The following is a 57,671-nucleotide window of genomic DNA, read 5'->3' on the forward strand; positions in this document are numbered from 1 at the left end:
AGCAACCGCTACATACAAAGATTCTTCATCCGGAAAGAAGAAAACGTACAGTGTTTACATTGGAAAAACAGACAAAGACGGAGAAAACCGGTATGTGATGCCGGAAAATTCAAAAATCGTATACAAAGTCAGCAAAGACGTTATTACAAATATGATTACAGTCTCAGATTCAGATAATTAAATTTTACTGGAAAAAAGACGACCTTCTATTTATAATGTATATGATACCAGAGTCCTAAGGTCTTAAGCCACATGAGCTTGTTCATAATTGGGAAGATTGTGAGAGTGCGCAGCACGGAATAATCTACGGGTATCATATAGCTATGAGAAAGTTATGGGAGGTATGTCTTGTGAGACACAATACACCGGACACGATTAAGCGTGCCGAGCGATTTCAGATTATTTTAATAGGTGAAGGAATATTAGTTGGAGCAATCGCAGGACTGATTGTACTTTTGTACCGGATCTGCCTGGAATATGCGGGAAAATGGTTAAAGCAGATCCTCGCATATGCGTCAGGCAATCCGGGGCGGATGGCAGGGTGGTTTGCGGTGCTCCTTTTGCTTGCCTGGATCGTGGCAAAACTGGTACAGTTTGAGCCGATGATATCCGGAAGCGGAATCCCTCAGCTTGAGGGCGAGATGGTAGGAAAATTAGATCAGACCTGGTGGCGTGTGCTGCCGGCAAAGTTCCTCGGCGGCTTTTTATGCCTGACTGGAGGACTGGCACTTGGAAGAGAAGGCCCATCGATCCAGCTTGGCGCCATGGTAGGAAAAGGGGTATCCAGAGGGCTTGACAGAGGAAAGACCGAAGAGAAGTTTTTATTGACCTGTGGAGCCAGTGCAGGACTTTCAGCGGCGTTTCATGCACCTCTTGCAGGAGTCATGTTTTCACTGGAAGAAGTACATAAGAACTTTTCCGTATCGGTACTCGTATCCGTAATGTCTGCGTCGCTGACGGCAGATTTCTTATGTTCAAATGTGCTGGGAGTAAGTTCCGTGTTCCAGTTTGATATCTTGCATGCACTGCCAATTCATTCCTATGGAATGATAGTGGCACTTGGAGTGATACTTGGCGTGCTGGGTGCATTTTATAACTGGTTTACTTTGAAATCACAGGAAATCTATAATAAAGCTACGTTTTTACGACCGGAAGTGAAGGCCATGATCCCGTTCGTATGTGCCGGTATTCTTGGATTTACCGCCCCGGATCTTCTGGGAAGCGGACACGCTCTGATTGAATATCTTACAAACAGTGATGTGATGCTTAAGAGCGTTTTATTTCTCCTGATCGGAAGATTCATCTTCTCAGCAGTAAGTTTTGGATCAGGAGCACCGGGAGGCATTTTCTTCCCGTTACTTGTCATCGGAGGCTATATCGGAGGCGCTTTTGCAACGATCAGTGTGCAGTATTTCGGACTGAATCCAATGTATATCAATAACTTTGTACTTCTGGCAATGGCAGGATATTTTGCCGCAATTGTGCGGGCGCCTCTGACAGGGATTATTCTTATTTTTGAAATGACCGGTTCCTTAAGTCAGATGCTGTCGTTATCGGTTGTATCCATTGTGGCTTATGTTGTAGCAATCCTGATGAAGTCAAAACCGATTTATGAAAGTCTGCTGGAGCGTCTCCTGCAAAAGCGCGGAGAGTCTGTGACGGATGAGACCGGCGAAAAGGTACTTGCGAACTTTGTTGTGAAACAGGGATCTTCGATTGAAGAAGAACTGATCCGGAATGTGAAATGGCCGGATAACTGTTTGCTTGTAGCAATACAGCGAGGTACAGATGAGATTATTCCGAAAGGAAAGACAAAACTTCAGGCAGGAGATTTGATTGTAACGATGACAGACGAACGTGATATGGGAGTCATACATGAGAAGATGGAGGCGCTTTGTCAGGAACGATTTTGAAATTTTTTGATTTGGTACTTGCAATTTAAAAAATCCTGTGCTACCATAGACATAGTTTTTAAACAACAAAGCGATGAAGGAGACTCTGTTCTTGTGGAATTAACAGGAAGGAAGCACCGCCGACTGAGAGTGCATCTGAAGGAAGCAGAACAATAGGGAACACTCCGGAGCAGATCTGTTGAACGTCGGCAGGAGATTACCGGATGTAGATTATTAGGCAGATACGTAAGGCACACGTTACGTGCAAGAGATAAGTTCAAAGGCGAGCTTAATGCGGGTGGTACCGCGGATAACAAGTATATATCCGTCCCGGAATACAAGTATGTATTCTGGGACGTTTTTAGTACCGGAGGTTCGAAAGAATCTCTTTTTTTATTTATCAAAAAGATTTTTAGTGATAAATAAAATGGCTCTGCGAGGACGCACACTATTTTACCAAAAAGGATACCAAGGGAGGTCTGAATGATGGAATTTATGACAGGAGTAAAGAAAAAAGAGACAAAAGAAATTACAGAGTTACTTACCGGATGTGCAGAAGGAGAGGTTGTAAAAATCAATGGAGCTGTTCATGTCATTCGTGATATGGGAACCGTAGCCTTTGTGATCCTTCGTAAAAGAGAAGGACTTCTGCAGTGTGTATATGAGAAAGAAACTGCAGAATTTGATATAAAAACGATCAAAGAGGCAGCAACACTGGAAGTGACAGGCGTTTTAAAGCAGAATGAGAAAGCACCAAACGGAATTGAGATTACAATGCAGAAAGTGGAAATTTTAAGTGAGCCGGAGGCAGAGATGATGCCGCTTGCAATTTCCAAATGGAAATTGAATACTTCACTGGAAGCAAAATTAAACTACCGATCCATTGCCCTTAGAAATATCAGAGAGCGTGCAAAATTCCGAATTCAGGAAGGACTTACAAGAGCATTCCGCGATTTTCTTTACAGCCAGGAATTTACAGAGATCCATACACCGAAGATCGGAGCAAAGGGAGCTGAAGGAGGAGCGAATATTTTCAAGCTGGAATATTTCCACAGACCTGCAGTGCTGGCACAGAGCCCGCAGTTTTACAAACAGATGATGGTAGGTGTATTTGACCGTGTATTCGAGACAGCACCGGTATTTCGTGCAGAAAAACACAACACAAAAAGACATTTAAATGAATATACCAGTCTTGATTTTGAGATGGGATATATTGATGGATTCGAAGATATCATGGCAATGGAAACCGGGTATTTACAGTATGCAATGAAACTTTTGCAGAAAGAATATGCGAAAGAACTGAAAATCCTTGGAGTAGAACTTCCGGATGTATCCAGAATCCCGGCAGTCCGTTTCCACGATATTAAAGAAATCGTATCGGAAAAATATGGACATAAGATGCGTAATCCGTTCGATTTAGAGCCGGAGGAGGAGCAGCTGATCGGAAAATATGCAAAAGAAGAGTGGGGCAGTGATTTTGTATTTGTAACTCATTATCCATCCAAAAAGCGTCCATTCTATGCAATGGATGATCCGGAAGATTCGAAATATACATTAAGTTTTGACCTGTTGTTTAAAGGACTTGAGATTACAACAGGCGGTCAGAGAATCCATGATTATCAGAAACTGATAGAAAAGATAGAAGCAAGAGGTATGGAGACAGATGGAATGGATCAGTATCTTGCAACCTTCAGACATGGAATGCCGCCACATGGTGGAATTGGAATCGGACTGGAGCGACTGACGATGCAGCTCATCGGGGAAGACAATGTACGCGAGACTACGCTATTTCCAAGAGATTTAAGCAGACTGGAACCATAAAGAAATAGAAAATAGAAAGATGAAAAGGGGACAAAATTATGGCAAATCAGATCACAGATGAGACAATCGAATATGTCGGAATACTGGCAAAGCTGGAATTAAGCGATGCAGAGAAGGAAGAAGCAAAAAAAGATATGGAAAAAATGCTGGATTACATTGATACATTAAATGAGCTGGATACAGACGGAGTAGAACCGATGTCCCATGTATTTCCGGTGCATAACGTATTCCGTGAGGATGTTGTGACAAATGGTGACGGAAGCGCAGATACGCTTGCCAATGCACCACTTGCAAAAGACCAGAGCTTTAAAGTACCAAAGACAATCGGATAGTTTTCTGAAAAGAAAAAAGAGAGGAGAACGAAGGCATGGATATCACAAGTATGACGGCCGTTGAGATCGGAAAGAAAATAAAAGCAAAAGAAATAACAGTGGCAGATGCAGTAGAAGCAGCCATTGCACAGATAGAACGCGTAGAAGAGAATGTACATAGTTTTGTGCGGATTGATAAAGAAGGTGCAAGAAAACGTGCAGAAGAAGTACAGAAAATGATTAATGACGGTACACTTACCGGACCATTAGCCGGTGTTCCGGTGGCGATCAAAGATAATTTATGTACGAAGGGTGTGGAGACGACCTGCAGCTCTAAGATTCTGGAAGGTTTCAAACCAACCTTTACAGCGGAAGCAGTTGTAAATCTGGAAAAAGCAGGAGCTGTAATCCTTGGAAAGACAAATATGGATGAATTTGCCATGGGAAGTACGACAGAGACTTCTTATTATGGAGAAACAAAGAATCCATGGAATCTGGAACATGTTCCGGGCGGTTCATCAGGAGGTTCCTGTGCGGCAGTTGCGGCAGGAGAATGTGCATATGCACTTGGATCTGATACAGGAGGTTCCATCCGTCAGCCAAGTTCTTTCTGTGGAGTTGTTGGAATCAAGCCAACCTATGGAACGGTATCCCGTTATGGACTGATCGCATATGGTTCTTCGCTGGATCAGATCGGACCGATCGCAAAAGATGTCACAGACTGTGCGACAATTCTGGAGACCATTGCCTCTCATGACAGCAAAGATAGTACTTCTATTGCAAGAGAATCGTATGATTTCACAGAAGGACTGGTTGCTGAGGTAAAAGGAATGAAGATTGGCGTGCCGAGAGATTATTTCACAGAAGGTCTGGATCCGGAAGTCAAAGAACAGATTTTAAAAGCGGTCAAAGTGCTGGAAGAAAAAGGTGCGGTTGTGGAAGAATTTGACTTAAGCCTTGTACAGTATGCAATTCCGGCTTATTACGTCATTGCATCTGCAGAAGCAAGCTCGAACTTATCCCGGTTTGATGGTGTGAAATACGGATACCGTACTTCGGAATATGAAGGACTTCACAATATGTATAAAAAGACAAGATCCGAAGGCTTCGGACCGGAAGTAAAACGCAGAATTATGCTTGGATCATTTGTATTAAGTTCCGGATATTATGATGCTTATTATTTGAAAGCACTCCGGACAAAGGCGCTGATCAAAAAAGCATTTGACAAAGCATTTGCATCTTATGATGCGATCATTGCACCGGCAGCACCGACAACAGCACCGAAACTTGGAGAGAGCCTAAGTGATCCTTTGAAAATGTATCTGGGAGATATTTACACGATCGCAGTCAATCTGGCAGGACTTCCGGGAATTACGATTCCGGTCGGAAAAGATTCAAAAGGTCTTCCGGTTGGTATGCAGATCATCGGAGACTGCTTCCAGGAAAAGAAAATCATCCGCGCAGCCTATACATTTGAACAGACAAAATCATATGAGGCACCGGAACTTGCGAAAGGAGACAGATAGAGATGGCAAAACAATATGAAACAGTCATTGGACTGGAGGTTCACGTAGAACTTGCAACGAAAACAAAAATCTTCTGCTCCTGCAGTACACAGTTCGGAGGAGCACCAAATACACATACCTGTCCGGTCTGCACCGGTATGCCGGGATCTCTTCCGGTTCTGAATAAGCAGGTTGTTGAATATGCAATGGCAATCGGACTTGCAACAAACTGTGATATCACCCAGGTATGCAAATTTGACCGCAAAAATTATTTTTACCCGGACAACCCACAGAACTATCAGATTTCCCAGCTGTATCTTCCAATTGCAAGAAATGGATATGTAGAGATCGAAGTGGCAGGACAGAAGAAAAAAGTCCGTATCCATGAAATGCATATGGAGGAAGATGCCGGAAAACTGATCCACGATGAATGGGATGACACGTCACTGGTTGATTACAACCGAAGTGGCGTACCACTTGTGGAAATCGTATCGGAACCGGATATGCGCTCAGCGGATGAAGTGATTGCTTATCTGGAAAAACTGCGTACCATCGTACAGTATCTTGGCGCATCTGACTGTAAATTACAGGAAGGATCCATGAGAGCGGACGTCAACTTATCGGTGCGGGAAGTTGGTGCAGCAGAATTTGGCACAAGAACAGAGATGAAGAACCTGAACTCTTTTAAAGCTATCGCAAGAGCTATTGAAGGAGAAAGAGAGCGCCAGATCGAACTGATCGAAGAAGGGAAACAGGTTGTGCAGGAAACAAGAAGATGGGATGACAACAAAGAATCATCGCATGCTATGCGTTCAAAAGAGGATGCACAGGATTACCGCTATTTCCCGGAACCGGATCTTGTGCCGATCATTATCAGTGATGAATGGATTCAGAAAGTAAAAGACCGGCAGCCGGAACTTCGTTCTGAAAAGCTGGAGCGATATAAAAAAGAATATGATATTCCGCAGTATGATGCGGAGATTCTGACGAACTCCAAACATATGGCAGATATCTTTGAAGAGGCAGCAGCTATCTGTGGAAAACCGAAGAAAGTTTCCAACTGGCTGATGGTAGAGACGATGCGTCTTCTGAAAGAAAATGGAATGGAACCGGAAGACATTGATTTTGCACCAGAGAATCTTGCGGCTTTAGTAGAACTGACAGAAGCAGGAACGATCAACAGTTCAGTTGCAAAAGAAGTATTTGAGAAAATTTTTGCAGAGGACATAGATCCGAAAGCTTATGTAGAGGAGCACGGGCTGAAAACTGTAAATGATGATGGTGCATTGGAAGAAGTGTTAAGGAAAGTGATTGCAGACAATCCGCAGGCAGTAGCTGATTATCAGGGAGGCAAGAAAAAAGCGCTTGGAGCACTGGTCGGACAGACGATGAAAACGATGAAAGGAAAAGCGGATCCGGTAGCAATTAATAAGAAACTGCAAGAAATGTTATAGACAAAATCTTTACAGCATATTTCCTTTTGTGCTAAAATTGTATGATAACGGAGTAATTCGTGGTAAAAAGACAAAAAAATTAACAAAAAAGAGATCATTACAGGCAAAAGGAGAAGGCTATGGGAGGATTTTTTGGAGTTGCATCAAAGCAGGATTGTGTGCTGGAGTTATTTTATGGAGTAGACTATCATTCTCATCTGGGAACAAGAAGAGGTGGAATGGCTACTTTTGGAGAAGACGGATTTTACCGTTCTATTCATAATATTGAAAATTCACCGTTCCGTACAAAATTTGACAGAGATGTCGGAGAGATGAAAGGAACACTTGGAATTGGCTGTATTTCGGATTTTGAACCGCAGCCATTACTGATCCAGTCAAAATTAGGAAGCTTTGCGATTACAACAGTTGGAAAGATTAACAATTATGAAGAGCTTTTAAATGAGTTGTATGAGAGTGCACATTCCCATTTCCATGAGATGACAAATGGACAGGTGAATGCGACGGAACTGGTTGCGGCGCTAATCTGTGAGAAAGAGACAATTCTGGAAGGTATCCAGTATGTGCAGGAACGTGTAGATGGTTCGATGACGCTGCTTCTGATGACAGAGAAAGGAATTTATGCAGCGAGAGACCGCTATGGAAGAACACCTCTGGTAGTTGGAGCAAAAGACGATGCGTATTGTGTTTCGTTCGAAAGTCATGCCTATATTAACCTTGGATATAAGGATTATAAAGAATTAGGTCCGGGAGAAATTGTTTTTGTTACCGCAAGTGGCGTGGAGACATTGAAAGCGCCGGGAAAAGATATGAAGATCTGTTCTTTCCTCTGGGTATATTATGGATATCCGACATCTGCATACGAAGGTGTGAATGTAGAAGAGATGCGTTATAAATGTGGAAGTATGCTTGCAAAACGTGATGGGGATTCGGTACATCCGGATATTGTTGCAGGAGTTCCGGATTCCGGAATTGCACATGCGATCGGATATGCCAATGAATCCGGTATCCCATATGCAAGACCATTTATCAAATATACACCGACATGGCCGCGTTCTTTCATGCCGACGAATCAGAGTCAGAGAAATCTGATCGCGAGAATGAAACTGATTCCGGTCCATGCGTTAATTGAAGGAAAGAAGTTGCTTCTGATCGATGATTCCATTGTAAGAGGAACACAGCTTCGAGAAACAACAGAGTTTCTTTATAGAAGCGGAGCGAAGGAAGTGCATGTCCGTCCGGCATGTCCACCATTGTTATATGGATGTAAATATCTGAACTTCTCCAGATCAAAATCAGAGATGGAACTGATCACAAGACGTGTGATCCGTGAAAGAGAAGGAGATGACTGTCCACAGGAGATCCTGGATGAATATGCAGATCCGACAACAGAGCGTTATGTACAGATGATCGAAGATATCCGCAAGCTGCAGAATTTTACATCCCTGCGCTATCACAGACTGGACGATCTTCTTGATTCAATTGGAATTGATCCGTGCAAGATTTGTACATATTGTTTTAACGGAAAAGAATAAAGGAAGATACAATAAAATCCCCAGATAGCAAAATCTGTTATCCGGGGATTTTATTATTGTATATTGATTGCTAATTCTGGACGCTCTGTCTGGAATCAGTTATAATTAATGTATAAATTACCGCGGAGGTGTATGATGTCTGCATTTGTTACATTAGAAGATGTAAAGAAAAGTTACCATATGGGAGAAGTGGAAATCCTTGCGGCAGCAGGGATGGATTTTACAATTGAAAAAGGAGAATTTGCAGTAGTTGTAGGTCCCAGTGGAGCGGGTAAGACAACCGTGCTTAATATCCTTGGAGGCATGGATACAGCGACTTCCGGCAATGTCTGGGTGGATGGTGAGAATATTGCCACTTATAAGGCAAAGAAACTGACAGCATACCGGAGAGATGATATTGGTTTTGTATTTCAGTTTTATAATCTGATTCCGAATCTGACAGCACTGGAGAATGTAGAGCTGGCGCTTCAGATCTGTAAAAATCCGATGGATGCCAGAGAAGTGTTGGAAGAAGTCGGACTAGGAGAACGGACAGACAATTTCCCGGCGCAGTTATCCGGTGGAGAACAGCAGCGTGTATCCATTGCAAGAGCACTTGCAAAGAATCCAAAACTGCTGCTTTGTGATGAACCGACGGGAGCGCTGGACTACAATACAGGTAAATCTATTTTAAAATTATTACAGGATACCTGCCGGAAAAAAGGCATGACAGTGATCCTGATCACGCACAATCAGGCGATCGCACCGATGGCAGACCGTGTGATCAAGATCAAGAACGGAAAAGTTGCAGAGATTGTGGAAAACAAGAATCCGGTATCAGTAGATACGATAGAGTGGTAGAAGAGTATGAAAGTAACGCACAAAGATTTTCTAATGGAATTAAAGAAAAGCCCGGGAAGATTCCTTTCTATGCTGTTTATCGTAGCATTGGGAGTTGCTTTTTTCTCCGGTATCCGTGCATCGGAACCGTCCATGCGTGTGACCGGGGATGCTTATTTTGACGGCGCAGATCTGATGGATGTGAAAGCAGTCAGTACACTTGGAATTACCAGGGAAGACATACAGGCATTTAACGAGGCAGATACGATAGAAAAGGCAGAGGGCGCATACAGTGTAGATGTACTGAGCGATACAAAAGATGACCAGTTTGTACTGCATATGATGACGCTTCCAAAGAATATGAACAAAGTGACTGTATCTAAAGGGCGTATGCCAGAGAAGGCAGGAGAATGTCTGGCGGATGAAGAGATGGATTACAAGATCGGCGACCGCATTGTTGTAAAGTCCGGGACGGATGATCCGCTTTCGGATACATTAACGACAGATACGTATACGGTAGTTGGAATTGGTAACAGCCCGTGCTATATTTCTTTTAACCGTGGCAGTACAACGATCGGCAAAGGAACGATAGATGGATTTCTCGTTGTAAGCGAGGATACCTTTGCGCTGGATACTTATACAGAGGCGTGTATGCAGGTAAAGGGTACAAAAACACTGACTGCTTATACGGATGCATATGAGAAAAAAGTGGAAAAAGCAACGGATCAAATCGAAACATTGGGAAAAAAACGCGGCAGAATCCGAAGGCAGGAATTAGTTAATGAAGCAAATGATAAGATTGCAAAAGCAGAGAAGAAGTTAGAAAAAGGCAAAAAGACGTCCGGTGAAAAATTAAAAAAAGCGGAAAAGAAGATCAAAGACGGAGAAAAGAAACTTTCGGCTGGAAAGAAAGAATTAGCGGATGGCAGACAGAAACTTGTCAATGCCAGGAAAACACTGAAAGCAAAAGAAAAAGAACTGGATCAGGGAGAAAAAGAATACCGCGCAGGGAAAGCACAGTTAAGAGCCGGCAGACAGAAATTAAAAAAAGGCTGGAGTGAATATCATACAAATGAAGCGCAGTATGAGCAGATGTCAGCCCAGATGGCGGGGATAGAAGCGGCGACATCACAGCTTGCCGAGGCAAAAGCCAGGCTGGAAGCCGGAAAAAAGGAACTTGAGGCGTCCGAAGCAAAACTTACTGCAAGTGAGAGAAAACTTGCAAAAGCAAAATCGAAGCTTAAGTCCGGACGAAAGCAGATAAAGAATGCTTACAGGGAAATTTCGGAACAGGAAAAGAAGCTTACAAAAGGAGAGCAGGAGTTTACTGAGAGTGAAAAGAAATTAGAAAAAGCGAAAGCCAGCTACAAAAAAGGTAAAAAAGAAGCACAGGAGAAGATCAAAAAAGCAGAGAAAAAAATATCCGATGCGAAAAAGAAGGTTGCGGATATCCCAAAAGCAAAATGGTATATCGCAGACCGGAATGACTTGCCGGAGTATACAAGCTATGGTGAGAATGCGGATCGGATGCGAGCAATCGGAAAAGTCTTCCCGGTGATTTTTTTCCTCGTAGCAGCGCTTATTAGTCTGACCAGTATGACGCGAATGGTGGAAGAACAGAGAACACAGATCGGAACGATGAAAGCGCTTGGATATGGAAAAGCAGCAATTGCGTCAAAATATATCGGCTATGCATTGCTTGCTTCGGCGATTGGAAGCGTTATGGGATTTTTGATCGGTGAAAAGATCTTCCCGTTTATTATCATATATGCATACGGAATTATGTATTTACATATACCGGAGATCCTGATTCCGTATCACTGGGGTTATGCAGCGTTTGCTTCCGGTGTGGCAGTAGCATGCACATTGCTTGCAACGATAGAAGCCTGCTACCGGGAGCTGGGAGGAACACCGGCTGTGTTGATGCGCCCGCCGGCACCGAAGATTGGAAGAAGAGTCGTCCTGGAACGAATTGGATTTCTATGGAAACATTTAAGTTTTACTTGGAAGTCTACCATCCGTAATCTGATGCGGTATAAGAAACGTTTTTTCATGACAATATTTGGAATTGGCGGCTGTATGGCATTGATGCTCGTCGGATTTGGACTCCGGGATTCCATCTTCGAGATTGCCGACTTACAGTACAGCGAGATTCAGTATTACGATGGAAGTGTCTATTTAAAAGAGAATCTGACGGAAAAAGAAATCGATAATCTGGATGATTTCCTTACAAAAGACTCGGATGTGATTCGTCATATGAAAGCGAAGATGCAGTCCGTAACACTTGCAAAAGGAAAGAAAAAGCGGGCGACATATGAGTGCGTGTTTGGTGAGCCGGAAGATGTCAGAGACTACGTGCATTTCAGAGACAGAAGAAGCCATACGCCTTATAAGCTGACAGACGATGGAGCAATTATCAGTGAGAAGACGGCGAAGCTTTTAAATGCGAAAGCCGGCGATACGATCCGGATTAAGGACGAGGAAAATGGAGATAAAAAAGTAAAGATCCTAAAAATCTGTGAGAATTACATGGGGCATTATCTCTATCTGACACCTGCCTGCTATGAGAAGATCTATGGCGAGAAGCCGGAGTATAACTGTTTCTTATTTACAATCCGTGATGGATATTCCCAGAAACAGAAGGAAGATGCAGGAAAGAAGATACTGGCAAGGAAAGAAGTGTTAAATGTCAGTTATATGCATGAGATCAGAGAACAGCTTGATGATATGCTGAAAAGCCTGAATCTTGTTATTGTAGTACTGATCATTTCAGCAGGTATGCTTGCATTTGTCGTACTTTATAATCTGAATAACATTAATATTGCTGAGAGGCAGAGAGAGCTTGCAACACTGAAAGTACTTGGATTTTATGATCAGGAAGTAGGAGCTTATGTGTATCGTGAGAATCTGATCCTGACGCTTATAGGAGCGGGTGTAGGAATTGGGATCGGAAGGATTCTGCATCTGTTTATCATCCAGACAGTAGAAGTGGATGCGGCAATGTTCGGACGCAATATCAATCCGCCGAGTTATCTGTACAGTTTCCTGTTTACGGTACTGTTTTCAATCATTATAAATGGTGTGATGTATTTTAAACTCCGCAAGATTGATATGGTAGAATCACTGAAAAGTGTGGAATAAAGATAAAAGCAGCATAATTTATAAAAACTTTATAAAGTTCAAAGAATTATTAGCACTCTGTTTAAAAGAGTGCTAATTTTCTGTTGACTTTTGAAAATGAGAGGCTTATTATATCCTTTAGAGAAGAATGGCGGGGAATCCGCATGATAAAAAATAGAAATAGGAGTGATTAAAATGGCAGCAAAAAAAGGTAGTTTATCGATCAGCAGTGAAAATATTTTCCCGATTATTAAAAAATGGGTATATTCCGATCATGATATTTTCGTTCGTGAGATGGTATCCAATGGGTGCGATGCGATCACAAAATTAAAAAAACTGGATATGATGGGAGAGTATCAGCTTCCGGATGGATATAAACCAAAGATTACGGTAGAAGTAAACCCGGAAGAGAAGACTTTGAAATTTACAGATAACGGTGTTGGAATGACAGCTGATGAAGTGGAAGAGTATATTACACAGATTGCATTTTCCGGAGCAACACAGTTTCTTGAGAAGTATAAGGACAAGACAACAGAAGACGATATGATCGGACATTTCGGTCTTGGATTCTATTCTGCATTTATGGTAGCAGACGCAGTGCATATTGATACTTTATCTTATAAAGAAGGCGCAAAACCGGTACATTGGGTAAGCGAAGGCGGCACAGAGTATGAGATGGAAGAGGGAACGAAGACAGAAATCGGTTCCACAATGACACTGTATCTGAACGAGGACAGCCTGGAGTTTGCAAATGAATATCGTGTCAGAGAAGTACTCGAGAAATATTGTTCATTCATGCCGGTAGAGATTTTCCTTTCAAAAGAAGGAGCAGAACCGGAATATGAGACTATCGATGAGGCAGATCTTAAAGAGGATGATGTTGTCGTAGAGCACATTCACGAAGAAGCCAAGATGGAAGAAAAAGAAAATGAGAACGGCGAGAAAGAAATGGTAGAGACAGAGCCGGCAAAAGAGAAAGTCAAGATTGAGAAGCGTCCGGTTTCTTTAAGCGATATACATCCACTGTGGACAAAACATCCAAATGAGTGTTCCGATGAAGATTATCAGGAATTTTACCGCAAAGTATTCCTGGATTACAAAGAGCCACTGTTCTGGATCCATTTGAATATGGATTATCCATTTAACTTGAAAGGTATTCTGTATTTCCCGAGAATCAATACAGAGTATGAATCCGTAGAAGGAACGATTAAGTTATATAACAATCAGGTATTTATCGCTGATAATATTAAAGAAGTAATTCCAGAATTCCTGATGGTATTAAAAGGAGTTATCGACTGCCCGGATCTGCCGCTTAACGTATCCAGAAGCGCCCTGCAGAATGATGGATTTGTAAATAAGATTTCTGAGTACATTTCCAAGAAAGTTGCAGATAAACTTGCCGGAATGTGTAAGACAAAGAGAGACGAGTATGAGAAATACTGGGACAGCATCAGCCCATTTATCAAATTCGGCTGCTTAAAAGATGAGAAGTTCTGTGACAAGATGAAAGATGCAATCCTGTTCAAGAACCTGGATCACAAATATCTGACGCTGAAAGACTGTATCGAAGAGAATGGCGGAGAAGTCGTAGAGCCGAACGATAAGAAAGAAGAAAATGGTGACGATAACAAAGTCGAAGAGATCAAGACAACCATCTACTATGTAACGGATGAGATCCAGCAGAGTCAGTACATCAACATGTTTAAGAATCAGGGACAAGATGCCGTAATTCTCGGACATAACATTGATTCTCCGTTCATCACACAGTTGGAGCAGAGAAATCCTACGATCCGCTTCCAGAGAATTGATGCAGATGTAACAGATACTGCAAAAGAAGAAGTTGCCGAAGAAGATCAGGAAACATTTAAGAAAACTTCTGACAGCCTGATCGAGATCTTCCGCAAGGAACTTGGAAACGATAAACTGGATGTGAAGATTGCCAAATTAAAAGACGAGAATGTAGCTTCCATGATCACTTTATCCGAGCAGAGCCGTCGTATGCAGGAAATGATGAAGATGTACGGTATGAATGACATGGGCATGGATCTTGGTGGAGAGAGTACTTTAATCCTGAATGCAAATCATCCACTTGTACAGTATGTTGTAGACCATGCAGACAGTGAGAATACAAGTGTGATCTGCAAACAGCTTTATGACTTGGCAATGCTTGCACACAAACCGCTGAATCCAGAAGAAATGACAGCATTTGTCAAGAGAAGCAATGAGATTATGATGTTGCTGACAAAATAATGAATGGTCAGATTTTGGAAGAAAAGCCAATAAAGATAAATAAAAGAAAATAAGATTAAAGTGCCGGGGAAGCAGGAATGTAAGATGATGTTCTGTTTTCCCGGTACTTTGATGCTGTGAAAATTTTTTATTATAATAGTCTGCACAATCTGTCCTATATTCGCATATTGTGAAGTTTACACGGAAACTGACGTATCGAGATCACTTTCCAGCAAAAAAGAGCGGACATACTGATCCCACGCGTGTTCCAGAGACTTGTCCAGAGTGAAAGTGCGAAGTGAAGTCCCTGTAATGCAGTGAAGATCTGTACCGTCATAATGGAAATTCAGATACAGCCCCTGGATATCCCCGGCAGTGAATCCGGTAAGTTGCTCTTTCTTTAAAAAGGCATCAAAATGGGATGGAGCCAGAGAAAGGACAATCTTGAAATTCAAAGGGGTACGCTGACCACGGATGATACGGAAGCAGTGTTCGCGTACATCTTTCCAACGGGCATGTGCCTCAGCCGGTTGTTCATCAAAAAAGTCTTTCTGTAAAAATCCATCTATTGTAAATCTGTTAAATGTTGTAATATCCGCTTCGATAAAGGAAAATTTGTCGAATGTTTCTTTGAGAAGCAGGTGTGACATAGAGACTTTCGCCTTGAGAGATAAAGTAATCATAGAAATCTCCTTTCTGAACTTTTATTATAACAAGAAAATGGAAATAATTCATCAAAAAGCATAAGAAATGCTCTCTTTTTTTTTGAATACAAATGTGGTATAATAGGTGTTTAGATTAGAAGTGGTATGCAAAAAAATGAACGGGGTATGGGAATATGATCAGACTGAATAAATACCTCAGTGCAGCGGGAATCTGCTCAAGAAGAGAGGCAGACCGGCTCATTGAAAGCGGGCGCGTTACTGTAGACGGAAAACGTGCAGTACCAGGCATGCATGTGTCCGAAAATCAGATTGTAAAAGTCGGTAAGAAGACGGTTCATACGGGCAATGAAAGAATCGTACTTGCAGTGAACAAACCGGTTGGAATTATCTGCACAGAGGACAGACGGACGAAGAATAATATTATCCGTTTTCTGGATTATCCACAACGGATTACTTACGCAGGAAGACTGGACAAAGATTCGGAAGGTCTTCTTATTATGACGAATGACGGAGACCTCATCAACCGTATGATGCGTGCCAGATATGCACATGAGAAAGAATACAAAGTAACAGTGGACAGACCGCTTACAGATGCTTTTATCCGGGAAATGTCGGAAGGCGTGCACATTACAGACAAAGAGAAGAAGCTGGATGCAGTAACAAGACCTTGTAAAGTAACAAAGATTGGGAAATATACATTTTCCATTGTTCTCACACAGGGGCTGAACAGACAGATCCGCAGGATGTGCAGTGCACTTGGATATGAAGTGAAGAAGCTGGTACGTACCAGAATCATGAATATAGAACTGAAAGATCTAAAGACAGGAGCTACTCGAAAATTAACAGATCAGGAGTTAAAAGAACTATATGAGCAGACAGAAACAGGAACGAATGCAGGAGCTGGTAACGCTTCTGAACCGCGCAGCTAAAGCTTATTATCAGGATGCGCAGGAGATTATGAGCAATCTGGAATACGACAGGTTGTATGATGAGCTGACAAAGCTGGAAGCGGAATTGGGGATTACTTTATCCGACAGCCCGACCGTGAATGTAGGTTATGAAGTATTGAGTGAACTGCCAAAAGAGCGGCATGAAAGTCCGATGCTTTCGCTTGATAAGACAAAAGAAGTTGAAGATCTGAAACGTTTTGTCGGTGACCAGAAAGCAATGATGTCCTGGAAGATGGACGGGCTGACGATTGTTCTGACATACAGAGACGGTACGCTTTTTAAAGCCGTAACAAGAGGCAATGGGGAAGTCGGAGAAGTTATCACGAACAATGCCCGCGTATTCAAAAATATTCCGCTTAAGATCAGCTATCAGGGCGAACTGATCCTCCGTGGAGAAGCAATTATAGGATATAAGGATTTTGAAAAAATAAATGAAGAGATTGCAGATATCGATGCACGTTACAAAAATCCACGTAATTTGTGCAGTGGTTCTGTAAGACAGTTGAATAACGAGATTACAGCGAAGAGAAACGTCCGGTTTTATGCATTTACATTAGTACAGGCAGATGGTGTGGATTTCCATAATTCCAGAGAGAAACAGATGGATTGGCTGAGAGAACAGGGCTTTGAAGTTGTGGAACACGTCATGGTGACAAGAGATCAAGTAGAAGATGCTGTGGCAGAATTTTCCCGGAAAATCGTGGACAATGATTTCCCATCGGATGGACTGGTACTTGTTTATGATGATATTGCATACGGAAGATCGCTGGGAAGAACAGCGAAGTTTCCACGCGATTCCTATGCATTTAAATGGGCAGATGAGCAGGTGCGCACGAAGCTTCTGGAGATTGAATGGAGTCCGTCGAGAACAGGACTTATCAATCCGGTGGCAATCTTTGAACCGGTAGAACTGGAGGGCACAACAGTCAGCCGTGCCAGTGTGCACAATATCAGTATTATGGAAGAGCTGGAACTGGGGATTGGCGATGAGATTGAAGTTTACAAAGCGAATATGATCATTCCACAGATCGCAGAGAATCTGACGAGAAGTGGCGTGCGTGATATTCCGGAAGTCTGTCCGGTCTGTGGCGGTAAGACAGAGATCCGCCAGGTGAGCAATGCAAAAGCACTTTATTGTACGAATCCGGAGTGTCAGGCAAAGCATATTAAATCGTTCTCTTTATTTGTAAGCAGGGATGCGTTGAATATTGAGGGATTATCAGAATCCACGCTGGAGAAATTCATAGACAGAGGATATGTAAAGGAATTTGCGGATTTGTTTCATCTGGATCGTTACGAAGAAGAAATCAAAGAAATGGAAGGTTTCGGCGAGAAATCTTTTAATAATCTTAAGGCAAGTGTGGAAAAAGCGAGAGAGACAACACTTCCGCAGGTGTTATATGGTCTTGGAATTGCCAATGTAGGACTGTCCAATGCGAAAGTTATCTGCAAAGAATTTAAAAATGATTTGGATGCCATGCTGCATGCAGATGCGGAACAGTTAAGTGAGATTTCAGGTATCGGAGCTGTGATCGCAGGAACATTTACGGCATATTTCCAGAATCCGGCACATGTAGGACAGCTTAAGAATCTGCTTGGAGAACTGAAAATTCACGCAGAAGAAGGAGAAGCAAAAGAGCAGATCTTTGGAGGCGTTAATTTTGTCATTACAGGCAGTGTTACACATTTTGCAAATCGTAAAGAAGTGAAAGAATTAATCGAAAGTCTCGGAGGAAAAGTAACCGGATCGGTGACTTCCAAGACGAATTATCTTATTAATAATGATATTACATCTACATCGTCGAAGAATAAAAAGGCAAATGAACTGGGAATTCCGATTATCTCAGAAGAGATGTTTCTTGAAATGCTGGACGGCCGGCAGGCAGGGGAATAACCATACACGATAGGTTGAAAGAACAGATACAAATATAGATATAGAAAGGAAGAGACAATGCCAGATCAGAATAATAATAATGAATTTGAAGAACAGAAAGAAGAAGTAGAAAAAGTGGAAACTTCCGGTGTGGAATCTACAAAGGAAGATTCCGACGATGATTATGAGAAAATCTGCTTTATCTGCAGACGTCCGGAAAGTGTAGCAGGAAAGATGATCGAACTGCCGAATCATATCTGTGTGTGCAACGACTGCATGCAGAAGAGTTTTGATGCAATGAACAGCGGACAGATCGACTACAGTCAGCTTATGAATATGCCGGGTGTTCAGGTTATGAACATGGCAGATCTGGAAAATATGATTCCGAAACAGCAGAAAGTGAAGAAGAAAAAAGAAGGTGAAGAGCGTACTCCGCTTGTAGATATCAATAATCTTCCGGCACCACATAAGATTAAAGCCAAGCTGGACGAATATGTAGTCGGACAGGAGTACGCCAAAAAAGCAATGTCTGTAGCAGTTTACAATCATTACAAACGTGTGGCAACCGATACGATGGATGATATCGAGATCGAGAAATCCAACATGTTGATGATTGGACCCACAGGTTCCGGTAAGACATATCTTGTAAAGACACTGGCACGGATTCTGGATGTGCCGCTTGCAATTACAGATGCAACTTCCCTGACGGAAGCAGGATACATAGGTGATGATATTGAGAGTGTCGTTTCAAAACTGCTTGCAGCAGCGGATAATGATGTGGAAAAGGCAGAGCAGGGAATTATTTTCATTGATGAGATCGATAAGATCGCCAAGAAGAAAAATTCCAGCCAGAGAGATGTCAGCGGTGAGTCTGTGCAGCAGGGAATGTTAAAACTGTTAGAGGGCAGTGACGTGGAAGTTCCGGTTGGTGCAAACAGCAAGAATGCTATGGTGCCACTGACTACGATCAATACAAAGAACATTCTCTTTATCTGTGGAGGAGCTTTCCCGGATCTGGAGAATATTATCAAAGAACGTCTGACAAAACAGTCTTCCATCGGTTTCGGAGCAGATCTGAAAGACCGTTTTAATGGGGATAAAGATCTTCTGTCGAAAGTAACAACAGAAGATTTAAGAAGCTTTGGTATGATTCCGGAGTTTTTAGGACGTCTGCCAATCGTATTTACCTTAAAAGGATTAGATAAAGATATGTATATCAAGATCTTAAAAGAGCCAAAGAATGCGATATTGAAACAATATCAGAAGCTTCTTGCTCTCGATGAGGTGGATCTGGAATTTGATGAAGGTGCACTGGAGGCAATTGCGGAAAAAGCAATGAAAAAGGATACCGGTGCCAGAGCACTCCGTGCGATCATCGAAGAATTTATGCTGGATATCATGTATGAGATTCCAAAAGATGACAGTATCGGGCGCGTTGTCATCACCAAAGCATATATTGAAGGTAACGGAGGACCTGTCATTACATTAAGAGGACAGGATGTACCCCGGTTATCATAAAGAAAGCCGAAGTATTTTCGACGAAAAAAACAACAAAAGGATGAGACAAAAGGAGGAAATGAAAAATGGAAACAATCATCCCAGCATGGCTTTGCATCCCATTTGCAGGACTGCTTCTGTGCATTGCGGTTATGCCGCTTGTGAAAGCTACCTGGTGGGAGAAGAACCAGCCATTGGTTGTAGCTATGTGGTCACTGTTATTTGTGATTCCATATGCAGTGAAGTATGGAGTGGGGGATTCTGTAGAGACCGTATTAGAATGTGTACTCAATGATTACCTTACATTTATTATTCTGCTGTTTGGATTATTCTGTGTAGCAGGAAATATTACACTGGAGGGAGATTTCGCAGGATCACCGAGACTTAATGTCGCGGTACTTGCATTCGGAACACTTCTTTCCAGCTGTATCGGTACGACAGGAGCCAGTATGCTGCTTGTAAGACCGGTACTGAAAATGAACGCATGGAGAAGAAACAAACGCCAGCTTATGGTATTCTTTATCTTTATGGTATCGAATATGGGAGGGTGCTTAACACCAATCGGTGATCCACCGCTTCTGATGGGCTTTATGCGAGGCGTACCATTTTTCTGGAGCTTACATTTATTACCGATACTGTTATTTAATATGGTAATTATATTGAGTATATTTTATTTTATGGACAGACGTGCATACCGGAAAGATATTGCAAGAGGTCTGAAACCGGATATCAGTAAACCGGGAACAGATTTTCGGATTTCCGGACTGCACAATGTTATTTTCCTTGTGATGATCGTTGCAGCCGTCATCTTAAGCGGAACACTTCCGAATATGCCGATGTTCCAGGATGCATCCGGAAATGTACGCGGACTTCACATTTTCCGTGAAGTAACATTAACTTATCCGGCAATCATAGAGATTGTCATTATCTTACTGGCAGCTTATCTGTCCTTTAAGACGACAGACGAGTCGATCCGTACGAAGAACCATTTTACATGGGGAGCAATCCAGGAAGTTGCAGTTCTGTTTGTAGGAATCTTCATTACTATGCAGCCTGCACTGATGCTTCTGAAATCTTACGGACCGAACCTTGGAATTACCAAACCGTTCCAGATGTTCTGGGCAACCGGAGCACTGTCAAGCTTCCTGGATAATACACCGACTTATCTGGTATTCCTGACAACAGCGGGTACGCTTGGATTTACAAAAGGTATGGTAACATCCGTAGGTACGATTTCTGTGAAAATGCTGACTGCAATTTCCTGCGGTGCAGTATTTATGGGAGCAAATACTTACATTGGAAATGCACCGAACTTCATGGTGAAGTCCATTTCTGATGAAAACGGTGTGCGTATGCCATCGTTCTTTGGATATATTATATGGTCACTGTTGTTCTTAGTTCCGGTATTCATTATCGACATGCTGGTATTCTTTATATAGGAGGTGCAGATTATGGAAGAGAATCAGAAGAAATGCCATGAGATTGCAGAACGTATCTATGATCTGGACGTAAAAGTATATGAAAGTGTGGGATCTGCACTTGGACGAACCTTTACGGATGACCGACAGACCTGCGTGGAGAATCTGACCAGATTAATGACGCTGCGTCCACAGGGACATCTGCTTCGAAGTGAGCTGGCACTGATCAGCAACATGGCAAGGACGATCAAAGACGAAGAAGTAAAAGCAGAAGTTATGACGGAGTATGATGCGATCTTGAAAGCAGTCGCAGAACTTCCGGACGGCTTTGGAAAAGTAGATATCCTGAATAAAAAACGTGCAAAACTGAATACAGCGCGCACGAAGAAAAAGTTTAAGAAGGGCGATCATCTTGTGATCTGTATCGGAAGAACACAGGGAAGCGCCGGAAATGATATTGGTTTCGCATTGGCAGATGCACTACACATTAATTATTATGATGTAGAGATCCTGCAGGAAGTATTAAAACGTCTGGATGTGACAAATGATGCGAAAGTCAGTGGCGATAAGGATCAGGACGGACTGATTGAAGACAAATATCAGAAAAATTTCGGTGAAGCCAAAGGATTGAAACAGAAATTACATGATTTTAACCGCTATCATGGACTGAATAAGGACGATGCAATTTTCTTTAACCAGAGCGATCTTCTCTGCAAGATGGCAAAAGAAGAAGACTTTGTTGTTATGGGACGCTGTGCGGATGTAATTCTTGCAAATAACCATATCCCACATATCAGTATTTTTATTACGGCGCCATTTGAACAGCGCGTAAAGAGATACATGGAGATCAACAATTTAAGTCTGAAACAGGCTGTTCATGAACTTAAGAAGATGGACAAAAAGCACAGGAAATATTTCCAGTTTTACAGTGGTGTAAAATGGGGAGACGCAGAGAATTACGATATCTGCTTTAACAGTGCAAGTTATGGAATTGAGGATTCGGTAGAGATCATTGAGCGTATGTTGAATAAGATTCCGGGTGTATCATGGAATAAGAAAGAGGCATAACGTTTCAGACTATATGGTGTCATAAAAATGACAGGCATAGAAAAAGAAGACTGTCTCATATACTTAGAAAAAAGTATATGAGGCAGTTTTTTATGAATAAAATGACATGCCGAGAGAAGATCCTATCCCAGGATTACTGGGATTTTATACTTCCGGGAGACCGGGGGAAAATGGCAGATAATATACCGGAGAATTCATACTGCAGGCAGCAGATGGATTTTGGCTATGAGAGTGTTTCGGTAGATAAAAGCTTGCTGTCCCCACTTAACATAGAAGAATACTGGTATAATTCCATTCCGAACTGTTATACACTTCTGGACAGTACAGGAACAAATAATGATGCATTAAACAGTGCAGGAATCCTGCAGGTGCAGAATTATCCAACACTCCGGCTGATGGGAGAGGGAGTTATGATCGGATTTCTGGATACTGGAATCGACTACCGGAATCCGGTGTTTCAAAATATTGATGGAAGCACCAGAATTGCCGGACTCTGGGATCAGACCATTCAGACGGGCAATGCGCCGAAGGCATTTGATTACGGAAGTGAATATAGAGAAGAAATGTTAAATGAAGCATTGCGTTCGGAAGATCCACTGTCGATTGTCCCAACCACTGATACGAATGGACATGGAACTTATCTTGCAAGTATTGCTGCCGGAAATGCCGATGTAAATACACAGTTTCTTGGGGCGGCGCCGGAAGCAATCATAGGAATTGTAAAATTAAAAGAAGCGAAGAATTATCTCCGGGATTTTTACTTGATCCGGGAGGATGCCGTCTGTTATCAGGAAAATGATATTATGGCGGGGCTTAAATATTTGAATGACCTTGCTGAAAATGAAGGTCTTCCGCTCGTGCTGTGCATTGCGCTTGGAACGAATTTTGGCGGTCATAATGGAACGACACTATTATCGCGGATTCTGGATCAGTATGCACTTCAATTAAACAGGAGTGTTGTGATTGGTGGTGGAAATGAAGCTGCCATGCGCCATCATTTTTCTTATACAATTTCAGAAAAAATGTCACAGCCAGTCACAGCAGAGATTCGGGTTGGGAGTGGGATCAATGGATTTGTCGCAGAACTCTGGACGAAGCTTCCGATGGTTGTTACGATTGTGCTCATTTCCCCGTCCGGTGAGCGGACGAGGCAGGTGGCGTTCCGGCAGGGCTACCGCTATAATTTTGTATTTACCTTTGAACGGACAGAAGTTATGGTGGAATACAGGCTGTTGCTGGAAAATAACGATTCTCAGCTTCTATTTATGCAATTTAAAAATCCGGTTGCAGGAATCTGGAAAATAGAGATTGAATCCGCGACAGATGCAGGAGGTGAAGTGCATTTGTGGCTTCCGGTGCAGGAGTTTTTAGAAGGAGAAGTGTATTTTCTGGAAGCGAATCCGGATGTCACGCTGACAGAGCCGGGAAGCACAGAAAATGCAATGACAGTGGCGTATTATAACAGTGTGGATAATGCGGTTGATATTAATTCGGGAAGAGGTTATACTAGAAGTAATCTCATAAAGCCGGATTTTACAGCTCCGGGGGTGCGTATTACAGGTGCATCAGGGGAAGACCGGTGGGTTACAAGAAGTGGCTCCAGTGCCGGAACTGCAGTGGCAGCAGGTGCGGCGGCGCTGCTTACCGAATGGATACTGGAACAGCCGGGAGCGAAAGGCGTGAATTCCAGCCAGATCCGCAACATTATCATTCTGGGAGCGGAGAATCTTCCGGAGATGGAGCGACCGAACCGGCAGTGGGGATATGGAAAGATGGATGTCTATCATTCATTGGATACTTTACGAAGACTATAGAAAACGAAGGAGAATGATTTATGGCAGATTTTTTTGAAGATTTAGGAAGAAAGATATCCGATGTTGCAAATGATATTGGAAAGAAGACAGAGGACACGATTGAAATACAGAAACTGAAAAGTGATATGCGCACTCTGCGTCGTGCAAACGACAGAGATCTTATGGATATGGGACGTATGGTTTATGACAAATTTGTACAGGGGGAGATTTCCGACCTTGATTATGTTGCAGTATGTGAATCCATTGAAAAACGTGACGAAGAGATGAAGAAGATTGCAGAGGAGATTCAGCACATTAAAGGAGTTTTATAATGGGAAAGTTTGCAGCCGGTGGTATATTTGCCGGACTTCTTGGAATCGATCAGGCGGTGAAGCAGTATATAGAAGAGAATTATGATGAAGAACGGGAAGAGAAGACGAAGATTCCCGGAGTGCTTCTTAGGAAGTTTTACAACAAAGGGCTGATCTTCAGTAGTTTTGAAAAACATTCGGGACTGCCTATGAAAGCGTCTTTGATCGGAACAGGAGTTATATTTCTGGCAGATGTGAAGGTATTTCTCTGTAAGGGGAGAAAGCTTTGCAAAGCAGGACTTACGCTTGTAACAGCAGGTGCCATCAGCAATACATATGACCGGATCATGAAAGGTGCAGTTGTGGATTATATTGGCTACGACGGAAAGCATAAGTCGCTTAGAAGCCTGACTGCGAATCTTGCCGATTTCTACGTAGTGATCGGGATTATGTTGGCACAGCTTGGACGTGGAAAGCGATAGGACAATTTCATAGATTTTAAAAGAATGTTATAAAGTACCGTTTTTGATTGTTATTTATAGTAGAACAGTGAAAACGGTACTTTATGTTTTAATGTCACGCAATCAGAATGGGATTAGCAGAGCGTATCCTGCTTGGTGTATAAAAAGACCATACTTCATACGAAGTATGGTCTTTCACTGAACACTTATTTTAGATATTTGATCTGTCTACTTGACAGGGTGCATATCATAACTGCCGGAGCAGTTTAAATCTTCATATTATACGTTTATTTCTGGTTTTCATTTACTTCCTGCATTTTCATAGCACGAACTTTTAACGGCAGTCCGAACAGGTTGATGAATCCGTCAGCGTCATGGTGATCATACAGATCTCCGGTAGTGAAGCTTGCAAGAGATTCATTATACAGAGAGTATGGAGAAGTTGTTCCGGCTTTGATGATATTTCCTTTGTAAAGTTTGAACTTCACTTCACCAGTTACATATTCCTGTGTGCTCTCAATAAATGCCTGGATTGCTTCACGCAGTGGTGTAAACCATTTTCCTTCGTATACAACCTGGGATAATTTCTTAGCCATCTGCTCTTTTACTTCGTATGTAGCACGGTCTAAGATCAGCTCTTCTAACTGCTGGTGTGCTTCGTAAAGGATTGTTCCGCCAGGAGTCTCATATACACCACGGGATTTCATACCAACGACACGATTTTCAACGATATCAATGATTCCGATACCATGTTTTCCACCGAGTTCATTCAGTTTGCGGATGATGTCAGAAACTTTCATAGCCTCTCCGTTGATTGTCTTCGGAACACCTTTTTCAAATGTCATTGTAACATATTCGCCTTTGTCTGGAGCTTTCTCAGGTGTAACACCTAATACAAGCATGTCGTCATAGTTTGGCTCGCATGCAGGATCTTCCAGTTCCAGTCCTTCGTGGCTGATGTGCCATAAGTTACGGTCACGACTGTAGCTGTGGCTGGCGTCGAATGGAAGGTCGATTCCGTGTGCTTTACAATAAGCAAGCTCGTCTTCACGGGACTGCATTGTCCAGATGTCTGTCATTCTCCATGGAGCGATGATCTTGATGTCCGGAGCCAGAGCACGGATACTTAACTCAAAACGGATCTGGTCATTTCCTTTACCGGTAGCACCGTGGCAGATAGCAACAGCACCTTCTTTACGTGCAATCTCAACCAGCTTTTTAGAAATTGCCGGACGAGCCATAGCAGTACCAATCAGATATTTGTCTTCGTAAACAGCATTTGCCTGAACACAAGGAACGATGTAGTTGTCAGCAAAATCATCTACGATATCTTCAATATATAATTTGGAAGCGCCTGACATTTTAGCTCTCTCTTCCAGTCCGTCCAGCTCTTCTCCCTGTCCACAGTCTACGCAGCAACAGATAACTTCATAACCGAAAGTCTCTTTTAACCACGGAATAACTGCTGTTGTGTCAAGTCCACCTGAATAGGCAAGTACTACTTTTTCTTTCATATGTATATCCTCCTGAAATGTATTTTTATAAAATGCTTAATTATTTGCGATTGCAAAGTTAACTATACACTATATGTTATAAATATGCAAGGAAAAAATAGAAAATACTTGCATAATATACATATTGGATGTATAATTATTCACATACTAATGAAAAAGGGACAGGGGGATTTCAGTTTGGGACGGGGATTTTCTAAAAAAGCCCCGTCCCAAACTGGACAACTCCCGAAAATGGGTTTACTATAAAAAACACGAATGTTCAACTAGTAAGTATAAAAATACATCAGGAGGATGACGTATATGATTAAGGTGGGAATTATCGGAGCAACCGGATATGCCGGAGGCGAACTTGTGAGAATTTTATCTGCACATAAGGATGCGCAGATTGTATGGTATGGCTCCAGAAGTTATATAGATCAGAAATATGCAGATGTGTATCGCAACATGTTTGAGATCGTAGACGCAAAGTGTCTGGATGATAATATGGAAGAACTTGCAAAGCAGGCAGATGTAATCTTTACGGCAACGCCGCAGGGTTTCTGTGCTTCGATGATGTCAGAGGAGATCTTGGCCCAGACAAAGATCATTGACCTGAGTGCAGATTACCGGATCAAGGATGTAGCTACTTATGAAAAATGGTATGGAATCGCACATAAGAGTCCACAGTTTATTAAGGAAGCAGTATACGGACTGTGTGAGATCAACCGTGAAGATGTAAAGGGCGCAAGACTGGTAGCGAATCCGGGATGTTATACAACATGTTCGATCCTGACAGCGTATCCGCTGGCAAAAGAAGGAATCATTGATATGAATACTTTGATCGTAGACGCCAAATCCGGTACGTCCGGAGCAGGAAGAGGAGCGAAGGTTCCGAATCTCTTCTGTGAAGTCAATGAGAACATGAAAGCATACGGTGTGGCAAGCCACAGACATACACCGGAGATTGAAGAGCAGTTAGGCTATGCATCCGGAGAAGAAGTGCTGATCAATTTCACACCGCATCTTGTGCCGATGAACCGCGGAATCCTTGCCACAGAGTATGCAACACTGAAAAAAGAAGTGACATATGAAGAGGTTAAAGCAATTTATGATAAATATTATAAAGATGAGAAATTTGTCCGTGTGCTTCCAAAAGATGTGTGCCCGGAGACAAAATGGGTAGAAGGAAGCAATTACGTTGATATCAACTTTAAGATCGATTCGAGAACAAACCGTATCATTATGATGGGCGCGATCGACAATCTGGTAAAAGGTGCAGCCGGACAGGCAGTACAGAACATGAATCTGATGTTCGGACTTCCTGAGACGGAGGGATTAGAACTGGTTCCAATGTTCCCATAAGGACAGGTGCAAACGAATTGTTTTGCCGATTTGTCCCCAACGGAAAATACAGACAGAGGAGTAGAGAATATAGATGAATATAAGAGTAATGAAAATAGAAGATTTTGACCGGGTGCACGCACTCTGGATGAGCATTAAGGGCTTTGGTATCCGCAGTGTGGATGATTCCAGAGAAGGTGTGGAACGGTTTTTGAAGAGAAATCCAACCACAAGTGTAGTTGCAGAAGAGGATGGGAAAATCGTTGGAGCAATTCTCTGTGGGCACGATGGAAGACGAGGCTGTCTGTACCATGTATGTGTAGATGTGAACCACAGAATGAAGGGCATCGGAAAAGCCATGGTTGTATTTACGATGGAGGCACTGAAAAAAGAAGGAATCAACAAAGTATCCCTGATCGCATTTACACAGAATGATATCGGTAATGCATTCTGGAAAGAAATCGGCTGGACAAAAAGAGAAGATTTGAATTATTATGATTTTACACTGAATGAGGCAAATATTACAGCCTTCATACAGTAAGCAGTTTCATACAGATATGGCGAATAATAATCTGTGGGAATTATAGATGGAAGAACCGGCAGACGAGAACAAAAAAGAAAGGTGGAAGAAAGATGAAACAGGTAAAAGGCGGCGTAACCGCAGCAAAAGGATTTGAAGCAGCAAGTACAGCAGCAGGAATTAAATATAAAGACAGAACAGATATGGCATTGGTATACAGCCAGGTGCCATGCGTGGCAGCAGGAACTTTTACAACCAATGTTGTAAAGGCAGCTCCGGTAAAATGGGATCAGCAGGTTGTAAAGAGCGGTGCAAAAGCACAGGCAGTTATCGTAAACTCAGGAATTGCCAATGCATGTACCGGTGCAGAAGGATTTGGATACTGCAAAGACACTGCAGATGCAGCGGCAGCAGCACTTGGTGTGGCAGCAGACGGTGTCATGATCGGATCTACAGGTGTAATTGGAAAACAGATCCCGATCGATAAGCTGACAGCAGGAATCAAAGTACTGGCTGAGAAGAAAAATGACTCTCAGGAAAATGGTACAGAAGCAGCCAAAGCGATTATGACAACCGATACTTATGAGAAAGAACTTGCAGTCGAGATTGAAGTTGGTGGCAAGACTGTTACAATCGGTGGTATGGCAAAAGGTTCCGGAATGATCCACCCGAATATGTGCACAATGCTTGCATTTATTACTACAGATGCAGTCATTACAAAAGACGCGTTGCAGAAAGCGTTAAGCGAAGATGTCGGAGATACTTATAACATGATTTCTGTAGACGGAGATACATCTACCAATGATTCCGTTGTCCTTCTCGCAAATGGACTGGCTGAAAATCCGGAGATCACATACGGAACAGAAGATTATAAAAATTTCGCAGAAGCCTTACATACGATCAACGAATATCTGGCTAAAAAGATTGCAGGAGACGGCGAAGGCGCAACAGCATTATTTGAAGTAAAAGCAGTTGGCTGCGAGAGCGTAGAGCAGGCAAAGACACTTGCCAAATCCATCGTTTGCTCCAATCTTACAAAGACTGCAATCGCGGGACATGATGCGAACTGGGGAAGAATCCTCTGCGCAATGGGATATTCCGGAGCACAGTTTGATCCGGAGAAAGTAGATTTATTCTTCGAAAGTGCAGCAGGAAAGATCCAGATCATTGAAAATGGTACTGCCGTAGATTACAGCGAAGCAGAAGCTACTAAGATCCTGTCTGAGAAAGAAGTAACAGCAATCGCTGATGTGAAGATGGGTGAGAAAACAGCAACCGCATGGGGATGTGACCTAACACACGGATACATTGAGATCAATGCAGATTACCGTAGCTAATACGACAATAATTATGAAATTTAAAGCGAGACAGATGATTCGATAAAAAGCAAAAATTACAGCCAGGGAAGGAGACACAGATGGAAAAATCAATGCAGAAATATCTGGATAAAGCAGAGGTACTGATAGAGGCACTTCCATATATCCAGCGTTTTAACCGTAAGATAATTGTTGTAAAATATGGCGGAAGCGCCATGGTAGATGAGGAACTGAAGGCAAGAGTCATTCAGGATGTTACACTTTTGAAATTGGTTGGTTTCAAACCGATCATCGTACACGGCGGTGGAAAAGAGATCAGCAAATGGGTTGGAAAAGTTGGCATGGAACCTCATTTTATCAACGGACTTCGTGTGACAGATGCCGATACAATGGAACTGGCTGAGATGGTGCTTGGAAAGGTAAATAAAAGTCTCGTCCAGCTTGTAGAAAGTCTTGGCGTCAGAGCAATCGGTATCAGTGGAAAAGACGGCGGGCTGCTGAAAGTAGACAAGAAATACGCAGATGGAGAAGATATCGGATTTGTCGGTGATGTAAAAGAAGTCAATGCAGATATTATTTTCGATCTGTTGGAGAAAGATTTTCTTCCGATCATTGCACCAATTGGTCTGGATGATGATTTTAATACTTACAATATTAATGCGGATGACGCGGCATGCGCGATCGCAAAAGCAATCAATGCAGAGAAACTTGCGTTCCTGACAGATATTGAGGGTGTTTACAAAGATCCAAAAGATCCATCAACTCTGATTTCTGAACTGAATGTATCAGAAGGAAAGAAACTGATGGAGGATGGATTTATCGGAGGCGGAATGTTACCGAAGCTTCATAATTGTATTGACGCCATTGAAAATGGTGTATCCAGAGTGCATATTCTGGATGGAAGGATTCCGCACTGTCTGCTTCTGGAGATCTTTACAAATAAAGGTATCGGAACTGCGATCAAGAATGATGTTGACGAGAGATATTATCACGGAGAATAAGCGATGAATAAATATATGAAAGAAACAAACGAGGCGTTACTGCACACCTACAATCAGTTTCCTGTTGTTTTAGAACACGGCGAAGGCGTGTATCTGTATGACACAGAAGGAAAGAAATATCTGGATTTTGCAGCCGGCTATGCGGTTTCTTCTCTTGGCTATGCAAATGAAGAGCTGAATACGGCATTGAAAGCTCAGATCGACAAGTTGTGCCACACGTCCAATCTGTATTATAATACCGTGTGTGGAAAAGCGGCAGAAGCACTGAAACGGATTACGAAGATGGATCGTATTTTCTTTACGAACAGTGGTGGGGAATCTGTGGAAGGTGCACTGAAAGCAGCGAGAAAATATGCATATAAAAAAGGAACCGGACGTTATGAATTTATTGCCATGAAAGAGTCTTTCCATGGAAGAAGTTTCGGAGCAGTATCCGTAACCGGACATGACGCATACAGAAAACCGTTTGGTCCGCTTGTACCGGGGGTGTCTTTTGCAGAATACAACAATCTGGACAGTGTGAAAGCACTGGTGACAGACAAGACTTGCGCGATTATCTTAGAACCGCTGCAGGGCGAGGGCGGTATCAATCTTGCAACAGAGGAATTTATGAAAGGAATCCGTGAGCTTTGCGATAAAGAAGGAATCCTTATGATCTGTGACGAAGTACAGTGTGGTATGGGCAGAACCGGAGAAATGTTCTGCTGGCAGGGATACGGCATCAAACCGGATATTATGACAATGGCAAAAGCGATCGGAAGTGGTATCCCAGTTGGTGCATTTGCCATGAAAGAGGAAGTTGCAGAGTATTCACTGGAGCCGGGAGATCACGGAACCACTTATGGAGGTAATCCACTGGCATGCACAGCAGTGAGCAAGACGGTTGAAATCTTTGAAAAAGAAAATCTGACCGCACATGTAAAAGAAATGGGCACATATCTGACAGAAAAGTTAGAAGCGTTAAAGGAGAAATGTGACTGCATAAAAGCGGTGAAAGGAACCGGACTTATGCAGGGAATCCAGATTACAAAACCGCTTGGTGAAGTGACAAATGCAGCATTGAAAGAAGGACTGCTTGTGATCGGTGCAGGCGCAGATGTCCTGCGTTTCGTTCCACCGCTTATCATTGAAAAAGAGCATGTGGATGAGATGATTGCAGTTCTTGAGAAGATTCTGTAAATCAGATCTGGAAAAATCAAGCCAGAAATATAAAAAAAGGTATAAAAGGCCAGTTGTTGGACATAGTATCTGCATAAGCAGGAGGTATGGATAATGACTGGTTTTTTGATTGCTGTTTTATCGGGAACATTGATGAGTGTGCAAGGCGTTTTTAATACACAGGTGACGAAAACCGCGGGAATGTGGGTGAGTAACGGATGGGTGCAGTTCAGTGCATTTATCATCTGTCTCATTGCATGGCTGGTAACGGGAAGAAATCCGGTAGGCGCACTTATGAAAGTCGAGCCGAAATATTTGCTCCTCGGAGGCGTGATCGGTGCCGGGATCACGTGGACGGTGATTAAGAGTATGGCACAGCTCGGTCCGGCGAAGGCAGCGCTTCTTATTGTAATCGCACAGCTGATCGTAGCTTATGTGATCGAGCTTATGGGACTGTTCGGAGTGGAGAAAGAACCATTTGTGTGGCGCAAAGCCATCGGCATGGGAATTGCACTTATAGGAGTTGCAATTTTTCAGTGGAAATAGTAATATAAGTGTATCTAGGCATATGAGGGGATTCACAGTTCCGACCATTGTGGAGGCAAAATATGCATAGGAAGATTTTTAAAAATAACAGAAGATTTTTACTTGTGTGGTTCATAATATTTACCTGCCTGACTGGCTGTTCCGGTATTGGCAGACAGCAGGACACAGGAAATGAAAGTGCGCTGGAAGAAATAGAATTGTCAGAAGATGCTAAGAGTGAAACTGCCGGACAGAGGAATCAGTCAGGGGCAGATGACGAGGATGAGAAAGTATCTTCGGGTAAGATCTGCGTATATGTATGCGGTCAGGTAAAGCATCCCGGCGTGTACCGGCTGGATGCAGACAGCAGGATCTGCGATGCGATCCGGCTTGCAGGAGGTCTGACAGGAAAGGCGGCATCCGTTTCTGTGAACCAGGCAGAGAAGATGCAGGATGGACAGCAGATTTATATTCCGTCAAAGAAGGAAGCAACTAATAATAACGGTGCTTCAGAAAAAACGGAAGGAGCAGCAGAGGGTGGCAGCAGTTCCGGCAGTACAGACGCACAGGGAACTTCCGGTAAAGTCAATATTAACACGGCGGGAAAAGAAGAGCTGATGACTTTGACCGGGATCGGCGAGGCGAGAGCGCAGGCAATCATAAAGTACCGGGAGATAAAAGGAAGATTTGGATCAAAAGAACAGTTGAAGGAAGTCGAAGGGATCAAAGACGGAATTTATGGAAAGTTGGAAGACCAGATCGAGATATAACAATAAAAAGAGACAGAAATAAGCGGAAGCTGACAGTAACAGGAGAGAGCAGGAATGGAAGATAAGAGAGTTCTGGTTGTAGATGATGAAAAATTAATAGTAAAAGGGATTCGTTTCAGTCTGGAACAGGAGGGCATGAAAGTAGACTGTGCTTACGATGGTGAGGAAGCACTGAAACTTGCAAAAGAGAATGTATATGATATCCTGCTTCTGGATGTGATGCTTCCGAAGTATGACGGATTTGAAGTATGCAGACAGATTCGTGAATATTCGGATGTTCCGATCATTATGCTGACGGCAAAGGGAGACGATATGGATAAGATCCTCGGACTGGAATACGGTGCCGATGATTACATAACCAAGCCATTTAATATTCTGGAAGTGAAAGCAAGGATCAAAGCTATTTTAAGACGTACAGGAAGGAAGAAGACGGAGCGCGAAGACGATAAGATCATTGTAAAAGGTGAGATGAAGATCGACTGTGAGAGCAGGAGAGTTGTGATCGGAGAGCAGGAGACGAATCTGACAGCAAAGGAATTTGACCTACTGGAGCTTCTTGCTATGAATCCGAACAAAGTATACAGCAGAGAGAATCTGTTAAATATTGTATGGGGATATGAATATCCGGGAGATGCAAGAACGGTAGATGTACATATCCGGAGACTGCGTGAGAAGATCGAGACGAATCCGAGTGATCCAAAATATGTATATACAAAATGGGGAGTGGGATATTATTTTAAAGGTTAGATTTGGAAGATACGTAAAAACAGAAACATGGAAGAGTCTCCGCTTCCTGATTATCAGTCTGCTGGTATTATTTGCAATCATACCGGCAGTGATCATGGAGGCGGTGGTTCTGACCAGTTATGAGAAGAGAGCGGTCGAGGTGCGGACTGCCGAGATACAGAATCAATGCACCATTCTTTGTAACCAGCTCAGTCAGGGTGGTTATCCAAAAGTAGTCACAACGGAAGCTATGAACGCAGAGATTACACAATTATCCAATATTTACAATGGAAGAGTGCTGCTTATCGATCAGGCATATCATATTCTGAAAGACACGTATGATATGGACGAGGGCAAAAGGATCGTATCCGGTGATGTTACCGGATGTATGAGCGGAAAAGGAACGACTTTTTACGATTCAAAAAATCGTTATATAGAGGTAACTTCGCCGATCATGGATGCAGCGAAAGAGAAAGTCATTGGTGTAATGCTTGTAAGTGTGTCCACGGATTCCATTGCGGAAAGTAAGGGTGTGCTTGGCGGCAAAGCAAATGTTGTTGCAGTTGTTGCAGTGATCATTGCGCTTGTGCTTGCAATCGGTCTTGGATTCTTAATGGTGCGTCCGTTCCAGAGGATCACAAGGCGGATTGAGGCGGTTACGGAAGGATACCATGCTGATTATCTGCATGAAAATGCATATACAGAAACGAAGATTTTATCAGAAGCATTTAACAAGATGCTGGGACGTCTGAAAGCGCAGGATGATTCCAGGCAGGAATTTGTATCAAATGTGTCACATGAATTAAAGACCCCGCTGACATCTATGAAAGTGCTGGCAGATTCTCTGCTGATTCAGGAGAATGTACCGACAGAATTGTACCGGGAATTCATGGGTGATCTGTCAGAAGAGATTGAGAGAGAGAACAAGATCATCAATGACCTGCTGTCGCTTGTGAAGATGGACAAGACAGCAAGCAATATGAATATCCAGTCTGTCAGCATGAATGAACTTGTGGAGAAGATATTGAAACGTCTGCGCCCGATTGCTACAAAACAGAATGTGGAGGTTGTGTACCAGAGCTTCCGCCCGGTTACGGCAGAAATTGATGAAGTTAAATTGTCGCTTGCGATTACGAATCTGGTGGAAAATGCGATCAAATATAACAGGGAAGGCGGATGGGTTCACGTGACACTGAATGCGGATCACAAGTTCTGCAACATCGAAGTGGCGGACTCCGGCATCGGTATCGCACAGGAAGAGACAGAACATATTTTTGAAAGATTTTACCGAGTGGACAAATCCCATTCCAGAGAGATCGGAGGAACCGGACTTGGGCTTTCTATTGCAAGGAATGCGGTTGTTATGCATCGTGGAGCGATTAAAGTCTTCAGCCAGCCGGGCGAAGGAACCACCTTTACGATTCGTATTCCACTTGTATATGTTGCACCGGAGCGGGGATAACTGTGTGTAAAAAGAAGGGATGAAATTATGAAAATAAAAATACGCCGGATTTTATCTGTGTGTCTTGCACTTTTAATGTTGATTAACGGAGTTACCGGATGCGGACGTCACAGAGAACCAAAAGAGGGCGAGACGGCACTATATTATATCAATGCGGAAGGAACAGATCTGGTAAAAGAAGCATATAAGATTACGGGTGATTCCAGGAACTCCCGGATACGGTATGCTCTGAAATCATTAAAAAAAGAACCGGATACGATTGAGTATAAGAGCGCTTTCCAGAACCATACAGCGGTAAAAAGCTGGAGTGTGACAGCTGGGAAGCTGGATCTGCATCTGAATGATGCATTTGGGAAAATGAATACAACTTCCAGATTACTGCTGGAGGCAGCGGTTGTACAGACACTGACACAGATTGACGGTGTGGGATATGTGCGTTTTTATCAGGAAAACAAACCGGTAAAGGACGAACATGGCAAGCCGGAAGGATATTTATGTGCGGCAGATTTTGTACAGAATACCGGTTCGTCTCTTCACTCTTATCAAAGTGCGGATCTGCTTTTATACTATGCCAATGCCAAAGGAGACAAACTGAAAGAAGAGTCTGTGAAAGTACGGTATGACAGCAACACAGCTTTGGAGAAAGTGATCGTGGAACAATTGGTGAAAGGTCCGGAGGATGCTTCGGAGTATCCGGTAATCTCACAGGATACGGAAATCTTAAGTGTGTCCACGAAGGATGGTATCTGTTATGTAAATCTTGATGAAGAATGTCAGAATACAAAATATAAGATCGATCCAAGGCTCAGCATTTATGCAATTGTCAATTCCATTACAGCAAATGGAGCGGCAGGAAAAGTACAGATCCTGATCGGAGGAAAGGCAAATGTACAATATCAGGGAAGCATAAACTTAAATAAACCATTTTCGGCAGATCCGGCGATCGTGGAGGAAGAACAGTGAAAAACAGACCATTATGTTCCGTGTGTCTGCTGTGGATAGTTCTGATCGCGGGAATCGTATGGTTTGGAGGAGAGAAGGCAGAAGACTTTTTCTCTCCTTCGGATCTGGAAACCTGTGTAGAGGACAGAGAAGAAGTTTTGGTATCCGGAACCGTCTGGAAAAAAGAATTTACAGAAAACCGGCAGACTTATTATCTTACAAATGTATCGATACATATTCATGGGCGTTCGCTCAGAGAATCCAAAATTATTTTATACAGAAAAACAAACAGTAAAAAACAAACAGAAAATGAGATCTTCTGTGGAAATAAAGTGAAGGTGACAGGAAAACTGCGCTATTTTGACAGGGCGAGAAATCCGGGAAATTTCGATCAGAGAGCCTATTACAGGAGACAGAAGATCCATGCATCCGTATGGATAGACAAAGTTCTGAAGAACCGGGGCAAGCAGGAACAGTGGCGGGAACGGATCTGGCGCTTGCGGGAACACTGGAAAGAAATGCTGATCCGCCAGCTTGGCAAAGAAAAAGGTGGTGTGCTGACGGCAATGCTTCTCGGTGACAGAAGTGCCATGGATCCGGAAATCAAAGAGCTGTATCAGGTCAATGGGATCGCCCATATCCTTGCAATCTCAGGATTGCATCTGTCATTTCTAGGAACAGGATTCTATCAGTTCCTGCGAAAAAAGAGCGGTTCCTATCCACTTGGTTGCGCAGGCGGGATTCTGGCACTTTCACTGTACGTGCTTCTCGTAGGCAAAAGCGTGTCGGTCATGCGTGCATTTATCATGTTTTTGTTCCGCGTGGGAGCCGATGCGGCGGGGAGAAAATACGACAGCCCGACAGCACTTGCGGTGGCAGCAGCATGTGTGCTTATCGGACAGCCGCTTTATCTTAAGGATGCAGGTTTCTGGATGTCTTTTGGAGCGGTGCTGGCAATGCTTCTTATCCTTCCTGTTTTTGTGGAATTGCCATTTCAGAATGTATGGGCGGGACTTAGTACGCAGATACTTCTGCTCCCGATTCTTCTGATGGCTTATTTTGAAATATCTCTGTTAAGTCTTGCGTTAAATCTGCTTGTTATTCCACTTTTGACGATTTTGTTGATGATGGCAGTATTGGCTAGTTTTCTGTGGCTTGTTTTCTGGCAGGAATCAGTGCTGTTGCTAAAAGGCTGCGGATGGATTCTGGCAATCTACGAAAAAAGCTGTGATCTTGCGCTTATGTTTCCAGGGGCAAGAGTAACAACCGGGAAGCCTGATCTGTGGCAGTGTATGTTGTATTATCTGATTGTAGGGGGTGTGTTACTGTGGATAAAAAAAAGAAAGAAAACAGATGATATGAAAGAAGATAAAATAGGGAAAACTGTGGTAAAAGGTTGTAGGGAAACTCCTGACAGACAGAAAAAATTGAGGGGAAATGTAATAAGAGTCGGCAGAAAAAAGGCAGGCAGGGCAGAGAGAAAAAGTGACAGGAAAAGCAGGTGGGCAGCAGTATTGGGAATCGGTATCGTAACCGCGACAGCAGTTCTTACAATTCCCCAGAATTTATTTTCCGGAGTACAGGTGACCATGCTGGATGTAGGGCAGGGAGATTGCATTTTTATACGGACACCGGACAGGAGAGCATATCTGATTGATGGTGGCAGCAGTGATGTGAAAAATGCTGGAAAATACAGAATTGAACCTTATTTAAAATCACAGGGAATCCATAAGCTGGATGCTGTTTTTGTGACACATGGAGATGAAGATCATATTGGAGCGATTGAAGAAATGTTAAAACGCAGAAAAATGGGTGTCAGGATTGTGAGACTTATTTTTCCACCGCAGTCTGTGTGGGATGAGAAGCTTTTCCGCCTGGCAGAAACCGGGCAGGGATGCGGTGCAAAGATGTGTATTATAGAGAAAGAAAAACAACTACTGGAAAAAAGTGGAAAAGAGATCTTCCGGATCGTTTGTCTTGGACCGGACACCGGTCAGAAAATGGAGCCTGGCAATGAAGCATCCATGGTACTGGCGATGGAATATCAGAAGAGACGTTTTCTCTTTACGGGAGATGTGGAAGGCGCCGGAGAAGAAACGCTGACACAAGAATTAAAGGAGCACTATCAGAATGTACAGTGGGATTTTCTGAAAGCGGCGCATCACGGCTCGAAAAATTCAACGAAAGAGACGTTTCTTGAATCGGTATATCCGAAATATACGCTTGTTTCTTCCGGAAGAAATAACCGCTATGGACATCCGCACAAAGAGACGCTTAAGAGACTTGAAAAATATGGGAGCCGGCTGTACGGCACAGCCAGCAGCGGAGCAGTGACAATCCGTGTGAATGGAAGAAAAGCGTGGTTGACGCAGACACTTGGAGCTTGTTATTATTAAACATAACGATGTATAATCAAAAGATTAGAGGAAAACTGACATAAAAGACAGAAAGAAGGAAGATACAATGAATTATCAGGAAATATTGGAAAATGCGAGAACCTGCATGGGACCATACTGCAAAGCATGTCCGGTCTGTAATGGGAAGGCATGCACAAGCCAGATGCCGGGACCGGGAGCCAAAGGAACCGGAACGGTTGCAATCCGCAATTATGAGAAGTGGCAGGATATCTGTGTGAATATGGATACGATTTGTGAAAATGGAAAAGCAGATACTTCTTTTGAAATATTCGGACGGACCTATAAAGCACCAATCTTTGCAGCGCCGATCGGGGCAATGAAATTGCATTACGGCGATAAATACGATGATCTGGAATACAATAACATTCTTGTACCGGCATGTGCGGATGCAGGAATCGCGGCATTTACCGGAGACGGTGTGAATGCTGCGGTTATGCAGGGTGCTACGGAAGCAATCCGTGCAAAAGACGGAAAAGGGATTCCAACGGTTAAACCATGGGATGTCAATACATTACAGGAAAAACTGGAACTGATCAAAGCATCCGGTTCTTTTGCAGTGGCGATGGATATAGATGCGGCAGGACTTCCGTTCCTGAAAAATCTGACTCCGCCTGCAGGAAGCAAGACGACAGAAGAGCTGGCAGAGATTGTAAAAGCTGCAGGTGTACCATTTATCCTTAAAGGGATCATGACGGTAAAAGGAGCTTTGAAGGCAAAAGAAGCCGGAGCTGCTGCAATTGTTGTATCGAATCATGGCGGACGTGTGTTGGATCAGTGTCCGGCGACAGCGGAAGTGCTGGAAGAGATTGTGCAGGCAGTTGGAAAAGATATGAAGATCTTTGTTGACGGGGGCTTAAGAAGTGGCGTGGATATTTTTAAAGCACTGGCGCTTGGAGCAGATGCCGTGTTGATCGGACGCCCATATGTGACAGCTGTCTATGGCGGCGGCGCCGAAGGCGTTGCAACTTATACAGAGAAACTGACCACAGAGCTTGCCGATACGATGACCATGTGCGGAGCACACAACTTAAGTGAGATCAGCCGGGAAATGGTACGTGTATGAAAAGTTTAAACGAAGACATTAAGAACGGACAGTGGAAACCTGTATACTTGCTCTATGGAGAGGAAGCCTATTTAAAAAAGCAGTACAAAGACCGGATGACAAAGGCAATCCTGCCGGATGGAGATACCGTCAATTACGCTTATTACGAAGGAAAAGGAATCAATCCGGGAGAGCTTATTGATCTTGCAGAGACAATGCCATTTTTTGCAGAACGGCGTCTGATCGTTGTGGAAAATTCAGGCTTTTTCAAAAATGCGGCGCCGGAGCTTGCCGATTACATCAAAACGATGCCGGATACCGCATGCTTTATTTTCGTGGAAAATGAAGTGGATAAGCGGAACAGGCTTTATAAGGCTGTCAAGGATAAAGGCCGTGTCGTGGAACTTGGAAGACAGGACGAGAAGACACTTCTGTACTGGATCGGAGCACAGGTAAAGCGGGAAGGAAAGCTTATCAAGACTTCCACAGCGCAGTATCTTGTAGAAAAGACCGGAACAGATATGGAGAATCTGGAAAAAGAACTGGAAAAGTTGTTTGCGTATACATTGGATGAAAAGGAGATTACACCGGCTGCCATTGATGAAATCTGCACCGCGCAGATTTCCAATAAGATTTTTGAAATGGTAGAAGCAGTTGCTGCAAAACATCAGAAAAAAGCGATGGATCTGTATTACGACCTGCTTGCATTAAAAGAGCCTCCGATGCGGATTTTATACCTGCTTTCCAGACAGTTTAAGCAGCTGATGGAAGTAAAAGCATTATGCATAAAAGGAATGGATAAGTCACAGATTGCAAAGACGGTGGGTATTCATCCATTTGTAGCAGGAAAATATATGAGCAGGTGCAGGAGCTTCGGCTTAGAAGAGTTGCGCAGCATTATGGAAGATGCCGCAGATACGGAACAACTGGTGAAAACAGGACGCTTAAGCGATGTGATGAGTGTGGAACTTTTCATTGTAAAATACAGTTCTGTATGATATATTCAGATAGGTAATAACAGAGAAAATTCAAACTAAGGGGAACGATAGAATTGTCAATGGATCAGAGTAAAATCAGAAATTTTTGTATTATAGCCCATATCGATCACGGTAAATCAACACTGGCAGACCGTATCATTGAGATGACAGGTCTTTTGACCAGCCGTGAGATGCAGTCACAGGTGCTGGACAATATGGAGCTGGAACGGGAGCGTGGAATTACGATTAAAGCGCAGACTGTCCGCATTGTATATAAAGCGAAAGACGGAGAAGAATATATCTTTAACCTGATCGACACACCGGGACATGTCGATTTTAACTATGAAGTATCCCGGAGCCTTGCAGCATGCGACGGAGCGATTCTTGTCGTGGATGCAGCACAGGGTGTGGAGGCACAGACGCTTGCCAACGTATATCTGGCACTGGATCACGATCTGGATGTTATGCCGGTTATTAATAAGATCGACCTTCCAAGTGCAGATCCACAGCGTGTGATTGAAGAAATTGAAGATGTGATCGGAATTGAAGCGGAAGATGCACCGCAGATTTCTGCAAAGACAGGACTTAATGTAGAACAGGTGTTGGAGCAGATTGTTGAGAAGATACCGGCGCCGGTTGGAGATCCGAAAGCACCGCTTCAGGCATTGATCTTTGATTCGCTGTATGATTCCTATAAGGGAGTCATCGTATTTTGCAGAATCAAAGAAGGAACTGTAAAAAAGGGCACACCGATCCTGATGATGGCAACCGGAGCAAAAGCAGAAGTTGTGGAAGTCGGATATTTTGGTGCAGGACAGTTTATTCCGTGTGAAGAATTAAGTGCCGGAATGGTTGGTTATATTACAGCAAGCCTTAAGAATGTAAGAGATACCCGTGTCGGAGATACAGTGACGAATGCACAGAATCCTTGTGCCGAGCCGCTTCCGGGTTATAAAAAAGTCAACCCGATGGTGTACTGCGGATTGTATCCTGCAGATGGAGCAAAGTATCCGGATCTTCGGGATGCGCTGGAGAAATTACAGTTAAATGATGCGTCTCTGCAGTTTGAGCCGGAGACATCTATTGCACTGGGATTTGGTTTCCGCTGTGGTTTCCTCGGACTTTTGCATCTGGAGATCATTCAGGAACGTCTGGAGAGAGAATACAATTTAGATCTTGTAACAACAGCACCGGGTGTTATTTACAAAGTATACAAGACGAACGGCGATGTGATCGAACTTACCAATCCGTCCAATCTGCCGGATCCGTCTGAAATCGAATATATGGAAGAGCCGATGGTAAAAGCAGAGATCATGGTGACATCTGAATTTATCGGAGCGATCATGGATCTTTGCCAGGAGAGACGAGGCGTATATGAAGGCATGGAATACATTGAAGAGACGCGTGCCGTGCTGCGCTATCATCTGCCACTCAATGAGATCATTTATGATTTCTTCGATGCACTCAAATCCCGCTCCAGAGGATATGCGTCCTTTGATTATGAGCTGGACGGCTATGTAAGATCGGATCTTGTGAAGCTGGATATTCTGATCAACAAGGAAGAAGTGGATGCGCTGTCTTTTATTGTGCATGCAGATACTGCGTATGAACGTGGACGTAAGATGTGTGAAAAATTAAAAGAAGAGATTCCAAGACAGCTTTTTGAGATTCCGATCCAGGCAGCGATCGGAAGCAAGGTTATTGCAAGAGAGACTGTAAGAGCAATGCGTAAAGACGTTCTTGCAAAATGTTACGGTGGTGATATCAGCCGTAAGAGAAAGTTGTTGGAGAAACAAAAAGAAGGAAAGAAGCGTATGCGCCAGGTGGGCAATGTCGAGATTCCACAGAAGGCATTTATGAGCGTACTGAAGCTGGATGATAAATAAATGAAAGCATTAGAATTATATATTCATATTCCTTTTTGTGTAAGAAAATGTAAATATTGTGATTTCTTGTCAGGTCCTGCTACCAGAGCCGAACAGGAAATATATGTAGAAAGCCTTTGCCGGGAAATCTGTTCCTATACAGATCTGGCGAAGGCTTATCGTGTTGTCAGCATTTTCCTTGGCGGTGGGACACCGTCCACGCTGGAAGCAGAACAGACGGAGAGCATATTTGCAGCAATTAATAGAACATTTACAATCGCAGAAGACGCAGAGATTACAACCGAACTGAATCCCGGAACAGTAGATGAAAAGAAACTCCGTGCATATCAGAAATGCGGGATCAACCGCCTGAGTATTGGTTTGCAGTCGGCAGATGACAGAGAACTCCGGATGCTTGGCAGGATCCATACATATGAGGAATTTTTGCATACTTACAGGCTGGCAAAAGAGGTTGGATTTACAAATATTAACATTGATCTGATGTCAGCAATTCCGGGACAGAATCTTTCAGACTGGGAGCGGACGCTTCGTACGGTCGCAGAACTTTCACCGGAACACATTTCGGCATACAGTCTGATCATTGAAGAGGGAACACCGTTTTATGAGAGATATGGAAATCAGGAAGAGGAACTGGAAAGAGGCAGACGGATACCGACAGAAGAGCGGCTTCCGGATGAAGATACCGAACGTCGGATGTATTGGCGGACAGAGGAAATTCTGAAAGAATACGGATATGAACATTATGAGATTTCCAACTATGCGAAGCCGGGAAAAGCATGCAGACATAACATTGGTTACTGGTATCGGACAGAGTATCTGGGGATTGGTACGGGAGCAGCGTCACTTATTAATAACTGTCGCTTTACTTATGAACCAGACCGTATGCATATGAAAGCGGACGAAAAAGAAATACTGTCTGTGCAGGAACAGATGGAAGAGACGATGTTTTTAGGACTCCGGATGATGAAGGGCGTAGGAAGAAAAGAATTTTCAGAATGTTATGGAAAAGAACTGGATGAAGTGTACGGAGATACGATCCGTACACTAAAGGAAGAAGGGCTTCTGGAAGAAAAAAACAGCCGGGTATATTTAACCCGGCGTGGAATCGATATCAGCAACTATGTGATGAGTGAATTCTTAAAGTAGATGCGCCATAACCATAGCATACACTTCCTGGTTTTTCTTTGCCCAGTTGTTGGAGATTGTTTCTGCTTCTGCTTCTGTAGGGGCAGTTATGGTTAAGTCGATCAGAGGAAGACCTTTTTCAAAAACCTGGCAGCGGACAGAATACTCCCCCGTGCTGAGCTGGTAATAGTCGGCTTTTACAGCTACTTCGTTCTTCAATTCGTAGTGTTTTTTCTGTAAAAATGTATCGATGTCGCTCTGGATTGCAGGCGATATATCATTTTCAAAATACCGGATTGTAGATTCGCCGTCTTCGGTCAGATGATAGAAAGTACGGCTGTGTGTTGCTTCTTCGCGGATAAAACCGGAAGAGAGAAGTTCGGAGAGAGCCTGCTGTAACTTGAAGTAAGTTGTGTATCCCTGATCTAGGATAAATTCGGAAATCTGTGAATTTGTAAGCGGAAAATCCACTTTATTTAACATATATAAAATGATCAGTTTATACAGTTTAAATGATTCAGCCATTATGAATACTCCTTTCCCTGCCAGATGTCGTGTGCCTTGAAATAAGATTGCATCTGGTTCAGGACATATCTTTTGTTCGCGCTCCAGCAAGGTGCGACGAGCAAAGGTTTCGGACCGTCACCGGTAAGCCGGTGGATCACAATATCAGGTCTTAAGTGGCAGATACACATGCCGAGAAGTGCAAAATATTCTTCCATGGAAGGAACATAAAAAGGATGAGCTTCATAGATATCGGCAAGATCCGTTCCTTTCAGAATGTGAAGAAGCTGTAATTTGATACCCTGGATATCAAAACGGTTCAGATAGTGGATCGTATCCAGCGTCATCTCCGGCGTCTCGCCCGGAAGAGCAAGGATCGTATGTACGATTACAGAAATATTGCGGGCGCGCAAATGCTGAACGGCATGTTCGAAAACCGGAAGATCATAGCCTCTGCGGATAAAAGCTGCGGTCTTCGGGTGGATCGTCTGAAGTCCGAGTTCAATCCAGACTGGTTTGATCTGGTTCAGTTCACTGAGAAGATCCAGAATTTCTTCGCTTAAACAGTCAGGTCTTGTTGCAATGGAAAGAATCCGGATATCTGGATGATGGATCGCTTCCGTGAAGAGTTCACGTAGTCTGGATACAGGTGCATAAGTGTTCGTAAATGCCTGAAAATAAGCAATATATGAAGAACCTGTCTGTTTGGATGCTACAAGTGCTTTTGCCTGCTCAATCTGCTCTGTAACAGAAACTGCGGAGTCAGCAGCAAAATCACCGGAACCGCCCCGGCTACAGAAAATACAGCCTCTCGTGTCCAGTGTGCCGTCCCGGTTCGGACAGGTCATACCGCCATTTAAAGAGAGCTTATATAATTTTTCCCCGTAGTTCTCTTTCAGATAATAATCCAGAGAATAATATCTTTTTTCATTCCAATGTATTGTCATCTTGTTACCTGCCTTATTCACTATTTATTATCATATCATCCTTAATGGGGCAAATCAAGAAAATAGCAGTGAAAAATAATTTGGTAACCCCTTTAAAAATTAAAAAAAGTGTAGTATAATGAATGAATATTTCAGGAAAGTCAACTCAGACAAAGATTCCCACAACAGATGTGAAAGGATGAATAAAGCATATGATGAGAGAAAAATATGAATCTCTTCCATTAGCTACGCTTAAAGAGCTTGCAAAAGCGCGTGGCCTGAAAGGCATTTCAACAATGAAAAAAGCAGAGTTGATTGAATTAATGCTGAAGGAAGATGAAAAAGAAAAAAAGGCATCCCAGGAGAATGTAAAAGAGATGTCGGCAAACACTGGCGACAGAGAACTGCATGATATTGACAAACTGGACAGCGGTGTTGTCGCAAATGGAATTCTGGAAGTTATGCCGGATGGATATGGATTTATCCGAAGTGATAATTATCTGCCGGGTGATCATGATGTATATGTATCTCCGTCACAGATCCGTAAGTTTAATCTGAAGACAGGAGATATTCTGGAGGGGCATACAAGAATCAAGACACAGCAGGAGAAGTTCAGTGCACTTCTTTACCTGTCAAAGATCAATGATATGGATCCGATGAAAGCGATCCACCGGAAGAACTTTGAAGATATGACACCGATTTTCCCGGATGAGAGAATGCGTCTGGAGAGCGGACAGACAAGCACAGCGATGCGTATTGTGGATCTGCTTTCCCCAATCGGTAAAGGACAGCGCGGTATGATCGTATCACCTCCGAAAGCAGGTAAGACAACTCTGCTTAAGCAGATTGCACTTTCTGTCAGAAAGAACAATCCGGAAGTACACCTTCTGATCCTTTTGATAGATGAGCGTCCGGAGGAAGTTACAGATATCAAAGAAACGATTGAAGGCGACAATGTAGAAGTTATTTACTCTACTTTCGATGAGTTACCGGAGCACCATAAGCGTGTGTCAGAGATGGTGATCGAGCGTGCCAAGAGACTGGTAGAACATAAAAAGGACGTTATGATTCTGCTTGACAGTATCACAAGACTGACAAGAGCATATAACTTAACTGTACCACCGTCAGGAAGAACACTTTCCGGTGGTATCGATCCGGCTGCACTGCATATGCCGAAGCGCTTCTTCGGAGCAGCGAGAAATATGCGTGGCGGAGGAAGCCTTACAATCCTGGCAACCGCGCTTGTAGATACCGGAAGCAAGATGGATGACGTCATTTATGAGGAATTTAAAGGAACCGGTAACATGGAACTTGTTCTTGACCGCAAGCTGTCTGAAAAGAGAATGTTCCCGGCTGTAGATATTCCAAAATCTGGTACACGAAGAGAAGATCTCTTACTTACACCGGCAGAGCAGGAAGCAGTCGATACGATGCGCCGTGCACTCAATGGTATGCGCGCCGAAGACGCTGTGGATAATATCCTCAACATGTTCTCCAGAACAAAGGATAATGGAGAATTTATCCAGTTGATGAAAAAGACAAAATTAGTCTAGACAAGCTGTGTTTTTTGTGATACAATAACAAAGCTGTTTAGAAAACGAATCATAATCGCGAAAATCGCGTGAAAGTAAAAAATAAAAAGAAGAGGTGAAAATCATGAAAGAAGGAATACATCCAGCATATTATCAGGCAACCGTAACTTGCAACTGTGGTAACACATTCGTAACAGGATCAACTAGCGAGGACATCCACGTAGAGATCTGTTCTAAGTGTCATCCGTTCTATACAGGACAGCAGAAAGCAACTCAGGCTCGTGGCCGTGTTGATAAGTTCAATAAGAAATACGGAATGAACAAATAAGTTCGCAGGTTTTGGGTTGAGGTTTTGTAATCTCAACCCTTTTTTCGTTATAAAAGTTTTAAAGGAGGCTTTATGAAGTCATCAGAAATCGGAGGCCAGGCAGTCATCGAAGGTATTATGATGCGCAACGGAGATGAATATGCCGTGGCAGTGAGAAAGCCGGACGGAGAAATCCATGTGAAGACGGAACATTATGAAGGGATTTCCGGTAAATGTGGGATACTTTCTAAGATTCCATTTATCCGGGGGATTTTTAAATTTGCAGATTCTATGGTTCTTGGAATCCGGACATTAATGTATTCGGCAGAATTTTTTGAGGAAGATGAAGAAGAACAGAAAAAGGAGTTGACAGCAAAAGAACAGGAGAAAAAAGAAAAACAGGATGCATGGGCAATGCGCGGTATGCTTGCGTTTTCTCTTGTATTTGCTGTTGTGATCTTTATGATGGTTCCGTATTTTCTGTCTTCATTGTTCAAAAATGTTATTCCGTCATACGAAATCCGGACACTGCTGGAGGGAGTGGTACGGATTCTGATATTTATTTTATATCTGGCACTGATTTCCAGAATGGAAGATATACAGCGCACGTTCATGTATCATGGTGCAGAGCATAAATGTATCAACTGTATTGAACATGGAATGGAACTGAATGTTGAAAATGTCCGCAAGAGTTCCAGACAGCACAAACGTTGCGGAACCAGCTTCCTGTTCCTGGTTCTTGCAATCAGTATTATTTTACTGCTTCTGATCCATGTGGATTCCATGGGAATGCGTGTTGTTGTAAGACTCCTGCTTCTGCCCGTAATTGCCGGAATTTCTTATGAGATCCTGCATCTGGCGGGAGATAGTGACGGTGCACTTATCAATCTTGTGAGCAAACCGGGACTTGCGATCCAGAAGCTGACAACGAAAGAACCGGATGACAGTATGATCGAAGTCGCGATCCAGGCAGTAGAAGCAGTGTTTGATTGGAGAGATTATGAACGGAAAAATTTTTAATCTGGAAGAGCTTTTTCGAAGTGGAAAAGAGAGACTGCGCGAAGCACAGATTGAAGAAGCAGATCTGGATGCGTGGTATCTGTTGGAATATATTACCGGAGTTACGAAGACGGCATATTATGGTAACCCCAAAGCAGATGTGCCGGAAGAACAGGCAGAAGAATACGAAGTCGCACTTGCAAAGCGCGCAGAGCACATTCCGTTGCAGCATATTACCGGGAGACAATACTTTATGGGATATGAATTCCTTGTAAATGATCAGGTACTTGTTCCTCGACAGGATACCGAGAATTTGGTAGAAGAAGCATATCGTCATATAAAAGAAAAATTAAAAAAAGAGCCGAATAAGAAAGTACAGGTTTTGGATGTGTGTACCGGCTCTGGTTGCATTTTACTAAGTCTTATGAAGCTGTGCGGACAGATCGAAGGAAACGGTGTGGATATATCCGAAGGCGCACTGGAAGTAGCGCGACAGAATGGAGAGAGACTTAAGGCGGATGCTGTATTCAGGAAGAGTGATTTGTTTGAAAATGTGGAAGGAGCATACGATATCATCGTTTCCAATCCACCGTATATCCGGAGTGCCGTAATCGAAGAGCTTGCCGATGAAGTAAAATTACATGATCCGTATATTGCGCTTGATGGGAAAGAAGACGGACTGTATTTTTACCGGAAGATTATTGCTCAGGCAGGAAAATACCTGAAACCGGGCGGATGGATCTTATTCGAGATCGGGCACGATCAGGCAGAAGAGGTATCTGCGCTTCTTGCGCAGGCGGGATACGACAAAATTGATGTGAAAAAGGATCTGGCAGGACTTGACCGTGTTGTCAGTGCAATGTACAATAAAGGGTAGCCTTGAAACAGGTGTGAAGAGAAGAAACAGGAGGAGAAAATATGTTTGACAAATTAGAAGATTTGCTCATTCGATTTGAAGAAATATTAAGCGAGCTTCAGGAGCCAGATGTTGCAAATGATCAGAACCGTTTCCGTAAACTGATGAAAGAGCAGAATGATTTGACTCCGATCGTTGAGGCTTATAAGGAATATAAAGCCTGCAAGCAGGCAATTGCAGATAGTCTTGAGATGTTAGATGAAGAGTCTGATGAAGAACTGAAAGAACTTGCAAAAGAGGAACTAAGTGAGTCCAAGAAGAGAGTGGAAGAATTAGAGCATGAGCTGAAGATCCTTCTTCTGCCTAAGGATCCGAACGATGACAAGAACGTTATAGTCGAAATCCGTGCAGGAGCAGGGGGAGATGAAGCTGCTTTATTTGCTGCTGAGATTTACCGTATGTATCTGCATTATGCAGAAGGACGCCGTTGGAAAGTTGAGATGATTTCATTAAATGAGAATGGAATCGGTGGATTCAAAGAGTGTGTATTTATGATCACAGGACAGGGCGCATATTCCCGTTTGAAATACGAAAGCGGTGTACATCGTGTACAGCGTGTGCCGGAGACAGAAAGCGGCGGGCGTATCCATACATCCACGATCACGGTAGCGATCATGCCGGAGGCAGAAGATGTAGACGTAGTGATTGATGACAAAGATATCCGTATTGACGTTATGCGTGCATCCGGTAACGGTGGACAGTGTGTCAATACAACAGACTCTGCGGTACGTCTGACTCACTACCCGACAGGAATCGTGATTTACAGCCAGACAGAGAAATCCCAGTTACAGAATAAGGAAAAAGCTTTCCGTTTGTTACGTTCCAAATTATACGATCTGGAGATGGAGAAGAAACAGGCATCTGAAGCAGAAGCAAGAAGAAGCCAGATCGGTACAGGAGACCGTTCTGAAAAGATCCGTACTTACAACTTCCCACAGGGACGAGTAACAGATCACCGTATCAAGCTGACACTGCATAAACTGGACTCTATTCTGAATGGAGATCTGGACGAGATCATCGACAGCCTTACAGCAGCAGACCAGGCAGCAAAGCTTGCGAATATGAACGAAGAGTAAAAATTATACGAATTGTTTATAACGAGATAAATGAACAAAATATAGAAGGAAGATTATGGAAGAATATCAGTTTAAAAAGGCAGCACTGGAAGACAAAGAGATCATTGATCACTATTTCAGGCATCATACCAGCCGGAGCTGCGAGAGAACTTTTGTAAATCTGTATCTCTGGTCAAGACAGTATCCGGTAAAATGGGCAGTCATAGAGAATACACTTGTATTCAAAAGTGAGGACGAGAATCACATTGCCTTTGCTTTTCCGGCAGGAAAAGATGAGGATGTGAAGAATGTGATCCCGGTTCTGGAAAGATACTGCGAAGACCGGGGACGTACATTTTCCATGTATAATGTGACACCGGATAATTTTGAACGTTTGCAGGAATGGTTCCCGGACAGATACCAGATCGAGTATGACCGTGACCAGGCGGATTATGTTTATGAGACTGAGAAGCTGGCAACCTTATCCGGTAAAAAATTACATGGCAAGCGGAACCATATTAATAAATTTAAAATTATGTATGAAGACCGCTGGAGCTACGAACCGATGACAAAGGATAATGTGGAAGACTGTTTCCAGATGGCATTAAAATGGAGAAATGAAAACGGTTGTGAGGAAGATCTGGAGAAGAATGCAGAGATCTGTGTGACACTGAATTCACTCAGATTGTTTGAAGAACTGGGTCTGAAAGGCGGTGTACTCCGTATTGATGGAGAAGTAGCAGCCTTTACGGTAGGAGAACCAATCTGTTCAGATACTTTTGGTGTGCATATTGAGAAAGCATATGCAGAAGTACAGGGGGCATATCCTATGATCAATCAGCAGTTTGTATCACATGAGTGCATGGATTACAAATATGTAAACAGAGAAGAAGATACCGGGGCAGAAGGCTTAAGAAAGGCAAAGATGTCCTACCGTCCGGTGTTCATGGTGGAAAAAGGCACTGTGACAAGAAAATAAATAATAAAAAGGAGTGTGTAACATGATTGCAGAGAAGATGAAAGGAATGGTAGCAAACAGTTCTGCCATTCGTGCGATGTTCGAAGAAGGTAACAGACTGGCAGAGATATACGGGGCAGAGAACGTTTTTGATTTCAGCCTTGGCAATCCGAATGTGCCGGCTCCGGAAGCAGTAAAAAAAGCGATTATCGAGCTTGTAAGTGAGAGTGATCCGATCGTACTGCATGGCTACACAAACAGCAACAGCGGTTATGCAGATGTAAGAGAGACAATTGCAAATTCGCTGAATGAGAGATTCGGAACTTCTTTTGAAGGAAAGAATATCATCATGACAGTAGGGGCAGCAGGTGGCTTAAATGTTATTTTGAAGACACTATTAAATCCGAGAGATGAAGTAATTGCATTTGCACCATATTTCGGAGAATACCGTTCTTATACGAACAACTTTGACGGAGTACTGGTTGAAATTTCACCAGATAAAGAGACGTTCCAGCCGAAGCTTGATGAGTTCGAGCAGAAGATCACAGCAAAAACAAAAGCAGTCATTGTGAACACACCGAACAACCCGACAGGTGTTGTATATTCAGAAGATACAATTAAAAAAATGGCAGCGATCATGGAAGCAAAACAGAAAGAATTCGGAACAGAGATTTATCTGATTTCTGACGAACCATATCGTGAACTTGCATACGATGGAGTGGAAGTGCCATATCTGACGAAGTATTATGACAATACGATCGTAGGATATTCTTACAGTAAGTCGTTATCACTTCCTGGAGAACGCATTGGATATCTTGTGATTCCAGACGAAGTAACAGACAGTGAAACGGTATTGTCAGCAGCTAATGTAGCAAACCGTATTCTCGGATTTGTAAATGCACCGACATTGCAGCAGAAAGTCGTTGCAAAATGCATTAACGAGAAGACAGATCTGTCTTTCTATGACAGAAACAGAGAGACTTTATACAATGGACTTCTGGAGTGCGGATTTGAGTGTATCAAACCACAGGGAGCATTTTATCTGTTTGTAAAATCCCCAATTGCAGATGAGAAGGAATTTTGCAGCATTGCGAAGAAATACAATCTGCTCCTCGTTCCGGGAAGCTCTTTCGCATGCCCTGGATATGTAAGACTTGCATACTGTGTATCTTATGAAACAATTGTAAATTCTCTTCCGAAGTTCAAAGAGCTTGCAAAAGAGATGAAATGTATCTAGGCAGTTGTTAATGATGTACAGATAAAGGAGAGTCTATGTATTCATTTGAAGAGAATATAAGGAAAGTAGAACCGTATGTTCCGGGAGAACAGCCGACCGGAAAAGTAATTAAATTAAATACAAACGAGAATCCGTATCCGCCGGCAAAAGGTGTGACAGAAGCGCTGGAGTCTATGAATACGGATCTTCTCCGCAAATACCCGGATCCGACAGCAGATATTCTTGTGAAAGAACTGGCAGATTTTTATAATGTCGGAGAGGAACAGGTATTTGTAGGAGTGGGATCGGATGATGTGTTATCCATGTGTTTCCTGACATTTTTTAATTCGGATAAGCCAATCTTTTTCCCGGATATCACGTATTCATTTTATGAAGTATGGGCGAACCTGTACCGCATCCCATATACGTGCAAGGAGCTGGATAAGAATTTTGAGATTGTTCCGGAAGATTATTACGGAGAAAATGGAGGTGTGATCTTTCCGAATCCGAATGCGCCGACCGGGCTTTATCAGGAACTTGATAAAGTGGAAGATATTATCCGACACAATCCGGATGTGATTGTAATTGTAGATGAGGCATATGTTGATTTTGCAGGAGAGTCAGCACTTTCATTGATTGACAAGTACGATAATCTGATCGTTGTGCAGACCTTTTCAAAAGCAAGATCCATGGCAGGCATGCGGATCGGATATGCGATCAGTAATCCGCATCTGATCAAATGCCTGAATGATGTAAAGTATTCATTTAACTCTTATACGATGAACCAGACATCATTGGTCTGCGGTGTCGAAGCTGTAAAAGACCGTGCACATTTTGAAGAAACGGTGCATAAAATTATCGAGACAAGAGAATGGGCAAAAGAAGAGCTGGCAAAACTTGGATTTGAGTTCCTTGATTCCAAGGCGAACTTTATCTTTGCAAAACATCCCGAATACGATGCAAAAGAACTTTTTGAAGCAATGAAAAAAGAGAATATTTATGTGCGTTTCTGGGGAAGCAGACGGATCGAGCAGTACATGCGGATTACAATAGGAACAAAAGAAGAGATGGAAACAATGTTTTCATTTCTTAAGAGATATATGAATAAATAGGAGAAGAATATGACAGAAACTTTAGTGCAGGGCCTGATACATGCCCTTAGAGGAAGCATGGGAAAAGAAGCAATCGTCTTTATCATTTCCATGATTCCGATCGTAGAACTTCGTGGTGCATTACTTGTTGCAGGACCAATTCTCGGTGTGCCGGTAGCAGAAGCAATTCCGCTTTCAATTATTGGAAATATCGTGCCGGTGCCTTTTATTCTGCTTCTGATCACACCGATCTTTGCATGGATGAAAGGAACGAAGAAGCTGAAACCACTGGTGGAAAAGCTGGAAACAAGAGCAATGAGCAAAAAAGACCAGATCGAGAAATATGAGTTCTGGGGACTTGTACTGTTTGTTGGTATTCCACTTCCGGGAACCGGAGCGTGGACAGGATCTCTGATCGCAGCGCTTCTGGGAATAAAATTTAAAAAAGCGTTTCCGGCAATCATGCTTGGAATCTGTATGGCAACTGTCATTATGTGGTTTGTTTCTTATGTCCTGCTTGGCGGCGTACATTTGCTTGGATAGAGAAAAGAAGAAAAACGGGAGAGACTATTATGGATAAGATTTATGACGTAACAGCGATGGGCGAGATGCTGATCGATTTTACGAAAAACGGAGAGAGTGAACAGGGAAACGGTCTGTTTGAAGCATGTCCGGGCGGAGCGCCATGCAATGTTCTTGCAATGCTGAACAAGCTTGGCAGAAAGACTGCTTTTATTGGAAAAGTTGGAAATGACCAGTTTGGAAGACTTTTAAAAGATACGATCGATGCGATCGGGATTGAGACAAAAGGTCTGATCTTGGATGAAGAGATTAAGACAACACTTGCCTTTGTTCATACATTTCCGGACGGAGACAGGGAATTCTCTTTTTATCGTAAACCAGGTGCAGATATGATGCTGGAAGAAAAAGAAGTTGATGAAGAATTGATTCGCGGATCAAAAGTATTTCATTTCGGTACATTGTCCATGACAGATGAGCCGGTTCGCACAGCGACAAAGAAAGCGCTTGAGACTGCAAAAGAAGCAGGATGTCTGATCACATTTGATCCGAATTTACGACCACCGTTATGGAAATCTCTGGATGAAGCAAAAGAGATGATGGAATATGGATTTACACAGTGTGATGTGTTAAAAATATCTGATAATGAGATCCAGTTTGTATCCGGAAAAGAAGACTATGATGAGGGAATTCAGTATTTACAGGATAAATATCACATTCCACTCATTTTCCTGACAATGGGAAAAGACGGAAGCCGTGCATATTACAAAGATATGCGTGTAGAAAAAGCGGGTTATCCGGTGAAAGCGATAGAGACAACCGGAGCGGGGGATACATTCTGCGGATGTGCGATCAATGGTGTGTTAAAATATGGAATCGATAATCTCACAGAAGAAAATCTGGAGGAAATCCTTCAGTACGCGAATGCCGGCGCAGCGCTTATTACATTAAAAAAAGGAGCTATCCGTTCCATGCCGGAACCGGAACAGATAGAAGAGATGATAAAAAATGGCAGTCAGAATTAATAAAGAACTTCCGTCACCGGCGGAATTAAAAAAAGAATATCCATTGTCGGATAAATTAAAAAACATTAAAGAAAAAAGAGATGAGATGATCAAGGATGTATTTGCCGGTAAATCCGATAAATTCCTTGTAATTGTCGGACCGTGCTCCGCGGATAATGAAGATGCGGTATGCGAATATGTAAACCGTCTTGCGAGAGTTAATGAAGAGGTCGAAGATCGTCTGATCCTGATCCCGCGTATTTATACAAATAAACCGAGGACAACCGGGGAAGGATACAAAGGAATGCTGCATCAGCCAGATCCGGAGAAAGCACCGGATCTGTACGCCGGAATCCTTTCCATTCGTAAGATGCATTTAAGAGCAATGGAAGAGACAGGGCTTACAGCGGCAGATGAGATGCTCTACCCGGAGAACAGAAGTTATCTGGATGATATTTTATCTTATGAGGCGATCGGTGCAAGATCTGTGGAAAATCAGCAGCATAGATTAACAGCAAGTGGAATGGACATCCCGGTAGGAATGAAGAATCCGACCAGCGGAAATCTCGAGGTTATGCTAAATTCCATTGTTGCAGCACAGAAAGGACATCGTTATATTTATCGCGGAATGGATGTGTCTACAAGCGGTAATCCTTATGCACATGCGATTCTGCGTGGTGGTGTAGATAAATACGGAACCTGTATTCCGAACTATCATTACGAAGACTGCATCCGCTTATATGACTTGTACCAGAAAAAAGATCTGGAGAATCCGGCAATTATTGTAGATGCCAACCATTCAAATTCGAATAAGAAATTCAAAGAGCAGATCCGTATTACAAGCGAAATTCTGCACAGCAGAAGATACAATCCGGCTCTCAAAGATATGATAAAGGGTGTTATGATTGAGAGCTATCTGGAAGAAGGAAGACAGGACATCTGTGATCATATGACTTACGGAAAATCAATTACAGATCCGTGTCTTGGATGGGACGATACAAGAGATCTGATTCTGAAGATAGCAGAAGAATGTTAATAGGAAAATAAAAAATACGTATACTAAAATCTCGGTTTTGGTATACGTATTATTGTATTTTTAAGTGGGAAGTTGTTTCCCAGGACTCTAAGAGTTCCAAGTAATGTAACAACTCCTTTTTCGATTGGAGTGACAGCTTACGGTATCTTGTAAGCAGGAGCGCTTCGGTCTGCGAAGTGTGCGGCTCATCAAAAGTGGTAATTTCAACAGGGGAATCATCAAGCAGATAATCTACACTGACATGGAACAAATCTGCCATAACATTCAGTTTGTCATGGGAAGGTTCTCGGCTTTTTGTTTCATATCCGGCAACAGTAGAACGTGCAACATTTAAAGCGGCGGCAAGCTGAGCCTGTGTCATATGATTTTGCCCGCGTAAAGCTTTTAATTTTTCAGCGAATGATGCCATAATACGTTACCGCCTTTCTGGATATTGGATAATATATATGTATTTTAACAATTGTTTCGATAAAGAACATAGAATGTGCCGAGACTCAACAATAAGCAGAATAAAAGTTCCGAAACGCAACACAAATGAGACATGAAAGGAACAAATCAGCTGGCATCATAAATTTATTATATGGAAAGGAAGCGATATTATGCGTCAGGAAAGATTTAAGATGGAAAGAGAAGGACTGGTTGAAGAAGGTCAGGAGGTTGTGATCAGCGAAAGAAGCGCCGTGACCGGTCAGTATACTTATCTGGTAGAGCCGTCAGTTGCAATGTCCGGCATTTACCGTACAAGAGAGCGTATTATGTCCCGAAAAGGGGTTATCAAGGAAATCGAGAAGACAGAGAGAGGCTTTTATCTCGTAGTGGAGATGGAGGAATAAAGTTATTTATACAGGGACAGACAAGAAATTTCACCGGATGCTAATTCCCCAAAATAAAAAATCTCCATTATGACTAAGAAAATTCAATAGAGGGAACATTATTTTGGAAAAGACACAAGGCGCTTGCCATTGACACCCGATTGGAAAAAACTTATAATTTGTATAAAGCATATTAGTATTATACGGAAGGACGAAGATAGATGTTTATAGCAAAGAATGATGAAGAACAAAGAAGCAGAATCTGGAGGGCAGTCGTACTGGTTTCAACTGCGCTGATCATCCTGATTGCAATCTTCCTGCTGACGAAGATGTTCACTTCCAATCCGGTAGAAGGAAACTGGAAGGATGAGAATGGAAGAATGGATCTGAGTATCCATGGCAGCGGTTCGGCAGATGTGACGCTGTTAGATTTCCAGGAGCAGGACAAAGTAGAAGTGCCTTTAGCTTATTCGATTGATAAGGATGCGAAGACGATTACATTTTCCTATGATGACGCGAAGTTAAAAAGCGTAGCTGATAAGTCTAAGGGTGCATATAGCGAAAATGATCTGGAGACAGCTCTTGAATCGCTGGCATCGACTTACACGTACAGTGTTGACCGGGAATGTCTGACACTTACGGAGAGCGAATATGGCGATCAGATGGTATTAGATAAGGAATAATTAAGATCCCTCTATTTTTCCTGTTCAAAGAAACGGGTGATAGAGGGTTTTTCCGACATTTAGAGAGAAAAGAAACAGAATAATTGCGGTTAAGGAGAGAAATTATGACAAGAGAACGTACGAAAGTAGTACAGATTGGAAATGTGAAGATTGGTGGAGGAAATCCGATTGCAATTCAGTCTATGACGAATACGAAGACAGAAGATGTAGATGCAACGGTTGCACAGATCCATGCGCTGGAGAAAGCAGGATGTGAGATTATTCGTTGCGCTGTGCCGACGATAGAAGCGGCGGAAGCACTTGGAAAAATCAAGAAGCAGATTCATATTCCATTGGTGGCGGACATTCATTTTGATTACCGGTTGGCGATTGCTGCGATTGAGAATGGCGCAGATAAGATCCGTATCAATCCGGGAAATATCGGGGATGCATCCCGCGTGCAGGCAGTGGTAGATAAGGCAAAAGAACATGGCATCCCAATCCGTGTCGGGGTAAACAGCGGTTCTCTGGAGAAGAATCTGGTAGAGAAATACGGTGGCGTTACAGCTGAAGGCCTGGTTGAGAGTGCCATGGATAAAGTACATATGATTGAAGAGATGGGCTATGACAATCTGGTTGTCAGCATCAAATCTTCCGATGTACTGATGTGTGTGAAAGCGCATGAGCTGATCGCTGACCAGTGTAAATATCCAT

General features: G+C 42.9%; 52 protein-coding genes (2 of these 52 running past the window's edge). 47 read left to right on the top strand and 5 right to left on the bottom strand.

Annotated elements, in window-relative coordinates; all coding sequences use genetic code 11:
• The 10 genes from DW152_RS06260 to htpG all read left to right on the top strand — a co-directional run.
• On the top strand, positions 1–181 hold the 3' portion of the coding sequence (locus tag DW152_RS06260; RefSeq protein WP_118288205.1) for a DUF4340 domain-containing protein. 728 nt of this gene lie to the left of the window's left edge; the window shows 181 of its 909 coding nt (coding positions 729–909); its start codon lies off the left edge, out of view; the stop codon is at positions 179–181.
• Between the two features lie 169 nt (positions 182–350).
• Positions 351–1,913 carry a ClC family H(+)/Cl(-) exchange transporter gene (locus DW152_RS06265; protein ID WP_118288206.1) on the top strand — a complete coding sequence of 521 codons (1,563 nt, stop codon included), beginning with the start codon at positions 351–353 and terminating at the stop codon, positions 1,911–1,913.
• A 465-nt stretch (positions 1,914–2,378) separates the two neighbouring features.
• Positions 2,379–3,713, top strand: a complete 1,335-nt coding sequence (aspS, locus tag DW152_RS06270; protein ID WP_118288207.1) for an aspartate--tRNA(Asn) ligase — start codon at positions 2,379–2,381, stop codon at positions 3,711–3,713.
• Positions 3,714–3,751: 38 nt separating this feature from the next.
• On the top strand, positions 3,752–4,045 hold the full coding sequence (gene gatC / locus DW152_RS06275; RefSeq protein WP_117536774.1) for an Asp-tRNA(Asn)/Glu-tRNA(Gln) amidotransferase subunit GatC: 294 nt from the start codon (positions 3,752–3,754) through the stop codon (positions 4,043–4,045).
• Positions 4,046–4,080: 35 nt separating this feature from the next.
• Positions 4,081–5,550 carry an Asp-tRNA(Asn)/Glu-tRNA(Gln) amidotransferase subunit GatA gene (gene gatA, locus DW152_RS06280; protein ID WP_117536773.1) on the top strand — a complete coding sequence of 490 codons (1,470 nt, stop codon included), beginning with the start codon at positions 4,081–4,083 and terminating at the stop codon, positions 5,548–5,550.
• Positions 5,551–5,552: 2 nt separating this feature from the next.
• Positions 5,553–6,983 (top strand): Asp-tRNA(Asn)/Glu-tRNA(Gln) amidotransferase subunit GatB, encoded by a 1,431-nt coding sequence (gatB, locus tag DW152_RS06285; protein WP_118288208.1) that lies wholly within the window; start codon positions 5,553–5,555, stop codon positions 6,981–6,983.
• A 119-nt stretch (positions 6,984–7,102) separates the two neighbouring features.
• Positions 7,103–8,515, top strand: coding sequence for an amidophosphoribosyltransferase (locus DW152_RS06290; protein ID WP_021860848.1), 1,413 nt, complete (start codon positions 7,103–7,105; stop codon positions 8,513–8,515).
• A gap of 135 nt (positions 8,516–8,650) precedes the next feature.
• Complete coding sequence (locus tag DW152_RS06295; RefSeq protein WP_021860847.1) at positions 8,651–9,355, top strand: ABC transporter ATP-binding protein; 705 nt, start codon at positions 8,651–8,653, stop codon at positions 9,353–9,355.
• Between the two features lie 6 nt (positions 9,356–9,361).
• Positions 9,362–12,475, top strand: coding sequence for an ABC transporter permease (locus DW152_RS06300; protein WP_118288209.1), 3,114 nt, complete (start codon positions 9,362–9,364; stop codon positions 12,473–12,475).
• Between the two features lie 174 nt (positions 12,476–12,649).
• Entirely contained in the window at positions 12,650–14,704 is a 2,055-nt protein-coding gene (gene htpG / locus DW152_RS06305; RefSeq protein WP_021860845.1) for a molecular chaperone HtpG, read from the top strand.
• A gap of 176 nt (positions 14,705–14,880) precedes the next feature.
• On the opposite strand, the gene DW152_RS06310 is transcribed toward htpG, so the two are convergent.
• The gene (locus tag DW152_RS06310; RefSeq protein WP_118288210.1) at positions 14,881–15,366 is read right to left on the bottom strand and encodes a DUF5721 family protein; all 486 of its coding nucleotides are present in this window, start codon (positions 15,364–15,366) and stop codon (positions 14,881–14,883) included.
• A 155-nt stretch (positions 15,367–15,521) separates the two neighbouring features.
• On the opposite strand from DW152_RS06310, the gene DW152_RS06315 reads away from it, so the two are divergent.
• The 8 genes from DW152_RS06315 (at position 15,522) to DW152_RS06350 (ending at position 24,740) form a co-directional block, all read left to right on the top strand.
• Entirely contained in the window at positions 15,522–16,277 is a 756-nt protein-coding gene (locus DW152_RS06315; RefSeq protein ID WP_117536769.1) for a pseudouridine synthase, read from the top strand.
• Complete coding sequence (gene ligA / locus DW152_RS06320) at positions 16,240–18,192, top strand: NAD-dependent DNA ligase LigA (RefSeq protein ID WP_186855829.1); 1,953 nt, start codon at positions 16,240–16,242, stop codon at positions 18,190–18,192. The genes DW152_RS06315 and ligA overlap by 38 nt, the downstream gene beginning before the upstream one ends.
• Positions 18,193–18,249: 57 nt before the next feature.
• The gene (clpX, locus tag DW152_RS06325) at positions 18,250–19,689 is read left to right on the top strand and encodes an ATP-dependent Clp protease ATP-binding subunit ClpX (RefSeq protein WP_021860841.1); all 1,440 of its coding nucleotides are present in this window, start codon (positions 18,250–18,252) and stop codon (positions 19,687–19,689) included.
• A 65-nt stretch (positions 19,690–19,754) separates the two neighbouring features.
• The gene (locus DW152_RS06330; RefSeq protein WP_021860840.1) at positions 19,755–21,107 is read left to right on the top strand and encodes a sodium:proton antiporter; all 1,353 of its coding nucleotides are present in this window, start codon (positions 19,755–19,757) and stop codon (positions 21,105–21,107) included.
• 12 nt (positions 21,108–21,119) lie between these two features.
• On the top strand, positions 21,120–22,154 hold the full coding sequence (locus DW152_RS06335) for a cytidylate kinase-like family protein (RefSeq protein ID WP_118288212.1): 1,035 nt from the start codon (positions 21,120–21,122) through the stop codon (positions 22,152–22,154).
• A 92-nt stretch (positions 22,155–22,246) separates the two neighbouring features.
• Positions 22,247–23,968: a S8 family peptidase gene (locus tag DW152_RS06340; protein WP_118288213.1), complete on the top strand. Its 1,722-nt coding sequence runs from the start codon at positions 22,247–22,249 to the stop codon at positions 23,966–23,968.
• Between the two features lie 20 nt (positions 23,969–23,988).
• Complete coding sequence (locus DW152_RS06345; protein WP_118288214.1) at positions 23,989–24,279, top strand: hypothetical protein; 291 nt, start codon at positions 23,989–23,991, stop codon at positions 24,277–24,279.
• Entirely contained in the window at positions 24,279–24,740 is a 462-nt protein-coding gene (locus DW152_RS06350) for a signal peptidase II (protein ID WP_118288215.1), read from the top strand. The genes DW152_RS06345 and DW152_RS06350 overlap by 1 nt, the downstream gene beginning before the upstream one ends.
• 266 nt (positions 24,741–25,006) lie before the next feature.
• On the opposite strand, the gene DW152_RS06355 is transcribed toward DW152_RS06350, so the two are convergent.
• A complete protein-coding gene (locus DW152_RS06355) occupies positions 25,007–26,233 on the bottom strand; it encodes an argininosuccinate synthase (protein ID WP_021860827.1) in 1,227 nt (408 codons plus the stop codon).
• Positions 26,234–26,533: 300 nt separating this feature from the next.
• Here DW152_RS06355 and argC point away from each other — a divergent pair, with 300 nt between their 5' ends.
• From argC to hemW, 15 genes are all read left to right on the top strand, one after another.
• Positions 26,534–27,574 (top strand): N-acetyl-gamma-glutamyl-phosphate reductase, encoded by a 1,041-nt coding sequence (argC, locus tag DW152_RS06360; protein WP_117536762.1) that lies wholly within the window; start codon positions 26,534–26,536, stop codon positions 27,572–27,574.
• Positions 27,575–27,647: 73 nt separating this feature from the next.
• Positions 27,648–28,094, top strand: a complete 447-nt coding sequence (locus DW152_RS06365) for a GNAT family N-acetyltransferase (RefSeq protein ID WP_021860825.1) — start codon at positions 27,648–27,650, stop codon at positions 28,092–28,094.
• A 92-nt stretch (positions 28,095–28,186) separates the two neighbouring features.
• The gene (gene argJ / locus DW152_RS06370) at positions 28,187–29,410 is read left to right on the top strand and encodes a bifunctional glutamate N-acetyltransferase/amino-acid acetyltransferase ArgJ (protein WP_021860824.1); all 1,224 of its coding nucleotides are present in this window, start codon (positions 28,187–28,189) and stop codon (positions 29,408–29,410) included.
• Positions 29,411–29,490: 80 nt separating this feature from the next.
• Entirely contained in the window at positions 29,491–30,390 is a 900-nt protein-coding gene (argB, locus tag DW152_RS06375) for an acetylglutamate kinase (protein ID WP_117536760.1), read from the top strand.
• Between the two features lie 3 nt (positions 30,391–30,393).
• Complete coding sequence (locus DW152_RS06380; protein WP_118288216.1) at positions 30,394–31,569, top strand: aspartate aminotransferase family protein; 1,176 nt, start codon at positions 30,394–30,396, stop codon at positions 31,567–31,569.
• 93 nt (positions 31,570–31,662) lie between these two features.
• Positions 31,663–32,094, top strand: a complete 432-nt coding sequence (locus DW152_RS06385) for a DMT family transporter (RefSeq protein ID WP_021860821.1) — start codon at positions 31,663–31,665, stop codon at positions 32,092–32,094.
• 62 nt (positions 32,095–32,156) lie between these two features.
• On the top strand, positions 32,157–32,843 hold the full coding sequence (locus tag DW152_RS06390; RefSeq protein WP_118288217.1) for a helix-hairpin-helix domain-containing protein: 687 nt from the start codon (positions 32,157–32,159) through the stop codon (positions 32,841–32,843).
• A 54-nt stretch (positions 32,844–32,897) separates the two neighbouring features.
• Complete coding sequence (locus DW152_RS06395) at positions 32,898–33,590, top strand: response regulator transcription factor (RefSeq protein ID WP_118288218.1); 693 nt, start codon at positions 32,898–32,900, stop codon at positions 33,588–33,590.
• Complete coding sequence (locus DW152_RS06400) at positions 33,547–35,031, top strand: sensor histidine kinase (RefSeq protein WP_118288219.1); 1,485 nt, start codon at positions 33,547–33,549, stop codon at positions 35,029–35,031. Before DW152_RS06395 ends, DW152_RS06400 begins: the two co-directional genes overlap by 44 nt.
• 27 nt (positions 35,032–35,058) lie before the next feature.
• Positions 35,059–35,994: a GerMN domain-containing protein gene (locus DW152_RS06405; protein ID WP_117536756.1), complete on the top strand. Its 936-nt coding sequence runs from the start codon at positions 35,059–35,061 to the stop codon at positions 35,992–35,994.
• On the top strand, positions 35,991–38,369 hold the full coding sequence (locus DW152_RS06410; RefSeq protein ID WP_118288220.1) for a ComEC/Rec2 family competence protein: 2,379 nt from the start codon (positions 35,991–35,993) through the stop codon (positions 38,367–38,369). The genes DW152_RS06405 and DW152_RS06410 overlap by 4 nt, the downstream gene beginning before the upstream one ends.
• Positions 38,370–38,436: 67 nt before the next feature.
• A complete protein-coding gene (locus DW152_RS06415; protein ID WP_118288221.1) occupies positions 38,437–39,453 on the top strand; it encodes an alpha-hydroxy-acid oxidizing protein in 1,017 nt (338 codons plus the stop codon).
• Positions 39,450–40,430 (top strand): DNA polymerase III subunit delta, encoded by a 981-nt coding sequence (gene holA / locus DW152_RS06420; protein ID WP_117536753.1) that lies wholly within the window; start codon positions 39,450–39,452, stop codon positions 40,428–40,430. Before DW152_RS06415 ends, holA begins: the two co-directional genes overlap by 4 nt.
• A gap of 59 nt (positions 40,431–40,489) precedes the next feature.
• A complete protein-coding gene (gene lepA, locus DW152_RS06425; RefSeq protein WP_021860813.1) occupies positions 40,490–42,295 on the top strand; it encodes a translation elongation factor 4 in 1,806 nt (601 codons plus the stop codon).
• A complete protein-coding gene (gene hemW, locus DW152_RS06430) occupies positions 42,296–43,441 on the top strand; it encodes a radical SAM family heme chaperone HemW (protein ID WP_118288222.1) in 1,146 nt (381 codons plus the stop codon).
• Here the strand turns inward: hemW and DW152_RS06435 are convergent.
• Together DW152_RS06435 and DW152_RS06440 are read right to left on the bottom strand one after the other, a co-directional pair.
• On the bottom strand, positions 43,433–43,945 hold the full coding sequence (locus DW152_RS06435) for a DUF4364 family protein (protein ID WP_021860811.1): 513 nt from the start codon (positions 43,943–43,945) through the stop codon (positions 43,433–43,435). The two genes, hemW and DW152_RS06435, sit on opposite strands and share 9 nt — an antisense overlap.
• Positions 43,945–44,871 carry a TIGR01212 family radical SAM protein gene (locus DW152_RS06440; protein ID WP_118288223.1) on the bottom strand — a complete coding sequence of 309 codons (927 nt, stop codon included), beginning with the start codon at positions 44,869–44,871 and terminating at the stop codon, positions 43,945–43,947. The genes DW152_RS06435 and DW152_RS06440 overlap by 1 nt, the downstream gene beginning before the upstream one ends.
• A gap of 194 nt (positions 44,872–45,065) precedes the next feature.
• Here DW152_RS06440 and rho point away from each other — a divergent pair, with 194 nt between their 5' ends.
• From rho to DW152_RS06495, 11 genes are all read left to right on the top strand, one after another.
• Positions 45,066–46,403, top strand: a complete 1,338-nt coding sequence (gene rho, locus DW152_RS06445; RefSeq protein ID WP_199537814.1) for a transcription termination factor Rho — start codon at positions 45,066–45,068, stop codon at positions 46,401–46,403.
• Positions 46,404–46,506: 103 nt separating this feature from the next.
• On the top strand, positions 46,507–46,710 hold the full coding sequence (gene rpmE / locus DW152_RS06450) for a 50S ribosomal protein L31 (protein WP_021860808.1): 204 nt from the start codon (positions 46,507–46,509) through the stop codon (positions 46,708–46,710).
• A 72-nt stretch (positions 46,711–46,782) separates the two neighbouring features.
• Positions 46,783–47,709, top strand: a complete 927-nt coding sequence (locus DW152_RS06455) for a DUF1385 domain-containing protein (RefSeq protein ID WP_117536751.1) — start codon at positions 46,783–46,785, stop codon at positions 47,707–47,709.
• Positions 47,690–48,565: a peptide chain release factor N(5)-glutamine methyltransferase gene (gene prmC, locus DW152_RS06460; RefSeq protein ID WP_118288224.1), complete on the top strand. Its 876-nt coding sequence runs from the start codon at positions 47,690–47,692 to the stop codon at positions 48,563–48,565. Before DW152_RS06455 ends, prmC begins: the two co-directional genes overlap by 20 nt.
• 41 nt (positions 48,566–48,606) lie before the next feature.
• Positions 48,607–49,680, top strand: coding sequence for a peptide chain release factor 1 (gene prfA, locus DW152_RS06465; RefSeq protein WP_021860805.1), 1,074 nt, complete (start codon positions 48,607–48,609; stop codon positions 49,678–49,680).
• 55 nt (positions 49,681–49,735) lie between these two features.
• Positions 49,736–50,638: a DUF2156 domain-containing protein gene (locus DW152_RS06470; RefSeq protein WP_021860804.1), complete on the top strand. Its 903-nt coding sequence runs from the start codon at positions 49,736–49,738 to the stop codon at positions 50,636–50,638.
• A gap of 22 nt (positions 50,639–50,660) precedes the next feature.
• Complete coding sequence (locus DW152_RS06475; RefSeq protein WP_117536749.1) at positions 50,661–51,854, top strand: pyridoxal phosphate-dependent aminotransferase; 1,194 nt, start codon at positions 50,661–50,663, stop codon at positions 51,852–51,854.
• 35 nt (positions 51,855–51,889) lie between these two features.
• Positions 51,890–52,945: a histidinol-phosphate transaminase gene (gene hisC / locus DW152_RS06480; RefSeq protein WP_021860802.1), complete on the top strand. Its 1,056-nt coding sequence runs from the start codon at positions 51,890–51,892 to the stop codon at positions 52,943–52,945.
• 9 nt (positions 52,946–52,954) lie between these two features.
• Positions 52,955–53,467, top strand: coding sequence for a COG2426 family protein (locus DW152_RS06485; protein ID WP_117536748.1), 513 nt, complete (start codon positions 52,955–52,957; stop codon positions 53,465–53,467).
• A 29-nt stretch (positions 53,468–53,496) separates the two neighbouring features.
• Positions 53,497–54,468, top strand: a complete 972-nt coding sequence (locus tag DW152_RS06490) for a carbohydrate kinase family protein (protein WP_117536747.1) — start codon at positions 53,497–53,499, stop codon at positions 54,466–54,468.
• Positions 54,452–55,483 carry a 3-deoxy-7-phosphoheptulonate synthase gene (locus DW152_RS06495; protein WP_117536746.1) on the top strand — a complete coding sequence of 344 codons (1,032 nt, stop codon included), beginning with the start codon at positions 54,452–54,454 and terminating at the stop codon, positions 55,481–55,483. The genes DW152_RS06490 and DW152_RS06495 overlap by 17 nt, the downstream gene beginning before the upstream one ends.
• Before the next feature lie 49 nt (positions 55,484–55,532).
• Here DW152_RS06495 and DW152_RS06500 read toward each other — a convergent pair whose 3' ends face one another.
• Positions 55,533–55,892, bottom strand: a complete 360-nt coding sequence (locus tag DW152_RS06500) for a helix-turn-helix domain-containing protein (RefSeq protein ID WP_117536745.1) — start codon at positions 55,890–55,892, stop codon at positions 55,533–55,535.
• Positions 55,893–56,082: 190 nt separating this feature from the next.
• Here DW152_RS06500 and DW152_RS06505 point away from each other — a divergent pair, with 190 nt between their 5' ends.
• The 3 genes from DW152_RS06505 to ispG form a co-directional block, all read left to right on the top strand.
• The gene (locus DW152_RS06505) at positions 56,083–56,316 is read left to right on the top strand and encodes a hypothetical protein (protein ID WP_117536744.1); all 234 of its coding nucleotides are present in this window, start codon (positions 56,083–56,085) and stop codon (positions 56,314–56,316) included.
• A 200-nt stretch (positions 56,317–56,516) separates the two neighbouring features.
• A complete protein-coding gene (locus tag DW152_RS06510; RefSeq protein WP_117536743.1) occupies positions 56,517–56,978 on the top strand; it encodes a hypothetical protein in 462 nt (153 codons plus the stop codon).
• 104 nt (positions 56,979–57,082) lie between these two features.
• Positions 57,083–57,671 carry the 5' portion of a flavodoxin-dependent (E)-4-hydroxy-3-methylbut-2-enyl-diphosphate synthase gene (gene ispG, locus DW152_RS06515; RefSeq protein WP_021860795.1) on the top strand. The gene runs 467 nt beyond the window's last position, so 589 of the gene's 1,056 nt are visible here — the first part of the coding sequence; it begins with the start codon at positions 57,083–57,085; the stop codon falls past the right edge of the window.

Origin of the sequence: Dorea sp. AM13-35 (assembly GCF_003473885.1) — a bacterium.
Lineage (GTDB): Bacteria > Bacillota > Clostridia > Lachnospirales > Lachnospiraceae > Dorea_D > Dorea_D hominis.

Bases quoted from the DNA above. Each gene is read 5' to 3' on its own strand.
- aspS (WP_118288207.1), top strand. From the start codon at position 2,379: ATGGAATTTATGACAGGAGTAAAGAAAAAAGAGACAAAAGAAATTACA.
- gatC (WP_117536774.1), top strand. From the start codon at position 3,752: ATGGCAAATCAGATCACAGATGAGACAATCGAATATGTCGGAATACTG.
- gatA (WP_117536773.1), top strand. From the start codon at position 4,081: ATGGATATCACAAGTATGACGGCCGTTGAGATCGGAAAGAAAATAAAA.
- gatB (WP_118288208.1), top strand. From the start codon at position 5,553: ATGGCAAAACAATATGAAACAGTCATTGGACTGGAGGTTCACGTAGAA.
- DW152_RS06290 (WP_021860848.1), top strand. From the start codon at position 7,103: ATGGGAGGATTTTTTGGAGTTGCATCAAAGCAGGATTGTGTGCTGGAG.
- DW152_RS06295 (WP_021860847.1), top strand. From the start codon at position 8,651: ATGTCTGCATTTGTTACATTAGAAGATGTAAAGAAAAGTTACCATATG.
- DW152_RS06300 (WP_118288209.1), top strand. From the start codon at position 9,362: ATGAAAGTAACGCACAAAGATTTTCTAATGGAATTAAAGAAAAGCCCG.
- htpG (WP_021860845.1), top strand. From the start codon at position 12,650: ATGGCAGCAAAAAAAGGTAGTTTATCGATCAGCAGTGAAAATATTTTC.
- DW152_RS06310 (WP_118288210.1), bottom strand. From the start codon at position 15,366: ATGATTACTTTATCTCTCAAGGCGAAAGTCTCTATGTCACACCTGCTT.
- DW152_RS06315 (WP_117536769.1), top strand. From the start codon at position 15,522: ATGATCAGACTGAATAAATACCTCAGTGCAGCGGGAATCTGCTCAAGA.
- ligA (WP_186855829.1), top strand. From the start codon at position 16,240: ATGCAGGAGCTGGTAACGCTTCTGAACCGCGCAGCTAAAGCTTATTAT.
- clpX (WP_021860841.1), top strand. From the start codon at position 18,250: ATGCCAGATCAGAATAATAATAATGAATTTGAAGAACAGAAAGAAGAA.
- DW152_RS06330 (WP_021860840.1), top strand. From the start codon at position 19,755: ATGGAAACAATCATCCCAGCATGGCTTTGCATCCCATTTGCAGGACTG.
- DW152_RS06335 (WP_118288212.1), top strand. From the start codon at position 21,120: ATGGAAGAGAATCAGAAGAAATGCCATGAGATTGCAGAACGTATCTAT.
- DW152_RS06340 (WP_118288213.1), top strand. From the start codon at position 22,247: ATGAATAAAATGACATGCCGAGAGAAGATCCTATCCCAGGATTACTGG.
- DW152_RS06345 (WP_118288214.1), top strand. From the start codon at position 23,989: ATGGCAGATTTTTTTGAAGATTTAGGAAGAAAGATATCCGATGTTGCA.
- DW152_RS06350 (WP_118288215.1), top strand. From the start codon at position 24,279: ATGGGAAAGTTTGCAGCCGGTGGTATATTTGCCGGACTTCTTGGAATC.
- DW152_RS06355 (WP_021860827.1), bottom strand. From the start codon at position 26,233: ATGAAAGAAAAAGTAGTACTTGCCTATTCAGGTGGACTTGACACAACA.
- argC (WP_117536762.1), top strand. From the start codon at position 26,534: ATGATTAAGGTGGGAATTATCGGAGCAACCGGATATGCCGGAGGCGAA.
- DW152_RS06365 (WP_021860825.1), top strand. From the start codon at position 27,648: ATGAATATAAGAGTAATGAAAATAGAAGATTTTGACCGGGTGCACGCA.
- argJ (WP_021860824.1), top strand. From the start codon at position 28,187: ATGAAACAGGTAAAAGGCGGCGTAACCGCAGCAAAAGGATTTGAAGCA.
- argB (WP_117536760.1), top strand. From the start codon at position 29,491: ATGGAAAAATCAATGCAGAAATATCTGGATAAAGCAGAGGTACTGATA.
- DW152_RS06380 (WP_118288216.1), top strand. From the start codon at position 30,394: ATGAATAAATATATGAAAGAAACAAACGAGGCGTTACTGCACACCTAC.
- DW152_RS06385 (WP_021860821.1), top strand. From the start codon at position 31,663: ATGACTGGTTTTTTGATTGCTGTTTTATCGGGAACATTGATGAGTGTG.
- DW152_RS06390 (WP_118288217.1), top strand. From the start codon at position 32,157: ATGCATAGGAAGATTTTTAAAAATAACAGAAGATTTTTACTTGTGTGG.
- DW152_RS06395 (WP_118288218.1), top strand. From the start codon at position 32,898: ATGGAAGATAAGAGAGTTCTGGTTGTAGATGATGAAAAATTAATAGTA.
- DW152_RS06400 (WP_118288219.1), top strand. From the start codon at position 33,547: ATGTATATACAAAATGGGGAGTGGGATATTATTTTAAAGGTTAGATTT.
- DW152_RS06405 (WP_117536756.1), top strand. From the start codon at position 35,059: ATGAAAATAAAAATACGCCGGATTTTATCTGTGTGTCTTGCACTTTTA.
- DW152_RS06415 (WP_118288221.1), top strand. From the start codon at position 38,437: ATGAATTATCAGGAAATATTGGAAAATGCGAGAACCTGCATGGGACCA.
- holA (WP_117536753.1), top strand. From the start codon at position 39,450: ATGAAAAGTTTAAACGAAGACATTAAGAACGGACAGTGGAAACCTGTA.
- lepA (WP_021860813.1), top strand. From the start codon at position 40,490: ATGGATCAGAGTAAAATCAGAAATTTTTGTATTATAGCCCATATCGAT.
- hemW (WP_118288222.1), top strand. From the start codon at position 42,296: ATGAAAGCATTAGAATTATATATTCATATTCCTTTTTGTGTAAGAAAA.
- DW152_RS06435 (WP_021860811.1), bottom strand. From the start codon at position 43,945: ATGGCTGAATCATTTAAACTGTATAAACTGATCATTTTATATATGTTA.
- DW152_RS06440 (WP_118288223.1), bottom strand. From the start codon at position 44,871: ATGACAATACATTGGAATGAAAAAAGATATTATTCTCTGGATTATTAT.
- rho (WP_199537814.1), top strand. From the start codon at position 45,066: ATGAGAGAAAAATATGAATCTCTTCCATTAGCTACGCTTAAAGAGCTT.
- rpmE (WP_021860808.1), top strand. From the start codon at position 46,507: ATGAAAGAAGGAATACATCCAGCATATTATCAGGCAACCGTAACTTGC.
- DW152_RS06455 (WP_117536751.1), top strand. From the start codon at position 46,783: ATGAAGTCATCAGAAATCGGAGGCCAGGCAGTCATCGAAGGTATTATG.
- prmC (WP_118288224.1), top strand. From the start codon at position 47,690: ATGAACGGAAAAATTTTTAATCTGGAAGAGCTTTTTCGAAGTGGAAAA.
- prfA (WP_021860805.1), top strand. From the start codon at position 48,607: ATGTTTGACAAATTAGAAGATTTGCTCATTCGATTTGAAGAAATATTA.
- DW152_RS06470 (WP_021860804.1), top strand. From the start codon at position 49,736: ATGGAAGAATATCAGTTTAAAAAGGCAGCACTGGAAGACAAAGAGATC.
- DW152_RS06475 (WP_117536749.1), top strand. From the start codon at position 50,661: ATGATTGCAGAGAAGATGAAAGGAATGGTAGCAAACAGTTCTGCCATT.
- hisC (WP_021860802.1), top strand. From the start codon at position 51,890: ATGTATTCATTTGAAGAGAATATAAGGAAAGTAGAACCGTATGTTCCG.
- DW152_RS06485 (WP_117536748.1), top strand. From the start codon at position 52,955: ATGACAGAAACTTTAGTGCAGGGCCTGATACATGCCCTTAGAGGAAGC.
- DW152_RS06490 (WP_117536747.1), top strand. From the start codon at position 53,497: ATGGATAAGATTTATGACGTAACAGCGATGGGCGAGATGCTGATCGAT.
- DW152_RS06495 (WP_117536746.1), top strand. From the start codon at position 54,452: ATGGCAGTCAGAATTAATAAAGAACTTCCGTCACCGGCGGAATTAAAA.
- DW152_RS06500 (WP_117536745.1), bottom strand. From the start codon at position 55,892: ATGGCATCATTCGCTGAAAAATTAAAAGCTTTACGCGGGCAAAATCAT.
- DW152_RS06505 (WP_117536744.1), top strand. From the start codon at position 56,083: ATGCGTCAGGAAAGATTTAAGATGGAAAGAGAAGGACTGGTTGAAGAA.
- DW152_RS06510 (WP_117536743.1), top strand. From the start codon at position 56,517: ATGTTTATAGCAAAGAATGATGAAGAACAAAGAAGCAGAATCTGGAGG.